33 protein-coding genes, 11 tRNA genes and 2 riboswitches (2 of these 46 only partly in view) are annotated in these 57671 nt (G+C 35.6%); of the genes, 14 read left to right on the top strand and 30 right to left on the bottom strand.

What is annotated here, in order from left to right; genetic code table 11:
- Window positions 1–1112, bottom strand: partial view of an FtsW/RodA/SpoVE family cell cycle protein gene (locus IGK21_RS04860; protein WP_181914897.1) — the 5' portion only. 28 nt of this gene lie to the left of the window's left edge; the window shows 1112 of its 1140 coding nt (coding positions 1–1112); its start codon is at window positions 1110–1112; its stop codon lies off the left edge, out of view.
- 281 nt (window positions 1113–1393) lie between these two features.
- Window positions 1394–1561, bottom strand: a riboswitch (M-box (ykoK) riboswitch).
- A gap of 218 nt (window positions 1562–1779) precedes the next feature.
- Window positions 1780–4221 (bottom strand): hydroxymethylglutaryl-CoA reductase, degradative, encoded by a 2442-nt coding sequence (locus IGK21_RS04855; protein WP_181918553.1) that lies wholly within the window; start codon window positions 4219–4221, stop codon window positions 1780–1782.
- Between the two features lie 185 nt (window positions 4222–4406).
- Between IGK21_RS04855 and IGK21_RS04850 the strand changes: the two genes are divergently transcribed.
- Window positions 4407–5558, top strand: a complete 1152-nt coding sequence (locus tag IGK21_RS04850; RefSeq protein WP_096709253.1) for a hydroxymethylglutaryl-CoA synthase — start codon at window positions 4407–4409, stop codon at window positions 5556–5558.
- A gap of 207 nt (window positions 5559–5765) precedes the next feature.
- Here IGK21_RS04850 and IGK21_RS04845 read toward each other — a convergent pair whose 3' ends face one another.
- The 3 genes from IGK21_RS04845 to IGK21_RS04835 form a co-directional block, all read right to left on the bottom strand.
- Window positions 5766–7991, bottom strand: coding sequence for a putative mucin/carbohydrate-binding domain-containing protein (locus tag IGK21_RS04845; RefSeq protein ID WP_252703160.1), 2226 nt, complete (start codon window positions 7989–7991; stop codon window positions 5766–5768).
- A gap of 639 nt (window positions 7992–8630) precedes the next feature.
- The gene (locus IGK21_RS04840) at window positions 8631–9359 is read right to left on the bottom strand and encodes a class I SAM-dependent methyltransferase (RefSeq protein ID WP_181914896.1); all 729 of its coding nucleotides are present in this window, start codon (window positions 9357–9359) and stop codon (window positions 8631–8633) included.
- Between the two features lie 384 nt (window positions 9360–9743).
- Entirely contained in the window at window positions 9744–12410 is a 2667-nt protein-coding gene (locus IGK21_RS04835; RefSeq protein ID WP_010719606.1) for a cation-translocating P-type ATPase, read from the bottom strand.
- Between the two features lie 350 nt (window positions 12411–12760).
- Here IGK21_RS04835 and cls point away from each other — a divergent pair, with 350 nt between their 5' ends.
- On the top strand, window positions 12761–14212 hold the full coding sequence (cls, locus tag IGK21_RS04830; protein WP_010737327.1) for a cardiolipin synthase: 1452 nt from the start codon (window positions 12761–12763) through the stop codon (window positions 14210–14212).
- 189 nt (window positions 14213–14401) lie between these two features.
- Here cls and thiD (IGK21_RS04825) read toward each other — a convergent pair whose 3' ends face one another.
- The 6 genes from thiD (IGK21_RS04825) to IGK21_RS04800 all read right to left on the bottom strand — a co-directional run bounded on the left by thiD (IGK21_RS04825) (window position 14402) and on the right by IGK21_RS04800 (window position 35640).
- Window positions 14402–15250, bottom strand: coding sequence for a bifunctional hydroxymethylpyrimidine kinase/phosphomethylpyrimidine kinase (gene thiD, locus IGK21_RS04825; RefSeq protein WP_088745315.1), 849 nt, complete (start codon window positions 15248–15250; stop codon window positions 14402–14404).
- A gap of 338 nt (window positions 15251–15588) precedes the next feature.
- Window positions 15589–16029 carry a universal stress protein gene (locus IGK21_RS04820; protein WP_010719609.1) on the bottom strand — a complete coding sequence of 147 codons (441 nt, stop codon included), beginning with the start codon at window positions 16027–16029 and terminating at the stop codon, window positions 15589–15591.
- A 75-nt stretch (window positions 16030–16104) separates the two neighbouring features.
- Entirely contained in the window at window positions 16105–21426 is a 5322-nt protein-coding gene (locus tag IGK21_RS04815) for a hypothetical protein (protein ID WP_252703161.1), read from the bottom strand.
- 72 nt (window positions 21427–21498) lie between these two features.
- The gene (locus IGK21_RS04810; protein WP_438718989.1) at window positions 21499–26316 is read right to left on the bottom strand and encodes a hypothetical protein; all 4818 of its coding nucleotides are present in this window, start codon (window positions 26314–26316) and stop codon (window positions 21499–21501) included.
- Between the two features lie 802 nt (window positions 26317–27118).
- Window positions 27119–33928, bottom strand: a complete 6810-nt coding sequence (locus tag IGK21_RS04805; RefSeq protein WP_181918631.1) for a hypothetical protein — start codon at window positions 33926–33928, stop codon at window positions 27119–27121.
- Between the two features lie 314 nt (window positions 33929–34242).
- Complete coding sequence (locus IGK21_RS04800) at window positions 34243–35640, bottom strand: glycoside hydrolase family 1 protein (protein ID WP_081204224.1); 1398 nt, start codon at window positions 35638–35640, stop codon at window positions 34243–34245.
- A 153-nt stretch (window positions 35641–35793) separates the two neighbouring features.
- Here IGK21_RS04800 and celB point away from each other — a divergent pair, with 153 nt between their 5' ends.
- From celB to IGK21_RS04765, 7 genes are all read left to right on the top strand, one after another.
- Window positions 35794–37065, top strand: coding sequence for a PTS cellobiose transporter subunit IIC (celB, locus tag IGK21_RS04795; protein WP_010719614.1), 1272 nt, complete (start codon window positions 35794–35796; stop codon window positions 37063–37065).
- 214 nt (window positions 37066–37279) lie between these two features.
- On the top strand, window positions 37280–37999 hold the full coding sequence (locus tag IGK21_RS04790) for a GntR family transcriptional regulator (protein ID WP_010719615.1): 720 nt from the start codon (window positions 37280–37282) through the stop codon (window positions 37997–37999).
- A 157-nt stretch (window positions 38000–38156) separates the two neighbouring features.
- Complete coding sequence (locus IGK21_RS04785; protein WP_438718986.1) at window positions 38157–39131, top strand: VOC family protein; 975 nt, start codon at window positions 38157–38159, stop codon at window positions 39129–39131.
- Between the two features lie 63 nt (window positions 39132–39194).
- Window positions 39195–39803: an alpha/beta hydrolase gene (locus IGK21_RS04780; protein ID WP_096709259.1), complete on the top strand. Its 609-nt coding sequence runs from the start codon at window positions 39195–39197 to the stop codon at window positions 39801–39803.
- Window positions 39804–40246: 443 nt separating this feature from the next.
- Complete coding sequence (locus IGK21_RS04775) at window positions 40247–41605, top strand: adhesive domain-containing protein (protein ID WP_181914892.1); 1359 nt, start codon at window positions 40247–40249, stop codon at window positions 41603–41605.
- A 21-nt stretch (window positions 41606–41626) separates the two neighbouring features.
- Complete coding sequence (locus IGK21_RS04770; protein WP_181914891.1) at window positions 41627–42235, top strand: WxL domain-containing protein; 609 nt, start codon at window positions 41627–41629, stop codon at window positions 42233–42235.
- A gap of 16 nt (window positions 42236–42251) precedes the next feature.
- Window positions 42252–43247 carry a DUF916 and DUF3324 domain-containing protein gene (locus IGK21_RS04765; protein ID WP_181914890.1) on the top strand — a complete coding sequence of 332 codons (996 nt, stop codon included), beginning with the start codon at window positions 42252–42254 and terminating at the stop codon, window positions 43245–43247.
- 155 nt (window positions 43248–43402) lie between these two features.
- Here the strand turns inward: IGK21_RS04765 and IGK21_RS04760 are convergent, their stop codons facing one another.
- From IGK21_RS04760 to srlA, 6 genes are read right to left on the bottom strand one after another with little or no spacing between them, the layout of a single operon-like run.
- Window positions 43403–43765 (bottom strand): PTS glucitol/sorbitol transporter subunit IIA, encoded by a 363-nt coding sequence (locus tag IGK21_RS04760; RefSeq protein ID WP_010737306.1) that lies wholly within the window; start codon window positions 43763–43765, stop codon window positions 43403–43405.
- Window positions 43766–43780: 15 nt separating this feature from the next.
- Window positions 43781–45028 carry an NAD(P)H-dependent oxidoreductase gene (locus tag IGK21_RS04755; protein ID WP_181914889.1) on the bottom strand — a complete coding sequence of 416 codons (1248 nt, stop codon included), beginning with the start codon at window positions 45026–45028 and terminating at the stop codon, window positions 43781–43783.
- 40 nt (window positions 45029–45068) lie between these two features.
- Window positions 45069–46064, bottom strand: a complete 996-nt coding sequence (locus tag IGK21_RS04750) for a 2-hydroxyacid dehydrogenase (RefSeq protein WP_010719623.1) — start codon at window positions 46062–46064, stop codon at window positions 45069–45071.
- Window positions 46061–47134, bottom strand: coding sequence for a zinc-binding dehydrogenase (locus IGK21_RS04745; RefSeq protein WP_181918550.1), 1074 nt, complete (start codon window positions 47132–47134; stop codon window positions 46061–46063). The genes IGK21_RS04750 and IGK21_RS04745 overlap by 4 nt, the downstream gene beginning before the upstream one ends.
- 15 nt (window positions 47135–47149) lie before the next feature.
- Window positions 47150–48187 carry a PTS glucitol/sorbitol transporter subunit IIB gene (gene srlE / locus IGK21_RS04740; protein WP_438718982.1) on the bottom strand — a complete coding sequence of 346 codons (1038 nt, stop codon included), beginning with the start codon at window positions 48185–48187 and terminating at the stop codon, window positions 47150–47152.
- Between the two features lie 24 nt (window positions 48188–48211).
- Complete coding sequence (gene srlA, locus IGK21_RS04735) at window positions 48212–48745, bottom strand: PTS glucitol/sorbitol transporter subunit IIC (RefSeq protein ID WP_010737301.1); 534 nt, start codon at window positions 48743–48745, stop codon at window positions 48212–48214.
- Between the two features lie 246 nt (window positions 48746–48991).
- Between srlA and IGK21_RS04730 the strand changes: the two genes are divergently transcribed.
- From IGK21_RS04730 to tenA, 5 genes are all read left to right on the top strand, one after another.
- On the top strand, window positions 48992–49939 hold the full coding sequence (locus tag IGK21_RS04730) for a sugar-binding transcriptional regulator (RefSeq protein WP_081128757.1): 948 nt from the start codon (window positions 48992–48994) through the stop codon (window positions 49937–49939).
- Window positions 49940–50052: 113 nt separating this feature from the next.
- Window positions 50053–50151: riboswitch (TPP riboswitch) on the top strand.
- A gap of 75 nt (window positions 50152–50226) precedes the next feature.
- The gene (gene thiD / locus IGK21_RS04725) at window positions 50227–51030 is read left to right on the top strand and encodes a bifunctional hydroxymethylpyrimidine kinase/phosphomethylpyrimidine kinase (protein WP_181914887.1); all 804 of its coding nucleotides are present in this window, start codon (window positions 50227–50229) and stop codon (window positions 51028–51030) included.
- 4 nt (window positions 51031–51034) lie between these two features.
- Complete coding sequence (gene thiM, locus IGK21_RS04720; protein ID WP_053766474.1) at window positions 51035–51856, top strand: hydroxyethylthiazole kinase; 822 nt, start codon at window positions 51035–51037, stop codon at window positions 51854–51856.
- Complete coding sequence (gene thiE, locus IGK21_RS04715; protein WP_436796708.1) at window positions 51849–52478, top strand: thiamine phosphate synthase; 630 nt, start codon at window positions 51849–51851, stop codon at window positions 52476–52478. The genes thiM and thiE overlap by 8 nt, the downstream gene beginning before the upstream one ends.
- 4 nt (window positions 52479–52482) lie before the next feature.
- Complete coding sequence (gene tenA / locus IGK21_RS04710) at window positions 52483–53166, top strand: thiaminase II (RefSeq protein ID WP_088775415.1); 684 nt, start codon at window positions 52483–52485, stop codon at window positions 53164–53166.
- 419 nt (window positions 53167–53585) lie between these two features.
- Here tenA and yqeK read toward each other — a convergent pair whose 3' ends face one another.
- The 13 genes from yqeK to IGK21_RS04645 form a co-directional block, all read right to left on the bottom strand.
- Entirely contained in the window at window positions 53586–54179 is a 594-nt protein-coding gene (gene yqeK, locus IGK21_RS04705; protein WP_181914885.1) for a bis(5'-nucleosyl)-tetraphosphatase (symmetrical) YqeK, read from the bottom strand.
- A gap of 760 nt (window positions 54180–54939) precedes the next feature.
- Window positions 54940–55953, bottom strand: coding sequence for an acyltransferase family protein (locus IGK21_RS04700; RefSeq protein ID WP_181914884.1), 1014 nt, complete (start codon window positions 55951–55953; stop codon window positions 54940–54942).
- Window positions 55954–56714: 761 nt separating this feature from the next.
- Window positions 56715–56799, bottom strand: a tRNA-Leu gene (locus tag IGK21_RS04695).
- Between the two features lie 9 nt (window positions 56800–56808).
- Window positions 56809–56880, bottom strand: a tRNA-Gln gene (locus IGK21_RS04690).
- A 9-nt stretch (window positions 56881–56889) separates the two neighbouring features.
- Window positions 56890–56962, bottom strand: a tRNA-His gene (locus tag IGK21_RS04685).
- 61 nt (window positions 56963–57023) lie between these two features.
- Window positions 57024–57108, bottom strand: a tRNA-Leu gene (locus tag IGK21_RS04680).
- Between the two features lie 21 nt (window positions 57109–57129).
- Window positions 57130–57200, bottom strand: a tRNA-Cys gene (locus IGK21_RS04675).
- 37 nt (window positions 57201–57237) lie between these two features.
- A tRNA-Gln gene (locus IGK21_RS04670) sits at window positions 57238–57309 on the bottom strand.
- A 9-nt stretch (window positions 57310–57318) separates the two neighbouring features.
- Window positions 57319–57391 (bottom strand) — tRNA-His (locus IGK21_RS04665).
- 2 nt (window positions 57392–57393) lie between these two features.
- Window positions 57394–57467, bottom strand: a tRNA-Trp gene (locus tag IGK21_RS04660).
- Window positions 57468–57473: 6 nt separating this feature from the next.
- Window positions 57474–57554, bottom strand: a tRNA-Tyr gene (locus IGK21_RS04655).
- A 1-nt stretch (window position 57555) separates the two neighbouring features.
- A tRNA-Phe gene (locus tag IGK21_RS04650) sits at window positions 57556–57631 on the bottom strand.
- A gap of 33 nt (window positions 57632–57664) precedes the next feature.
- Window positions 57665–57671, bottom strand: a tRNA-Asp gene (locus IGK21_RS04645) (it continues 66 nt past the right edge of the window).

Genomic DNA, 57671 nt, shown 5'->3' with positions numbered 1-57671 from the left:
ATACCTAATCCGCCTCCCATGATCAACAAGGAGGTTCCTCCTTGACTTAGAAAAGGCAAAGGAATTCCTGTTAAAGGCAGTAAACCAATCGAAGCGCCGATATTTTCTACGATTTGAAATAATAGTCCAAATACGAGTACTACCGCTAGATATAGATTTCCTTTATTGTTTGTCTGTATCGCAGTGTAAATAACTTGGTAGAAAAGATAGAAATATAGAAAAACGACGGTCACGCTACCTAAAAAACCAAACGTTTCGGCAATTACAGTAAATACCATATCTGATTCACGTACTGGTACATAGATTGGTGGTATTTCAGCTGGTCGTCCACTAAATCCACCTGCACTAACAGATAATAAGCTTTGTGATTGTTGGTATCCGATCGATTGACTATAAGCAAAAGGATCGATCCAAGCTCTCACCCGGTCTAATTGATACGTCTTAAAGTTCAGACTATAAAGGATCTCATTACCGTATTTCGTAAAAACTAGACAAATCAATATGACCCCAATAATAAATAAAAAACTAGCACATACGGCCAAGATCTTCCAATGGACCCCTGCAATCATGAACAGAGCCCCCAAACAAATAATAAATACCAAACTTGTCCCAAAATCTTTTTGCATATACATCAACAAGAAAGTTGGTAAACTGATCAACAGAACTTGAAAGACATAGATCAGATCCGTTTTCACGGTACGTTCACTGACTTTCTTTTCATAAAGCAAGGTGAAATAAACGAGAACTAATGCAAAAGTCAATTTAACCAATTCAGAAGGTTGAAAAGTAAAACTACCAAGCCTCAGCCAACGTTTCGTATCGGTTAATTGGTACATCACCGGATCATAAAATTTGTAGAGCAAACTCATAATTGCTAATGAAATAGCATAAAAATAAGGAGACAATCGTAACAATAACGCTGTCTTGATTTTTTGTGTCAGTAACAAAAGTCCTAATGAAGCAATGCAAAAGATTACTTGTTTTAAAACAATAGTTTTATAAGGCACTTGGTCGTAGACTGCTGCTCCATATTGCACACCGATACTTAATAAATAAAAAAGAAAAATCGGCAAAAATAACGCATAATTAAACTCAAATGATTTTGATTTCACACACAACACCTCTTAAACGAAAGTTTTCGTAACCAGAATTTCTCTAATCTTCTTATCAAAACATCCGTTATCAACTAGTATCCATTTTGCCATCCTTTCTATTAGGCAAAAGGAGTCACTTTCACATGAGGAAAAATAAAAGTAGCGTGATCAAAATGTGCTGTGATTTATTTTCAAGTAAGTGGTGTAAATATCCAACTCCAAAAAATAAGCCGAAAATTCACAAAAATCAGCAAAGATTTTTAGAAGTTTCGGCTTATTTGTTAAAGTTGCGTACATCAACAACTATCTCATCGTGTGAGTTTTGACACTAAACAACGTAAAGATTTCTCTTAGCTATCTTATGAAGAGCCTTAATTCGACAATTCCTGTTTTACACATTGGCGTCTTTCGACGTTTCTGCGCAATAGCCTATGTTTGTTTAGGAGCCTCGCCTAACAAGTATTAAATTTGAAAAAAGTATATCCTTTAACGAACAATTTCACAATAGCATCCCGTAGAAAGTTCGCAAAAATTTAGTCATATTTAACCTTTTCCTTAATTTTACCGGCAATTAGCAAAAAAAGAGAGCTTTTGACTAGGAATAATATGAATAAATATAATAAATATATAGTAGCTTTTTATCCATTCTGCTGTTATCCCCATCAGTCTCTCTTTTTATAAATACTTATTTTTTACGTAATTGCATCAAAAATTTTCTAGCTACGTCCTGATTCATTCCTTCGGCTTTTCTTAGAAATTCAGCGACTTGTTCAATTTCAGTTCCTTGTGCCCCGACTGTGATCGCTAAGGCTCTAGCTTGAAGCGACATATGCCCCTTTTGGATACCGTCTGTCACTAATGCCCGCAAAGCAGCTAAATTTTGTGCTAAACCGACGGCAGCAATGATTTGAGCTAATTCTTTTGCTGATTCAATCTTCAACATGTCTAGTGCAATCTTTGCTTTTGGAAGAATCCTAGAAGCCCCTCCAACTGTTGCCACTGCCAAAGGTACCGTTAATTGTCCAACTAACTTATCTCCAATCATTTGCCAGTCTGACAGGCCTTGGTAAGCACCATCTTTCGCAGCATACGCATGAACGGCAGCTGCACAAGCTCTCGTATCGTTTCCAGTAGCAAGAATGACAGCTTCGATGCCATTCATGATCCCTTTATTATGTGTTGCTGCCCGATAAACATCTAATTTAGCATACTCGGAAGCTTGTTGGATTTTTTCAGCAATTCTCTTTCCTGCTTCAATCGTTTTTCCCAATCGCTCGAAGGGAATCTCACAACTAGCTGTTACTAATGATTCTGTTGCGAAATTGCTTAAAATACTAAATAAAATCTCTTCTTTAGGAAACCAGGAACGTATTTTCTGGGCAACACCTTCTAAGATAGCGTTGATGATATTAGCTCCCATCGCATCTTTTACATCAACCAAGAAATCGATCGATAAGTAATCCAAATTATTGCCCTTAAAGTTTCTTGTTGCGATTTCCTGCACTCCACCACCACGTCTCACGATCGAGGGATAACTTGCATTCGCACATGCTAGTAGTTCATCTTGTCTGGCGATGACAGCATCAGTTATGCCTCGATTATCCAGTTCCCCTGATAGTACAATCTGACCACGCATCAGGCGTTGTGGTGTAATTGCTGTAATGTCTCCACATATTTTTGCACCGTTACTGGCTGCAGCAATTACAGACGGTTCTTCTGTCGCCATCGGTACTTGCCTTTTGATTCCATTGATTTGAAAATTAGGTGCAATCCCTAGAGGAATCTCAACTTGACTGATTTGATTTTCAATCAAATGATTGGCTACTTCTTCAGAGAGTGTTCCTACTTTTAATTCATCAGCTTGTGATTGACTGATGATTCCTTCACTAACCAACTGACTCCGACGTTGTTCAGGCGTCAGTTGATAAAACTTTTTTTTTTTGTCACTTGATTGTTCCGTTTCTAGATTTGCTTCAAGTAACATGGCTAGTCCTAAGCCTCCACCAATACATAAAGAAGCCACACCATATTGTTGGTTCATTCGTTTCAAGCCATAACTTAATGTTGTCAAAATACGAGCACCACTTGCACCAATCGGATGACCGAGTGCGATGGCACCACCATCTACATTGACTTTTTCTTCAGCTAGTTTTAAGTTGCGATTGACCACGATCGATGAAGCCGCAAATGCTTCGTTGATCTCAAAACGATCGATTTGATCAATAGAAATTTCTGCTTTTTTCAATAATGTTTGGATTGCTGAGATAGGTGCAATTCCCATAATGCTCGGATCAATCCCAATTTCAGAAACAGCCTTGATCGTTGCAAGATAAGGAAGCCCATGTTTGATCGCATATTCTTTTGAAGCTAAAATCAATACCGATGCTCCATCATTTAACGGAGAAGCATTCCCTGCTGTCACAGTCCCATTTTCGGAAAAAACAGTTTTCAAAGTCCCTAATTTTTCCAGTGTACTATTCCCTCGGATGGCTTCGTCTTTATCCATGATTCTTTGATCAGGTAAAGTAACGGGAATAATTTCTGCTTCAAATACCCCGTTTTCACTAGCTTGAGCTGCTTTTTTTTGTGAGTTGAGCGCATATTGATCTTGTTCTGTTCTCGTAACGGAAAATTCGTTCGCTACTTTTTCAGCAGTTAAGCCCATATGTGCATTTGAGAACGCATCTGTCAGCCCATCATTGACCATACTTGAGATCGGCTCTTCATAAGTTGCATTTTCTGCTTCATATTGCTGAAGCAGTGGCGCACGTGACATGCTTTCAGTGCCTCCTGCGACTACTAGATCAGCTTCACCTAACTGAATCAATTGGCGAGCCAAAATAACCGCCTTCATTCCTGAGCCACATACTTCGTTGACTGTCATGGCAGGAACCTGAACAGGGATCCCACTATTGACAGAAATTTGTCTGGCAACATTCTGACCATTCCCCGCTTGTAATACATTTCCAAATATTACTTGATCGATGTTTTCTTTATGGATACCTGTTTTTTCTAACAGTTCTTTTGTAATGATTGTTCCTAATTCTACAGCAGAAAAACTGCTTAAACTGCCACGATACTTTCCAATTGGCGTTCTCGCAGCATCTATAATAACGACTTCCTTCAAGTCAGTCACCTCCTAGAAAAATATACCATTGTTTATGCTAAAAACAAATACCTCACTACAGCTTCAAAAAAATCTAGGAATAAATTTTACAAATCCTTAAATATTCGCTTTTTTATATTTCTTTTAATCTTTTTATGATACTTTAGTAAAGTAAGTTTTTTTATCATGAGTAAAGAGGTGTTGAAATGAAAGTAGGGATTGATCGTCTTTCCTTTTTTATTCCAAATTTATATTTAGATATGACAGAGTTAGCTGAACGTCGGGGAGATGATCCTGCTAAATACCATATCGGTATTGGCCAAGATCAAATGGCCATCAACCGAGTGTCAGAAGATATCGTGACTTTAGGAGCAAATGCAGCTACTAGGATCGTCACAAATGAAGATCGCGAGCTGATTGATATGGTTATCGTAGGAACGGAATCTGGCATCGATCATTCAAAGGCGAGTGCTGTAATTATCCATCATTTATTGAAAGTCCAACCTTTTGCTCGTTCGTTTGAAGTAAAAGAAGCTTGTTATGGTGGAACTGCTGCTCTCCACATGGCAAAAGAATATGTAAAAAATCATCCAGATCGAAAAGTTTTAGTGATCGCTAGTGACATCGCCCGTTATGGTCTAGCTAGTGGTGGAGAAGTGACACAAGGTGTGGGTGCTGTCGCTATGATGGTTACCAAAGATCCACGAATCATCACTATCGAAGACGATAGTACTTTCTTAACCGAAGATATTTATGATTTTTGGCGTCCTGATTATGCGCAATACCCAGTGGTTGATGGTCCTTTATCCAACTCCACTTATATCGAATCTTTTCAAAAAGTCTGGAATCGACATAAAGAGGTAACAGGATTTACTTTAGAAGACTATGATGCGCTAAGTTTTCACATTCCTTACACAAAAATGGGAAAAAAAGCCTTACAAAGTGTCTTGGATCAGACAGATGAAGAAACACAAAATCGCTTATTAACTCGCTATGAAGAAAGTATTCGTTATAGTCGGCGAATTGGTAACCTTTATACTGGTTCTCTTTATCTAGGATTGATTTCTCTTTTAGAGAACTCACAAGTGTTAAAATCAGGTGATCGAATTGGCTTATTCAGCTATGGTTCGGGTGCTGTCAGTGAATTTTTCACAGGTTACTTACAAGACGGCTATCAAGATTTCCTATTGACTGAACTACATCAAGAAATGTTAGAAGGTAGAGAAGCTGTCACAGTCGATCAATATGAAACAATCTTCAAGGAAAAATTACCTGAACATGGGGAAATAGCCGAATATTCTTCCGATGTACCATTTTCAATCTATAAAGTTGAAAATGATATTCGTTACTACAAGTAACCATATGAGACAACTGCCTGATTGATTTAATAGGTAATCAAAAATGTTTGCAAAAAAGCAACTTTTAACATATAGCTACAAAAAGCAGTAAAACAAAAAATAGCGGCTTGCAATTACTTTTGTCAACATTGTTGTGACAATAAATAACTGTAAGTCGCTATTTGATTTTCTATCCTATTTCATAAACTATATGATGCTTCTTAATGTTTAGAACCATTTTTTGAATAGTATATAATATAAAGTTCGATATTCTGATTTTTCTATTAATGATGTTTGATCAATCATCACCCATAACAATTTTTTTTCAGGTGATCGGTCACTTGGAACCGGATTGACTAACTCTTTATCCCAAAGTTGAGTGGCTAATGACGTAATTCTTTTTTTGAGATCCTCTTTGGCATCATTTTTCAAAGCTAGGTTTTCTAATCCAAATTGGGTTACTACCCAACGATTGGTCGATTGCGTAGTATCAACGATCCCTTCAGAAGAAATGAAGCGGTTTTTAGGTTCTGCATGATAAATTTCAACGATATCACCTATTTTCAATGATACATTTTCTTCACCAGTAACAGACTCTATGCCTTCGATCGTTTTTTCGTATTTCAGTTCTCCTGTACTACTTTTGACCATTACTTTTACATAAGTTTCATTCTCATAACGATAATGAGGTCTCGAATGCGTAACTGAAACAATTGCTTCTTGAGTATCACTGTTCTTGTTTGTTCTAAATGTAAATGAGCCAAACTTCCTGTCATTCACTCCATGAAAATCAATGACTTGGCTATCTTTTACTTCGTCCAACGTAATAACCGCATGATTTGTTGCTTCTTTCACGTAAACATAACTATTCTGTGGGATGAAATACATCATTTGATTTCCAGAGAATTCTGCACAATAGATGCCATTAGGAATGTTTTTAAAAGTGACTACTCCTCCAGTGATTTCTTGAGTAGCTATTTCTTTCGCTCCATCTTTTAAAGTTATTTTGGAACCTTTTAATAGGTTTAAATCTTTCAAACTTAATTCAATCGTAAGATCACCTTTTAGATTTAGCGCAGCAATCTCCTTGTTTTGTACCATCTCAAAATTAGAATTGATCAAATAAGATGGGTCGACTAATTCACGCGCACGTGCCAACTCACTTTCTGGTACGACATCAGCTAAAGAAGCGACTGCCGGATAACCATGCTCACGATTTTTTTGAACTTGTACTTGATCAAGCGTCAATCCCCATTTCTCTAAAACACCTGAAAAATCTAGTTGACTATTTTCACTATAGATACGATTCATTAAATCAGGCAATGGGTAATCGTTGCGATTAAAATCTGGTTGATTAGCTATTTTACGATATTCCTGATACATCTTTGTAAACGAATCATCATTTGCTTTTTGTTTTAACATTGTTAATAAAATTAATTTTTCGCGCAGATCAGCATCAGCATAAGTTCCATTCTGATTGATTAGCTTTTCGTATAGTGCGTTTTCTACCTCTTCTTTTTTACCATAATTAAATAGCCAACCTTTTTCATCTGCTTCTTTTCCATAGATAAGATATTGATACTGTACACCAAATAAGTTATTCGAGACTTCTCCTGTATACATCCCTATGTTATCGAAGCCAGCTTGATAGCCATGTGCAATTTCATGCAACACTTTCCAACTGTCTTCAGTTAACCAGCACTCGACTGTGCTATAGCTATTTGCTGCCCATTCTGAAGAATAATAAGCACCGACACCTCCGTTTTTATCTGCTTTCAAGAAAAAGCGATTCACTCCATTTTGATTTTCTTTAGACGAGTTATCAAAACCAGCGATTTGATTATAGTAACCAAACAATTCGATGTAGTGTTCGATCAATTCATCTAAGGAACGGTAATCTTTCAAGTTTCTTACTTTTTCTTTATCATTTTTAGGAACAAGTAATTGAAAATCTGGTCCTTTAATCAAAGCATATTCAGCATCGAACTTGTCCCACATTGAAAGAAACATAGTATCATCTCCATGATAACTATAAACTGGTAATGGTTTAATACGTTCAGAAGTGACGATTTCATATTCAATCTGAGCAGCTTCTTCTCCATATGGCGTATCAATAAACGGAACTAAAGGATTATCTGCACTTATACTTACCCATTCTGAATCAACTAAGATACTTTTTTCGATACTTGAGGCATTACCTAACAATCTCAATCTTAATTTATTTTTGAATTGTTTATTTGTTTGTCTAATCCTCAATTCAACATTTTCTGGCAAGATAAATCCTAAATCCTGGCGATCATGATTTTTTCCTTTATTCATCCCTGCATTGAAGATCCAAGTTGGTTCAGGAATACTAAAAATCTCTTTTTTAATTACCTCTTGCGCCTGAACATTCGTAGAAAACAAACAACCAAAAAATAACACTGATAACCCTATCAAAAAAATCTTTTTCAAACAAAAAACCTCCTGTTATGTAATTTTATACAAATTGCCATTTAATCAAACAAAGCAATCGTATACATTTAAGTATAAATAAAATAGTCAACAACCACAATAAAAATTATACTTTCACTTCAATTAAACTATTTTTTTAAAGAAATAATTAAGATGCAAGCTATAATTTTCCAAAACAAATATTTCAACGATTTGTTATTTTATAAAATAATAAAAATGATTTAAAACAGTTAAGAAAACATAAGACCAATATATCTGACAACTCATTTTTCTCCGTTTATTATTTTAGAAAGATAACCAACAGTCAAAAAATAGTTTTAGGCCGATTTCTTAGAGTGAATTGTTAAGACACAAGCAAATATAAGTGTTTTTTCTTTTACGTTAATTTTCGATTACTCCATTAGCCACAACAAAAAAAAACTGAGCCAATCTGATATGCTCCCCCCTATATAGGACACTGAAATATAAAAGTCCTGTATAGGGGGAGCATATCACAACTTGCCTCAGTCTCTTCTCATCATATCTCTAAAGACGGATAAACGGTGTTCAAAAAGTCATTCCTCGTCAATCCGTCCTAAGAGATAAATCGTTTTTCTCTATATTCTTAGAGTAAACAAAACTAGTCATGCCCATTTTGGGTCACTCCTTATTGATTAGTAGTAGCCGATAGGTCAACATCGTTGTACTAACAATTTTTTCTTTTGGGTCAAAATATTTTTGAATATACTCTTTAAAAATTGTTTCTTCTAGACATTCTTGATAATAAGCTCTCATAAAATCTTCCGTAATTTCTTCTTTAAACGTATACGTAAATTCTTTTCTTTTATAGGACCATTCTTCGTCTTTTAAATAAGTTTCCAATTGATCCATTATTACTGGTGAAGTCACAGCATCTTCTTCGAAAATTCCTAATTTTTTTTCCAACGATGTAAACAGATCTTCTTTAGAAGAGACAACTCTTAGGATGACACAATATTTTTTCATCTTTGTTAACATTCTACTTAACTTTACGGAATCGTCTAAAGCCGGATTAGAAGCAGAGAAAATAAAATCATACGTTTTTCCATTTTCCAGAAATTCAGAAAAAGTCTGTTTCGTTAGATGAATGTTTTCCCTCCCCAATCTAGCTGCTTCTTCAGTAGCAAACTTCAACATTTCATCCGAAAAATCTATCAATTCATATGTAGTTGCTTCTTTTGACATCGCTAGATAGCGTCCAGCGCCACCTGCTACATCCACTATTTTCTCAGTTGGTAATGCAGCTTCTTTTTTTAGATACTCAATGACATCTCGGACAATTGTTTTGTCTGATTCTTTTTGATTCATGTAGTAATCGCTTGCAAAGGCGTCCCATTCTTCTTCGTTCATTTTCATTCCTCTATTTCTCTATTTTTATATCGCTTTTTCACTTTTCGGAATAAATAATATACTGACTAATTCATAACCAAAACCTACCTGCTCTTAGGCTTATAGAAATAATTATTTTTAAAATTTCTGTCCTTTCATTATACATGATTCACATGTGTTTTCCTTTCTTTCTATCTCATCAGAGCCAAATTTTTAAATTGCCGATATAGTTCTTCACTATGTATATTAGACAGCTATCATCAAGTAAAGAATAAAGCTGTCATCGAACAAAAAACTGGCTGGTATACATTCGGTTGAATCCCGAAGCCATACCAGCCTGTTGGTGAAATACTCTGCTATTAACTTTTGAATAGTACATCAAAAAATTATCCCAGGTATTCCTTTTTATTTCTCTTTTTGTACGTGTACAAGGATCAGTTTTGTGATTTCCATTAAAATGATCGTTACTAAGGCAATCCCGATTGACGTAAAGACTTCTGTCAAACCAAATGCTGCTGGAATTGAAAAGACTTCTTTCAAGCCTGGGATCATCGTCAAGCAATACAATGCACTACATACTACAACAGCTAACAATACGCTTCGATTTGCGAAGAAACCTGCTTGGATCGCTGTTTGTGTGTTAGAACGCGCAGGGAACGTTTGTAATGTTCGACACCAGATCAATGTAGAAAATGACATTGCTACGCCAAATTCTGGTGAATGTTGCATTCCTAACCACTGCGCAAAAATGACTGCGATACCGATTAGTACGCCACGATAAGTAACCGAGATCAATGTTTTATCGGTAAAGATTCCTGAATTTGGATCTCTTGGTGGACGTTTCATTGTAGCTGGTTCGGCTTTTTCTGTTCCTAAAGCAATCGCTGGTAATGAGTCGTTGACTAAGTTGATAAACAATAATTGTAATGCTGTAAATGGATTGGACCAATCAGCAACTAAAGCGAAGACAATCGCAATGATCGCACCTAAGTTTCCAGAGAATAAATAGGCAATCGCCTTTTTGATATTATCAAAAACATTACGTCCTACTTCTACGGCACTAACGATTGAAGCAAAGTTATCATCGGTCAAGACCATCGCTGCCGCATCTTTCGATACATCCGTACCCGTACCCATGGCAATACCGATATCCGCTTGTTTCAAGGCCGGAGCATCATTAACACCATCGCCTGTCATCGCAGAAATGTGTCCTTTTGTTTGCCATGCACGTACGATTCGGATCTTGTTTTCAGGAGATACACGTGCGTATACAGTCACTTTTTCCAAGACTTCGTTTAATTGATCTTCGGTCAATTCATCTAACTCTGTCCCTGTAAGTGCTTGATCTCCTTCTGCAAAGATCCCAATTTCTTTCGCGATCGCAACAGCAGTCGTTTTATGGTCTCCAGTGATCATAATCGTTTTAATTCCAGCGCTTCGAGCTTCTTTAACTGCTTGTGTGACTTCTGCTCTTGGAGGATCGATCATGGCAAGTAATCCAACTAGAATCAAGTCATTTTCATCTTCAAATGACAACTCTGGACTTTCAATTGGGCGATAAGCAAAGGCTAAAACACGCAATGCCTTGTTTGAGAAAGCTTCATTTTGTTCTTTGAATTGTTTCATCAATTCCTCTGTCATTGGTACAACTTCACCATTTAGCAAGACCTTTTTACTGCGAGCAAACACGATATCTGGTCCACCTTTAACAAAAAGATAGTGTCCCTGATCAATGTTATGAGCAGTCGACATTAATTTTCGATCAGAATCAAATGGTAATTCAGCTTTTCTTGGATAATTGTTACGGATTTCTTGATACGGTTGATTCAATTTTTCACTAAAATCAATAAACGCTACCTCTGTCGGATCTCCAAGTTTCGTACCATCTTCACTGATGGAAGCATCATTGGCTAATACACTGATTTCAATCAACCGTCTTTCATCGTCTGTCCATTTTTTTGGATCATCGGTAAAATCTCCAGTCGAACCATTCGCTAGATAATAATCAACTACCGTCATCTTATTTTGGGTCAATGTCCCAGTTTTATCTGTACAAATAATACTAGTCGAACCCAGTGTTTCCACTGCTGGTAATTTTCGGATAATGGCATGTCGCTTCGCCATTTTATTGGTTCCCAAGGATAAAACGATCGTTACGATTGATTGTAATGCTTCTGGGATGGCAGCAACCGCAACAGCGACTGCAAACATTACTGCACTAACGATATCAGCAGTTAAATCACCTGTGCCGCCGCCAAGATAGATTCGGAACAATTGGATACCTAAAATAACTAACGATAAAGCTAAAATCGCTAAACTTAACTTCTTACTAAATTTATCTAATCCACGCTGTAGTGGTGTTACTTGTTCAGTTGTTGATTCAAGTAACCCTGCCACCTCACCGATTTCTGTGTTATTTCCAGTAGCGGTAACTAAGAATTTCCCACGACCATAAGTAATGATTGTTCCACTAAATACCATGTTGATACGATCACCAATCGGCACTGTCTGACTAATATCAGTTACTTCTTTTTCCGATGCTGTCGATTCACCAGTTAGCATCCCTTCATCCACTTTCAATGATCCAGCTTCTAACAACCGACCATCGGCAGGGACATAATCTCCTGCTTCCAATAAAACGATATCTCCTACAACCAGTTCATTCGCAGGGATCGTTTTTTCTTTTCCATCACGAATCACACGTGCATCAGGTGCAGAAAGATTTTTCAATGCCTCTAAAGAACCTTCTGCTTTCTTCGTTTGGATCACACTAATCACGGAGTTCAACATCAATACGGCAAAAATAACGAAAAATTCGATATAATCTCCCATGACCATTTGAATCAAAGCGACAATCAACAAGACAATAACCATTGCATCTTTAAAAGTTTCTAAAAACAATTTCCACGTTGGCTTCTTAGGTGCTTCTTTTAACTGATTCAATCCGTCTCTTTCTAACTTTTCTTTTGCTTGTGATGTACTCAAACCATCGATTGAGCTCTGTGTTTTTTGCATCAGCGAGTCAATTGGTTCTTTATAGACAACTTGCTGAGCCTGTTCTTTGTTTTCCAAATTCCATCCCCCATTTTATTTTTCGTTACCAAAAAGTTTTCTGACTGAAAAAAAAGAGACCTAAGACAAATGCGGATTTGTCTTAGGTCTCACCATTTCATACAATACCAGAAAACCAAATGGTTAACTTACTGTTGATATTATCACAACAAACGTTGTCGGTTACTCCCCTAAGGAGATATTCAACTATATTCTTATCCTACATGAATGAATAGAAAATTGCAACCACTTTGCCTTGTGGTTCTTTATTTTTTCAAACCACTTTATAATCTCTGCAACTTCAAATTTAGGATTCTAAGGATTCTCATGATATAATACTGTTTGTTATTCTAAATAAGGAGGAAGCTATTTTGGTTATCACTATTCTCACGATCCTTTATTTCATCAATGCACTAATTGCTTTAGTAACTATTTTAATCAAACCTCGTGACGTAGCTGCAATCTGGGCGTGGTTGCTCGTACTATTTGCTCTTCCAGGTCTTGGATTTATCCTATATCTCTTCTTCGGTCGCGGATTGACTGATAAGAAAAAATTTTATTTGAGACAAAGCGACTTGAAAGAACTAGAAAATTTTCAAGATTTCAAAGGAGATACGATCGATCACTATGATCCCGTCATGGATAATGAAGAGCATCAACAATTTGTTGACTTCTTCTCTTCTTTAAATCGCATGCCATTAACCCGACGTAATTCCGTCACTTTATTAACAGATGGTCAACAAAAATTAACTTCTCTATTAAGTGATATTCGGCAGGCAAAGCATTCGATTCATATCGAATATTATGCATTCGTCACGGACAACATCGGACAACAAATCTTGACATTACTTGAAGAAAAAGCTGCTGAAGGGGTTGAAGTCCGCTTATTATATGATGCGTTTGGCTCACACGGCACTAAACCGAAAGACTTTAATCGTTTGATCCAAAATGGTGGTCATGTCCACACGTTCGTCACGTCACAAAGAGCGTTACTTCGATTCCGATTGAATTATCACGATCATCGTAAAATCGTCGTGATCGATGGTAAAATCGGCTATACCGGTGGCTTTAACATCGCCAATCAATATGTCAATCCAACCAAAAAGTTTGGTTATTGGCGTGATACTCATATTCGAATCTATGGCGCTGCTGCTTCGTTATTACAGCTACGTTTTCTAACGGATTGGAATGTTTCAGTACCCGAACAAAAGAAGGTTGCCTATCATCTTGATTACTTTTTTCAAAAAGAACTTGGGAAAGACGACAAGCATGAAAATACTTCGATTCAATTAGTATCAAGCGGTCCTAACAACGAACGTGAACAAATTAAATTATCCTTTATTAAATTGATCACAGCTGCTAAAAAACGGGTATGGATTCAAACACCTTACCTGGTTCCAGATGAAAGTGTGATCGCTGCCTTAAAAATTGCCGCTTCTTCTGGCGTAGAAGTCAAGATCATGATTCCTAATAAACCTGATCATCCGTTTATTTACCGAGCAACCCAATATTATGCACGTCAATTGATCAAAGAAAACGTTCAAATCTTGGTTTATGAGAATGGTTTTTTACATGCGAAAACATTGATCATGGATGATGAAATTTGTATGGTCGGCTCTGCCAATCAAGATGTTCGAAGTTATCGGTTGAACTTCGAAACCAGTGCTGTCATTTATGATCCAGCCTTTTTAACCCAGTTAGCAGATCAATTTTTACAAGATGAAAAACAATGTACACCGATGACCACGGAAACAGTCAAAGAAATGTCTGGCTGGTTGTTATTCAAACAACAAATTTCTCGTTTGTTTTCACCTATCTTATAAATCATAAACATTCAAATTTAAAATGAGTTTTTTGCTTGATCCACAAAAAAGGCTCTATAATTTATGGGACTGAAGAATCAGAATTGATTTTTTCAGTCCCATTTTCATTTTTACTATTAAAAACATTATGATTCACTTATACTTTTTTGAAAAATTATAAAAGCAAAAAAAAACGATTCTTTTAGATAGCTATTGATTCTTTTTTGAAGAACAGTTTTTTGCTGAGAGTTGCTTTTCTGCTGCCCAGTGATTAATGGGACCATACTTGTGACCGACAATGATTTCTTCACCAATTGCAATATTGACGTAGTCTTTTGCCGTTCGGATTGCTTCTTCTACTGTTTTTCCCTTCGCTAATTCTGCAGCGATGCAAGCCGACAATGTGTCTCCTGTACCGTTGATTCGATCTGTCGGATAAAAGACTGCACTTAACCAAAATGATCGTCCAGATTCCAGCAACACATAATCTCTTACTTCTTCTTGATTACTTTCTTTCGTATGAAATCCTTTGATCATCACATTTTTGGCACCCATTGCTTGTAAGTCAACAGCGGCCTGAACATAATCTTCATCTGTCGTTAAGGTTCGTCCAGTTAATTTCTCTGCTTCATAGAAATTCGGCGTCAAGACAGTCGCTAACGGTACTAGTTTTTCTTTCAGACTACTTAAAGCAGCCTCTTCTAATAATAGATTTCCATGCTTCGTCACGATTACTGGGTCGACCACTAAAGGACCGAAGTTATACTGTTGATAATTTTTAACTACTGTTTCAATCAATTCTGCATCAGCTAGCATACCTGTTTTAGCCGCTCTTATTTGGTAGTCTTCAGCGATCAAAGAAAATTCTTTATCAATGAACTCACTTGGTAAGGTCACACTTGCTCCGATCCCATAAGAATTTCCTGCCACACAAGCCGTCATAACTGATACACCATAGACGCCACGGGTAAAGAAAGTATGCATATCTGCTTGCATTCCTGCACTTCCATCACTGTCTGATCCCGCGATCGTCATGACTTGTACATATTGGTCGTTCATACACTTCATTCCCTTTTTTATTTTTCCAACTCATTCCCTATTCTACACAACTATACCACTTCTTACTTTAAGGAATCAAATCGTAGTGGATGGACAATTGTTGATTGCAGCTTTTGTCAAATTAGTAATATTCAAGATATCTCCTTAAGAATAGTGATCTTTTTAACTAATCACTTACTAATTAGTTAAAAAGATGAAATAAGCAAAATACAGCATAAAAAAAACCGAAGATAACTGACATAAAAGAAATGATGCTCAGCTTCTTCGGCTTACTTTTTTATTTGCTTCTTCAGTGTACTGCTCAGTTCTAGCATCCTCTCACTAACTAGCGAGTGACGTTATTTTACTACCAACACATTGCACGGTGCATGTGTGACTACATAAGAAGTAGTTGAACCAACTAAGACACGTTCCACGGCATTCAATCCTGTAGCCCCCATAACAATCAAATCAATTTTTTCCTTTGATTCATTGAAATTTGCAATCAATGTTTTCGGATATCCATACAAAATATACGTCTCGATATCTGTTAGTCCCTTTTCAATTGCTAAGTTGCGATGCTCTTTCATTTGGTTTTCTGCAACTTCATCTAATTCCTCTTGTAAGTTCGTTGTAACAAATGCAAAATCACCGAAATAGTTACCCGTTACTTCGTTTACGTACAAAATGTGTAGCTTTGCCTGATTTCTTTTTGCAATTGTAACTGCTTCAGAAAAGGCTTTTTCTGCTTTTTCTGATCCATCAATTGCTACTAATATATTTTTATAGGTGTCTGCCATTGAAACCGCCTCCTTTACAATCAGTGTAGCACGATTATTTTAAGGGAACAACTAATTTACTAGCACTGACCAAACTTAGCGATTCGCTTGTCTTTGAACTTGTTCATGCGTTTTTCTCTCATTAGAGCTGTAACCTTCTTGGCTTGCTTTTTCTTTTATCTGAGTCATATGCAATTTTTTTATTAGTGGCTCCCTTTGCCTTAAATTACTTTTCGATTCAAAATAATCCGTGGCAGGAAATAACTTCTTCTTTTCGTTCGTCTCTGTTAAAACCATATCATTATTTAACTTCTCATGCTTGGTCACTATTGACTCTAATGATATTTCAGTCTGTCTTTCCTTATTCACTGGTTCTTTTTCTTGAAGTTCTTTAGGTAATACTCTTTCTAAATTTGAAGCGATACCTGTATAAAAATTGATTATTTTTTGTGCTTTACCCCGTAATCTCCATTGATCAAAATTACCACACGCTTGAAAAGAGTATAATTTAGGTCTATAAATTGGGTTTAAATTTATATTCTTGAACCCAACATAATCGACGAGGATCGCTCGTAAATTTTCACAGCACCAAGCTGAATTTTCTTGATACAAATCATAGATTTGTTTTTCTACTGTCATTTGGCTTCTTACTTGCGGGGCATGTTTTCGTGCAAACTTCCTAATGTTAGTATTTCTTATAGCGAACTCATTATCGACAATTTCACGAAATTCTTTTGAAGAAGTTAGCGAAACAAAAGGAAGTCTGTCCTGACATTTTTTCAGTAATTTTTTCCCTATTTCAGGTTGTTCCTTTATTAAATTTAGAATAATTGGATAATTCGAAAGATGATCCCTAAACTTTTCTTCTACACTTTTATCGGAGTCATCCTTGTTAATCTTGACTACTGATTGTTCGATTGCTGCTATTAATTCTTCTTTTACTATATTATTTTCCGCTTTGTCGGTTGGAATATTCTCTATTAGAATTCCTTTTCGTTCCATATGTTTTTCAATTACTTTTGCAATTGTTTTAAGTATTGATATATGATTATTATCGTTTACTATAGGACCTTCATCAAAAGTGTCTATCCACTTTTGCATTTGCCCGTATGTAAAATGGATACCCGTTTCCTCTAATCTTTCTCTTGTTATTTGATATTCTTTATCTATTTCCTCCAAATTCCTAATTTTAGGAGGCAAAATTTGTTTAACTATTTCTGGAAAGTAATAGACAAGTTTTTGCTGCTCTAATGTTTCTTTCATTTCATCCATCAATGAAAATAAGAATCTATCATTTTCTTGTTTTACATTTTTATTTGTTGAGGGGGCCTTCCATTTAGTCTGATCTAGTTGATTTATAGGAGCTACAGAATCAATTTTCTGATAAAATTCAGAGCGATTTTCATCAGTCAATGATGAATCAACATGTTGTAGGACAAACTCTTTAATTGGTGTAAAGGACGTTTGACGATAAACTGCTACGAGTGGATCAATCTCTTGTTTGTTTTGGTTTACTACTCGCTCCAATTCTAAAGCTATTTGAAGATTGATTTCTTCTGCAACTGCACGGATAACTTCTTTTTCAGTAATCAATTTGTTTAGCTTTTCTTTTTCAGTTACTGTTAAATAATCCCTCAAACAGCTAGAAATTTTCCCTTTAAAAGATAAGTCTGTTTTTTTAAGACAAACATCTACATAAGCTTTTAATTCAAGTTTTGATAAGTTATCCTTCTGTAAGAATAATGGAAGAAACGGGTCGTTTTTTAGGTAAGCGTAAAACTTTTCCCTTTCCTCCAAACTTAAATTTGGTTTCATTACTGTTTGAATCGCTGCTTCTCTTTGCATATCTGTATCTAAATTTTCAGCTAGTTCTTTGATAAATTTCTGTAATTGTTTATTTTTCGTAACAGAATCAACATTAGCCTGTCCTATATGTATTTCTTTACGCTTATCTTTTTGAAAGTTAAAGACACCATTCCTTACTAATTCTTTCAGTTGGGTATCATTCTCAATCTGCAGCTGCTTCTTTTCAGTTTCCAAAATATTTTTTTGCTGCGCCATGTCGAGCTTTTGATTATAAATTTCTATTATTTGTTTGGCTCTTCTTTGACTTTCCTCATTAGGAGATATTAGAATATCTTTCGCTTTTTCATTGATACCAGTTGATGCCAAATATTGGATTAAATCTGCACAAAACGGGAGGTCTTGCTTACCTAGCTCATAAATTTGTTCAGATAACTCTGTATCTTCCCCTAAATCTTCTCTTGCAAGTTGATGTGCTGAATTTTTAAAATGAGCAACGACGGTTGGCGTTGTCTTTGCAAAATCTTTCAACGGAACTGCCGGAGCAATTTTTTGATAGTATGTAAGTAGTTTTTTGACTCTATAGTCTTTTTCTGCGAGCGCTAAAATTTCTTCATCCGTTTTCGATTGACTTGCTTCCACCTCTTGGCTAAAACGTTTTAATCTTTTCTCTATTCTCTTCTTTACAGCGATAAATAAAGGCTCAATTTCGGCTACAGATTGCCATGTAGGTAATAAAATGATTCGGCTAATAAAACCGGTAATATTCGATTGTTTCTGTTTATTAAGTTCTAATACTGACTGCCAGTTTCTTCCCTTTTCTTCATCATACAGTACCCACTTATCCTTTAATTTATTTAAAGCCTTATTTTTTTTTGGTAGAGATAAAATGTGTTTCCCATTATGAGATTTTTTTTTGACTGAACTATATATATTTTCAAAATGACTGTCCATATATCTATATTTATCATCATCATCAAAATGAGAAATTAGAGCAAGAAAAACTTGTAATTCTTCCTTGACACTTTTTGGTTCATCGTTTTTTTTGCTTTCTATTTCTTCGGTAGACTTCTGGACATAAACCATCCTCTCAGCTAGAGAAGACAGATTATGCTCTCTCAATCTTCCTATGTCTTCAAGGCTGATTTTTGTTCGATAGTTCTCCCCATTTTTTTGTTGAGAATGACGTTGTCTTTGAATAAAAGAGTCAACTTCAAAGGTTAATTTACTAGATTTGCTTAGTTCATAAAGTGCAATACGTTTTTTAAATTCTAAATTTTTTTCAGCATCTAAAGACAATTGTGCTTGATTTTTGATGAACTGCTGAGTATCAACTGAATTCACTTTTTCATACATCTCCGTAAAGAAGCCGATTGATACTCCTATGTCATATCTTAATCTTTCATATGCGCTTGGGCCTATTTCGTTAACTATTGTTAGAAGTTGTTTTTTTTCTAAAATCAATTCATCAATATCGATTTGGTTTGGGGTTGCGACATTTTTTTTCAAGTTTTTTATTGTTTCTAAATCACTTGGTATTTCTTTAGCTTCAAGGTAGGCTAGATAATAAATGATCATTTCACTTTTTGATGATACTTCATGGTCAATAAAATACCGTAGTACTTCATCTTTAAAGTCAACTGTCGGTAAAGTAAAGTCCGTTTTTCTACTTTCCTCTTGGAGTTGGTTGTTTATATCAAATGCTAGGTAATTACTTTCAGTCAAATATTTTTGAGCTTGTTCTTTAATCATTTCTCGAGCTAGTATCGAATCACTGTTATTATATATCGCTCTGAAATAATCATCTGTTCCCCTTTTTTTCCCTTGTTGGATTTTTTCAAGTTCGAACACAATATCGCTTTCTAAGTATTTTGCCAGCAATAATAATTGTCTTTTCTCTGAGTATAGCGTTATCACTTCTTTTTTTTCTTTATCCGTTAAATCTTTAATCAAAACTTTTTCAAAAATTATTTGGATATTATTCGGTAATTTTTGTGCATCAAGATACGCCAAGTAAAAAGCCCGAACTTCATTAGCAGATAAGTATTCCCTCTTAAGAAAACGACTTAGTCCATTTTCTTGAAAATCTACATTTGGTTGTGTGACTGATTTTTTTCTAAATTCATCTTGAAATTGGGTATGAATTTCAAATTCAACATACTTACTTTCCGTTAGGTATTTTTTGGCTTGTTCTTTGATTCTTTCTTGATGCTTTTTCGAATCGGTCTTTTTATACGCCGCTAAGGCCACTAAAAAATAATCATCTGTTACCTGTTTTTTGCCTTGTTGGATTGCTTCAAGTTCATATACAGTCTTTCTATCTAATTCTTTTGTCAGTAGTAACAATTGTCTTTTCTCAGGAACAAGCTCTAACGCTTGTGCTTTTTCAGCAGAAGTTAGCTCGTTCAATAAGAGGTATTTCAAAGTATCTTTTAGAGAATTTGGTAATGTCGTCTCTTCAAGATAAGCCAAATAATACGCTCGTTCCTCGTAAGCCCTTCTGCTTTTTCCATCCACGAGTAGATGGAGACTTTCTTGTAAACGATCATTTTCATTCCATTTTCCCTGAGATCGTTGTTGTCTTGTCCTGAGCATAAAATCCAAATAATCAAATGTAGTTAAATACTGTTTTGCATAGTCATCAATGATATATCGTTTTTCTTCAATCGTTGTATGTAAGTAGATATGTGTGAATAGATCTGTTGATGCTTTTCTAAATCCTTTTCGGATTTCTTTCAATGCAAATAAGTAGTATGGTTCTACCTCGTTTGTCAGAGATAATTCAACTTGTTCCTGTTCTTTTTTAATTGGCAAATAACTATAGTCAGGATCTGTGGTGGGATGTTCCTTAAGATAGGAGTTAACGGTTGTCTCCATAAACGTATTAAAGTTGGGGTGGTTATCAGAAAAAACATAGGGCTCCACCATTCTTTTAAATAAATCATTTTTCAATTGTGTCGAGGATAATTTCCGTTTTAAAATCAAACTGGCTCGGACTACATCATCCATTTGATTCCCCCATTTTCTTTTTGTACTACTAGAAGGAGACACCAAATCAATAAATATTTGTTCGATATTATTCATTGATTTAACTATTTTTTCATTCTCGAATGGATGTAAATAATGATAAATTTCCATGGATTCACTTAGTTCGCTATCATCTAATGAATAACTAGCATAAAATTGCTCTTTAAACTTTTTTTCCTTTTTATCTTTGATATCGTTTATCAACTCTTGAAAAGCCACACAAAAATTTGCCTTTTCTTCTAAAGAAAATAATTTTTTTTTAAGGAACAACTCCCTAAAATTTTGTCTTGTTCTATAGTCAGCCTTAGCGATTAACTGTGTAACCTCTTGCCAGTCTAAAAATATTTTTTTTTGATTTTCTGGCAATCGTTTCAATATACTTTTTTCTAAAATTTCCTTTTTATTCTGAAAAACATGTCCATATAGTACATCTTGTTCATCTAATAATTTATTCAATAAATAAATACTATCCGCCAATAAGTTGGGATTGTTGTATAGGTTAATTGTGATCCACTCTTCATTTTCTTTACAAGATACTTCATTTCCTCTAATCTCCATATATTCTTTCTCATAAAAGTCTCTTTCCATTTGCATTTCTCCGTTCTTCATTAATATACTTAGTTTTTTAGGGAACAACTAATTTACTAGCACTGACCAAACTTAGCGATTCGCTTGTCTTTGAACTTGTTCATGCGTTTTTCTCTCATTAGAGCTGTAACCTTCTTGGCTTGCTTTTTCTATCTGAGTCATACGCAGCTTTTTTTCTAGCGACTTCATTTGTCCTACATTACTTTCTGATTCGGATTGACCAAGAAAAGGATATAGTCTCTTCTTTTCGTTCGTCTCTGTTACATCCATATCATTATTTAACTTCTCATGCTTGCTCACTATTGATTCTAATGATATTTCAGTTTGACTTTCCTTATTCGCTGATTCTTTTATCTGAATCAAACGCAGTTTTTTGTCTAACGGCTCCATTTGTCCTAAATTACTTTTCGGTTCAAAATGATTTGTGGCAGGAAATAACCTCTTCTTTTCTCTCGCCTCTGTTAAAGCCATATCATTATTTAACTTCTCTTGGTCGCTTACTATTGACTCAAATGATACTTCAGTTTGGCTTTCCTTATTCGTTGATTCTTTTTTTTGAAGTTCCTTAGGTAATACTTTTTTTAAATCTAAAGAGATATCTATATAAAAATCGGTTATTTTTTTGGCTTTATTTAGTAATCTCTGCTGACTAAAACTCCTATCCACTTGAAAAGAGTATAATTCAGGTCTATATATTGGGTTTAAATTTTTCTTCTTGAACCCAGCATAATTGACGAGGATCACTCGTAAATTTTCACAACACCAGAATGGATTTTCTTGATACAACTTATAAATTTTTCTTTCTTCAAACAATCGTGCTCTTTTTTCTCTCGCATATTCTAATGCAAAACGTCTAATCCCGGTATGTTTTTTGAGGAACTCTCTATTCATCATCTGAAGAAATTCTTTTGAAGAAGGTAGCGAAATAAAAGGAAGTCTGTTCTGACATTTTTTCAATAATTTTTCCCCTATTTCGGGTTCTTTCCTTACTAAATGGTTGAAGATTGGCTGAGTCGAAAGATGATTTATAAACTGCTCTTCTATACTGATCCTAGGGTCATTCTTATTAATCTTAGCTACTGATTGTTCGATTTCTTTTTTCAGTCTTTCTTTTATGCTATTTTTTTCTTCTTTTTCGGTGGGGATATTTTCTATTAGAGTTCCTTTTCGTTCCATATGTTTTTCAATTACTTTTGCGATTGTTTGAAGTATGGATATTTGAATATTATCGGTTACTATCGGGCCTTTTTTATATGTAGCTTCCCAATTTTTCATTTGATCGTCTGTAAAATGGATACCTAATTTTTCCAAACTTTCTCTCGTTACTTGATGAGAATTAAATTCTCCGACTATTTCAGGAAAGTAATAGGCGATTTTTTGTTGTTCTAATGTTTCTTTCATTTCATTAATTAGTGAAAGAAAGCCTATTTTAGTTTCTTGTCCTAATTCCTCTTTGTTTGTTAAGTGTGCCCCAAAATTAGTCTGATCTAGATGCTTTATAGAAGCTGCAGAACCAATTTTCTGATAAAATTCAGAGCGATTTTTTTCAGTTAGTGATGAATCAACTTGTTGTAGGACAAACTCTTTAATTGCTGTAAAGGTTGTTTGACGATAAACAGTTACGAGTGGATCAATCTCTTGTTTGTTTTGGTTTACTACTCGCTCCAATTCTAAAGCTGTTTGATGACTGATTTCTTCTGCAACTGCACGGATAACTTCTTTTTCAGTAATCAATTTATTTAATTCTTTTTTTTCAGTTATCGTTAAAAAAGCCCTCAAATTGCCAGAGATTTTCCCTTTAAAAGATAAGTCTGTTTTTTTAAGACAAACATCTACATAAGCTTTTAATTCAAGTTTTGATAAGTTATCCTTCTGTAAAAATAATGGAAGAAACGGGTCGTTTTTTAGGTAAGCGTAAAACTCTTTCCTTTCTTCCAAGCTTAAATATGGTTTCATTACTGTTTGAATCGCTGCTTCTCTTTGCATATTTGTATCTAAATTTTCAGCTAGTTCTTTTATAAATTGCTGTAATCGAGTGTTGCCCGAAACAGAATCAACATTAGCCTGTCCTATATGTATTTCTTTCCCATCACCCATTTGATAATTATAAACGCCATGTCTTACTAATTCTTTCAGTTGGGTGTCATTTGCAATCTGCTTTTCTTTCCTTTCCTTTTGTAGAACTTTTTTCGATTGCTTAGTTTGCTGTGGCTTTATGAACTTTTGATGATAATTTTCTATTATATATTCGGCTCTTTCTTGACTTTCCTTATCAAAAGATTTCGGAATACCTTTCGCTTTCTCATTATTGTCAGTTGATAGCAGATACCTAATTACATCTACACAAAACGGTAGGTCTCGCTTTCCCAGTTCATAAATTTGTTGAGATAATTCCGCATCTTTTCCAAAGTATTCTCTTGCAAGTTGATGTGCTGAATTGTTAAAATGAGCAACGACGGTTGGCGTCGCCTTTGCAAAATCTTTCAACGGAACTGCTGGAGCAATGTTTTGATAGTATGTAAGTAGTTCTTTGACTTTAGGGTCTTTTTCTGCGAGCGCTAAAATTTCTTCATCCGTTTTCAGTTGACTTGCTTCCACCTCTTGGCTAAATCGTTCTAATTTTTTCTCTATTCTCTTCTTTACAGCGATAAATAAAGGATCAATTTCAGCTACAAATTGCCATTCAGGCAATAAAATGAATTGTTTAATTATTTTGATATACTTCGATTGTTTCTTGTCATTCAGATCTAACACGAACAGCCAGTTGCTTCTATTTTCTTCAATAAATGGTACCCTCAGATGTTTCAATTTATTAAACGTTCTAACTGATTGTGGTATAGAATAAACTTGGTTCCTCAGATGAGCATAATGTCTGACGTACCTGAATATATCTTTCAAATTACTATCTATAAATGTATATGAATCATTACTATCAAAACGAGAAATTAAAGTAATGAAATCTTTTAATTCTTCCTTGACAGTTTTTTGTTCATCGTTTTTTTTGCTTTCTATTCCTTCGGTAGATTTCTGATCTAAAACCATCGTCTTAGCTAGAAAAGACAGGTTTTGCTTCCTCAATTCTTCTATGTCTTGGAGACTGACTTTCGTTCGATGGTTCTCCCCATTTTTTTGTTGATAATGACGTTGCAGTCCAATAAAAAAAGCAACTTCAGAGGTTAGTTCGTCAGACTTTCTTAATTCATAAAGTGCAATGCGTTTTTTAAATTCTAAATGTTTTTCAGCATCTAAAAATAATTGTGCTTGTTTATTAATAAATTGATGATGCTCATTAGACTTCACATTTTCATACATCTCCGTAAAGACACCGATTGATATTCCTGCGTTAGTTCTTAATCTTTCATATACACTTGGATCTATTTTGTTAGCTATTGATAAAAGTTGTTTTTTTTCTAAAACCAAATCCTCGACATCGATTTGACTTGGAGTTACGACAGCTTTTTTTAAATTTCTTATTGTTTCTAAATCACTGGGTATTTCTTTAAATTCAAGATAGGCTAGACAATAAATGATCTTTTCATTTTTGGATAATACTTTATGGTCAACAAAATACCGTAGCGCTTCATCTTTAAAGTCCACTGTCGGTAAAGTCAAATCCATTTTTCTACTTTCCTCTTGGAGTTGGATCTTTATGTCAAATTCCAGATAATTACTTTCAGTCAAATATTTTTGAGCTTGCTCTTTAATCATTTCTCGAGCCAATATCGAGTCACTCTTTTTATATATCGCTAAAAAATAGTCATCTGTTCCCTTTTTTTTACCTTTTTGGATTGCTTCAAGTTCTAATATAATGTCGCTTTCTAAGTATTTCCCCATCAGTAACAATTGTTTTTTTTCTAAAGATTGCGTTATCACTTCTTTTTTTTCTTTATCCGTTAAATTTTTTGTTAAGCGTTCTGCAATAATTACTTGGATATCATTCGGAAATTTTTGTGCATCTATATACGCCAAGTAAAAAGCTCGAATGTCATTAGCAGATAAGTCTTCCCTCTCAATAAATCGTCTGAATACTTTTTCTACATTCGGTTGTGTAACTGATTTTCTTCTAAATTCTTCTTGAAAATAGGTATAAATTTCAAATTCAACATACTTACTTTCAGTTAAGTGTTTTTTAGCTTGTTCTGTGATAATTTCTTGAACCTTTTTCGAATTGGTTTTTTCATATAACTCTAAGAAATAAGCGTACGTCACCCTTTTTTTGCCTTGTTGGATTGCTTCAAATTCATATACAGTCTCTATATCTATTTCTTTTGCCAACAGCAACAATTGTCTTTTCTCAGGAACAAGCTCTATCACTTGTCTGTATTCACCAGAAAATAGCTCGTTCAATAAAAGGTATTTCAAAGTATCTTTTAGAGACTTTGGTAATGTCGTCTCTTCAAGATAAGCCAAATAATACGCTCGTTCCTCGTAAGCCGTTCTGCTTTTCCCATCTACAAGTAGATGGAGATTTTCTTGTAAAGAATTGTTTTTATTCCATTTTTTCTGAATATGTTGCTGTCTTATCCTGAACATAAAATCCAAATAATCAAATTTAGTTAAATACTGTTTTGCATACTCATCAATAATATCTCTTTTCTCTTCAATTGTTGTCTGTAAATAGATATGTGTGAATAGCTCTGTTGATGCTTTTCTAAATCCTTTTCGAACTTCTTTCAATGCAAATAAGTAGTATGGTTCTACCTCGTTTGTCAGGGATAATTCAACTTGTTCCTGTTCGTTTTCACTTGGAAAACGACTATAGTCAGGATCTGTGGCAGGATTTTTCTTAAGATAGGGGTTAACGATTATCTCCATAAACGTATCAAACTCGGGTTGTTCATGGGAAAAAACCTGAGGTTCCACCATTTTTTTGAGTAAATCATTTTTCAATTGTGTCGAGGATAATTTCCGTTTTAAAATCAAAGTGGCTCTGACTACATCATACATTTTACGTCTTTTATCTGTACTACTGGAAGGAAACACCAAATCAATAAATAGTTGTTCGATATTGTTCATTGATTTGGCTATTTTCTCATTCTCGAATGGATATAGATAATGATAAACTTCTATGGATTCACTTAGTTCGTTATCATTTAATGAATAATTAGCATAAAATTGCTCTTTAAACTTTTTTTCCTTTTTATCTTTGATATCGTTTATCAACTCTTGAAACAGCACACAAACTTTCGCCTTTTCTTCTAAAGAAAATAATCTTTTCTTATGGAACACCTCCATAAGTTTTTGTCGTGTTGTAAGATTGCCTTCAGAGATTGCCTGGGTGACTTCTTGCCAATCTAAAAAAATTTTTTTCTGATCTCCTACCAATCGTTCTGATATACTTGTTTTTAAAATTTCTTTTTTCTCCTCCGTATCCTTTCGAGGTAGTACATCTTGTTCATCTAATAATTTATTCAATAAATAAATACTAGCCGCCAATAAGTTGGGATTACTGTCTAGGTTAATTGTGATCCACTCTTCATTTTCTTTACAAGTTACTTTACTTCCTTTAATCTGCATATAGTCTTTCTTATAAGAGTCTCTTCCCATTTGTTTTGCTCCTTTTATTCAGAATTTGCCCTCATTATGTTTTTATCTATCTAATTTTCTATCAATCAATAGATTGACTGACTTTTTCTTCAAGTCAGATGGCAATCAGGAAGAATACTGAACTCAAGAAACATGATTTCCGAATTCATCGATTATAACTAAGTTTTTCTGATAATTGTCTATCGTTAGGCATGCTCCTCTCATTTGTGCTTTCACCTCTGTTTATTGACGTGCCGTGTGTTCTTTCTGGTACCAATGGTGAATTAGTAGAGCAATTTCCTGCTTTTTCCATTATTTGTTGCATGCTAACTTGCGTTCTTTGATTGCCCTTCACTGATTGATCATTTTGCGTGATAAAATCAAATGAGATCATAGTACTTTTTGTTTGCCCAGGAATGTTTTTCTGCAATTCTTGTAATTCTTTCGGAAGTATCTTTGATATACCTTGTTTTTTCATTACTTCTTTATAGCCCACTAGTACTGATTCTGCCTTCTTTCTTAGGGGATAACCATACATTTCTCTATCTCTTGGGTCTAAACTTACCGATATACCCGCATAATCGACAAGCATCACACGCATATTTTCTGCACAATAATTGTCATCATTATAAAATAATTTGTAAATGGATTTCTCAACTTGGATTCTTTCTTGTTCTGTTTCATTATATTCTTTTAAAAATGGAGAGAATGGGGTATTTTCATACCATTCATTGATTAGCTTACGTAATTCAATAGGGTAAGAAAGATTAATAGCGGGTAATTTTTTTAACAATACCTTTTTCAATGTAGGTGATTCCTCTAAAATATTTTTGACTGGGAAACCTTTTCCTCCATACTTTTGAATGCTGCAACGAGTAAAATTTTCAACAAATTGATCTTCTATAGTCCTTTTTTTATCGTTTGGGTTAATCATACGCACAGATTGTTCAATTTCTTCGATTAAGTTTTCTTTTGCCTCATCTAAAGATTTCTTCATTGATGGGCTTTCCACTTGATTCATTTGTTCCTCATTTTTTTTCTTTAAAAGTTCGTTTATTTTTTCAATAGTTGTGTTAAATGTTACTCCCATTCCACTTAAAGGATATATTTCTTTTTGTTCATTTAAATCCCCTATCCTTATGCCTTCTATAAAGTTATCAAAAAATATATCTCTCCAATTTTCTATTTGCTCATCTGAACAAGTTATGCTTACTTGTCTCAATTTTTCTTTTATTAATTCATTTTCAGAATTTCCCTGATGGTTGTTCCAATCTATCTTTCCAATTTCTTTGATTATTTCAGGAAGATAATACTTGATCCCTTTCTCTTCTAGATTTTCTTTTATTTCAGCAATTAATGGCAATCGTTTTAAGTTAGTTGCTTCTATCCTCTCTGCAACTTCTGGACTGATTGCAGAAACTAACGAAAACATGTCTTCCTTGTTTGACCGAGAATTTTCTCCTTCTGCTGTAGTAAGAGACACTTGTTTGCTAAGGTCTTTCAGCTTATGGTTAGAGTTAATTTTATTATAAAATTGCATACGATCTGCTTCATTAAAAGAAGAATCAATCAGTGATGTAATTGATTCTTTTATTAATAGGAATGGCGTATCATTATAAATGGATACTAGCCAATTTATCTCACCTACTTCTTCTTTCTTTAATACCTTTTCAAATTTCACTGCTGTTTCATAATCCCGTTGTTCTGCTAAGACACGTACTATCTCTTTTTGACTAACCATTTCTTTCAACTGACGTTGTTCCTTGTCTGTTAAAAAAACATCTAGTTTCTGATCCACTTGTTCTTTAAATGGCAAATCACTTTTATGTAGGCAAGCACTAACACATGCTTTTAATTCAATTTTCGATAAGTTTTCTTGCTTAAGAAACTGTTGAAGATACGTATCCTGCTTCATAAAAGCATAAAACTTTTGTCTTTCTTCCACACTTAAATAGGGTTGCATGATCGTTTGAATTGCCGCTTCTCTTTCTGTTGCTGTATTTAAATCATGTACTAATTCTTTAATAAAATATTGCAATTGAACATTAGCGGGTCTCCTATTTTCAGGAGCAATCATTCGTTCCACCAGATAATTCGTCAGCTCATCTGACTGTAATTGTTGAGTCAAATACACACCTGCTCGAACTAATTCTTGATTCTCCATATTGTTCGCACATTCTTTTTGATCTTGTTTTTTTTGCACGACATGCTGATATTTTTTTAATGCTAGTTCCATTTCTTCATGAGCAATCTCTCTTCCAGCGGAATTTTTTGATTTTTTATAGCTCTTTTTTTTCTTAAGAAATTCTTGGTAGGCAACTTCTTTGAGACTCTCTTCTTTAGTTGTATTGGTTTTGTCTTTTTCTCTCTCAAGCCTTGGTTTCGTTGCAAAAGCTGTAAACTGCTTAGTCATCTCTAGATCATGGTATTTATTGTGAAACGCAACAATTGCCTTAGCTGTTTCAGTCGGTCTTACTTCCTGATTTAAAATGACAGAAGGACTCCAATCAAACGGCTGACTTGATTGCTCTATGATTGGTGTTGAGATTGGCCTTTCAACATTTCCAACTACTTCATTAGCCACTTTATTAACTATTTTTTTGCCAGTCAATTCGCTATGCATGGACGGAAGTGGGTATAGGTCATGATAGCTTTCTACTATCTTCTCCATTTTATTTTGTATTAAAATATTTGGGTGTATTGGTAAAGGGTTAGGTTGCTTATTAGTGTATTGTGCGCTCAAGTACTGAATCATTTTTGCACAATATAATGGATCCAGTTTCCCTAACATGAAAATTTGCTTTGCTAATTTTTTTCCTGGACTTTGATATGTTTCCTCAATTTGATGCGCTAAATTAGCAAAATAGGTAGACACCATTGGAATCGTCTGAGCATAATTTTTTAAAGGATAAGAAGGCAGCATATTTTGGCAACAAACGAGTAAATCTTTAAGGCCCGGTTCGTTTTCTACAAGTTCTAAAATCCTTTTATTCGTTAATGACACGGCACCTTTATCCTCATAATCCTTTTGAATCAACGTATCTAAATATGGAATATACTCATGTACCTTCTTTTCAAACTGAACGAGCAATGTATTTAGTAAATTATTATAGTGTAAGTTGGAATCTGACAGAACCTCCGCAATTTGTTCTTTTTCTGACTTTAGTCCCTTATCAAGATTTTTGAATATTCTTCTTAGTATTTGATTTCTACTTACCTCTTTAAATGTTACACCCATTGCTTTAAATTCACTTTTTAATTGACGATTGATTTCAATCGCTGTTTCATCATGGGACACAATAGCTTCTCTTAGTTTTAGATCTCGATAATCACACCTATTATTCGTTAATATTTTTACAACAACTGGCTGAAGTAAATTGGCTGGTGCGATCTCATCTAGTTGTTCTTTAATTTTTTGGAGTTTAATAATTCTACGATCATTGTCAACGTGAAATTTCGCATAACCCCAAATTGAGCTAAATCCATCGGAATCATGAAACTTAACTTTATTTAAAAATCCTTTCAATTCTTTAACTTTTAAAGAAGTCTTGATCTCTTTTTTTTCTAAATCGTTTAAATGCGAGATGGAGCGGTCGATTGCTTGATCTTTTAAACGTTGTTCCCAATGTGGAAATCTCACTTGGACTTTGACCAAAGAATCGATTAGTTGTTCCTTGTTTAATCGCCTAAGTTCAAGAGGATCTAAAAGATTAGCATTGACTTGTTGCAGCCCGTTTTTCACTTGCAGCTCTTCAATGACTGGAAGACTCATTGCTTTTTCGAATGCTCGTTTACGTTGGTTATAGACTGCAGATGCTTTTAAATCAGGCCCACCTTCTTTGATTATTTCTTTTAGTTTGACTTTTTTAGTAAACTCTAAATGTTCTTTTCGATTTAAATGTAAAGATGCCTGTTCTTTTATCCATTGTTGGGTATAGGAAGATACGTTGTTATATAAATCTGTAAAGAAATCAATTGTTGCTGCTTTGTTTTCTTTTTTTATTTTTAAGAATTCCAATGTACGTTCTGGGCCTATTTCTTCAGACAAGTGGATAAGTCTTTGTTGTTCTGAAATGAGTTCTGACAATTTCAGATTTTCGTCTACAGTTAAAACTTTTTTCAAAGCGTGTATTAAACTTTTTTTGATATCCATTGGTATCACTTGTTCTTCTATACAGGCTAAGTAATACGCTCTAATTTCAAGTGGTGATTGCGTTTTCTGGTCAAGAAACACCCGAATTTTATCTTCGCTAAACTTAATATTCGCTAGCTTTAATCCTTTTTCTCTCAATGCATCTTGCATCTGACTTTTCACTGCAAATTCAGCATGGTTAGCAGGACTTAAATATATTTTTGCTTGTGTTTTGATGTATTCTTGGTTAGTCGTTGAAAAGGATTTTTCATAAATATCTGTGAAAAAACCAAGCCTTCCTTCTTGTTTTCCTTGCTGTATTTCTTCAAGCTGGAATACGTTTTTTAAATCTAGCTCTTTTGACAATTGGATAAGAACTCTTTTTTGAGGAACTAAGGCTTGCACTTCATTTCTTTCTTCATTTGTTAAGTTTTTCTCAAAATATTGTTGTAAACTCTTTTTCCAACTATTCATTCGGCTAAGTGGTTTGTATTTCATTTCTAGATAAGCTAACTCATAAGCTCTAATTTCGTTAGGAGATAAATTTTCGCGACTTAGAAATGGATTAAGAAAATCTGTTTTTTCCCATTCCTGTAAATTTTTTTTACTCTCTCCCTCTCGTATCACGTGACCTATTTCAAATCTCACATAGTTTGCTTCACTTAAATGTTTTTTAGCTTGCTCTTTGATGAATTGGCGACAAGTCACTGAAAAAGCTTTTTGATCCATCACTTTGAACAATTGAGATAGGACTACTTGGTTGCTTTCCTTGCTATTGTCAAGCTTAGCTGCAAGTTCTGGACCTACTTCTTTTCCTAATTGTAAATATAATCTTTTTTCTGAAACTAGATTCTTCACTTTCAATAATTCTTCTGGTTTCAACTCTTTCAAAAAAGGTTTTTTCAAATTTTTTTTGATGTTGTTCTCCATTTGTTGCTCTTCTAAATAGGCTAGATAATAGGCTCTAATTTCGTTAGAAGATAAATCTTGACTATTAATAATCGGATCAAAAAAATTGTTTTTTTCTCTCTCCTGTAACCCTTTTTTTCTCTCTATATTTCGTATCATTTGAGCTACTTCAAATCGAGTATAATTCGTTGCACTCAAACATTTTTTAGCTTGCTCTTTGATGAATTGGCGACAAGTCACTGAAAAAACCTTTTGATCCATTTCATTGAACAATTTCAGTCGTTCTACTTGATTATCTTGATTGCTTCTTTCATATCTGACTGCAAGTTCTGGTCCTACTTCCTTCCCCAATTGTAGACATAATCTTTTTTCAGAAACTAGATTCTCCACTACTTTAATCTCTTCTGGTGTTAAATCTTTCAAAAAAGGTTTTCTCCAAAGTTTTTTGACATTGCTTTCCAGTTGTCGCTCTTCTAAATAGGCTAAACAATAAGCTTTCACTGCATAAGGAGATAAATCTTTCCGTTTAAGCATAGATTTAAGTACACTTAAAGAAGTGGATTCTTGTTTTATTATATGATTTTTTTGTTCACTATTATGTACTATAAATTCAAATTCTAAATAGCCTACTTTGCTTAAATATTTCTTCGCTTCTCTAGAAATTGCTGTTCTATTCAATGCACCATTCTTTTCATAAATAACTGTAAAAAGATCCCCCGTTGCTTTTTGCTTTCCTCGCTGTACTTCTTCACTTAAATATTTTTCTCTAGTCATTGTTGTTCTATTTAATGCACCATACTTTTTATAAATAGCTGTAAAAAAATCTACTGTTGCTTTTTGCTTTCCTCGCTGTATTTCTTCAAGGGCTAATAAATCATACGGTCCTACCTCTTCTATCATCTGAATATTTTGTTTTTTTAAAAGCTTGACTTCTTCAAGTTTCTTTTTTTCTTTTTTTAATAAACTTTTCTCCAAAGTTTTTTTTATTTTATTTTTGGTTTTCGGTAATAAGTTACTTTCATCGATATAAATTTCATAAATTGCTATTTTTTCCAGATGAGACATGTCAGGCAAACGGAGTAAATTGGGAAATATTTTATTATAAAAAACAGAAGAAACAGACTGTGCTTCTTCTACAGATACCTTAATTTTCTTGTTCAAAACATTGATTGTTTGAGATAGTTCATAATATGTATCATCCAAACCATTATTTTTTTGCAGGCGTGGAATCACATGGTTTTTGATGAATGAATCCCATTTTTCTTCAAGAACGGGTTGATTACCGGATTTTTTTATTTCAGTAAATATTTTTGTTTTTAGTTTCTCTGACTCTATCCCTCGCTCCAGAACCATAACTGCTCTCACTAAATCATTAAACCAATTAGGACTATTTTCACCTTTATTTACCACTGGTTTGATCAACAAATCACTGACCTGCGCTTCTAGTCTTTTAGTTGATTCTGCTGTTTTTTCATTAGAAATCTTATGATAAAAACTATAGATATCGATTGTTTTCTTTCGTGATTGCTGATCTAATGACTGAACATCTTTAAACTGATCTTCAAAAGCTTGGTCCGCTTCATTAGTTATTTTTTTTAACAGCTTATGAAAAGTAACGTAAGTTTTCGCCATTCCCTCTAAAGATCTGTACTGTAACAATTCATTTTTATGAAGAGTATTTATCCATTCACTGACTATTGCTTGTTCGTTCAAAGTTAAACGCGGCATAACATATCTTTCAAAGTTAACTTGGTGTTGTTCCCAATCCCTTGGAGAAAATGCCTGCTTATTCATGAATAAAAGATTATATAAATAAATACTATCTGACATCAAATTCTGGTTATTTTTTAAATTGATAGATTCATAGCCATTTTTTCCATAGTCCACTCGATCTGCTTTAAAATATACATTAAATAAACCTTCATTTTTTTCCATTCGATCTCCTTTTCTTTATCGACAGTTTTTGTAAATTGCAACAAATTTTAATCACTCGTATCCATGTTCTTACTAGTTTGGACAACTGTGTCGGTTCACACTGCTTTTTAGTATTGTTTCTACCATTTTTTATGTAATAAACTAATGAAATTGAGACAAAAAGTTTTTATTCTCAAGAAATAAGCCGATAAGCTGAAATTTCTGAAGATTGGTAAAAATAATAAAATCGTTTATTGCGATTATGACCTTTGTACTTCACAACTTTTTGTCCCAGTTTCATTCGTTTTTATTCTAAAAACTATTTACAAAACTTTTTAGGCTTCAAACCCATTTTTCATGGCTACGGTTTTAAACCAATGGCCCGACTTTTTAATCGTCCGTTTACCGTCTTGGTTTAGATCGACAGCAATCAGTCCATAACGGTTTTTATAAGCGTTCGTCCAAGACCAGTTATCCATGCAAGTCCACATGTGGTAACCCACACAATTCGTTCCTTCTTGGATTGCCTGATGCACATATTTCAGATGGTCTGTGACAAAAGTGATCCGATAATCATCTTCAATCACGCCTTCCGAGTTAACGAAACGTTCTTCCCCTTCTACACCCATACCATTTTCAGAGATATAACATTTGATATTGCCATAGTTCTCTCTCGTATTCGTCAAGATATCATAGATCCCTTTTTCATAAATTTCCCAACCACGATAGATATTCATTTTTTTATTAGGCATATCATAATAATCAAAATAATCTTCTGGCATTGGTCCATTCTGATGATCAATCGGTGTTTCTTTTGCCTTGATTCTCCGAGGTTGATAATAATTGATTCCTAATAGATCAATCGTATTTTCTTTGATAATCGTTAAGTCATCGGGCCCCATCTCTGGCATTATCGCTAATTCTTTCACAATAGCAACCAACTCTGATGGAAACTCTCCTTTTACTGCAGGATCAAGAAAAGAACGATTGAAAAAAGCATCAGCGATTCTAGCAGCCTTCACATCCTCAGGGTTTGTTTCGTCTCGCGGGTAGCTAGGAGTTAAATTCAAAATGATTCCAATTTCTCCTTTTTGTCCCATCTTATGATAGGCTTCAATTGCTTTGGCACTTGCCAAATTTTCGTGGAAACCAACTTGAATAGCCTCTTTTAGATTGATATGGTTAGGATAATGAAACTGATAGAGATAACCGCCTTCTACTGGAACAATCGGTTCATTATGGGTAAACCATTTCTTTACTAAATCCCCAAATAACTCAAAACAGGTTTTTGCATAGGCCACATAGGCGTCAACCGTATCACGAGACAACCAGCCACCTGTTTGTTGTAATTCTAAAGGCATATCAAAATGATATAAATTGACAAATGGTTCAATTCCCTGCTCCAGTAATTCTGTAAAATATGAGCGGTAAAATGATACAGCCTGTTGATTCACTTCTCCTTTTCCTTTAGGGAATAGACGACTCCATTGAATGGATGTTCGGAAAGTATTATGACCTGTCTCTTTCATCAATTGAACGTCTTCTCGATATTTCGTGTAAACTTGAGAGGTTTTCTCAGGACCAACTTGATTGAAAAATTTTTCTGGCTCTAGATCATACCAATAGTCCCAAATGTTTTCTCCTTTCCCATCTCCTTTGATTCTGCCTTCTGTTTGTGGTCCACTTGCGGCGGTTCCCCACCAAAAATTCTTTGGAAAATCGTAGTGTTTCATTTCATAATCCCTCAATTCTTTTAGTAATTACCGTAATCATAAACAATCACTGAAAATAAATCAATACTTTTGATAAAAATGACTAGACATTTAAACAGACAGACGTTATACTACGTTTGTAATCGATTGCAAAATAAATTTGAGGTGAAAAAAATGAATGGTTTTATGGATAAACTTTCTCAAAAAATTATGCCCTTAGCCAATCTTTTAGGGCAAAACCGTTACTTAACTGTGTTACGGGATGCATTTATGTTGTCATTTCCGCTAACAATGTTTGGATCAATTGTGGTCGTTGTGAATAATCTACCGTTCTTCAGTGATGGTACCAAAGGCACGTTAAGCACCCTTTTTGGTAATGGTCAAAATGCGACGATGAGTATCATGTCCGTTTTTGTTACATTTGGTATCGGCTATTATTTATCAAAATCATATGATGTAGAAGGTATTTTTGGTGGCGCTGTTTCATTCGCAAGCTTTTTGATTCTCACACCTTTTGTGATGACAACAGCTGGTGGTGAAGAAGTTTCGGGTGTCCTATCACTTGATCGTCTAGGTGCTAAAGGAATGTTCATTGGAATGATTGCTGCCTTTTTAGCTGCGGAAATCTACTGTCGAATCACCAAACGTGGTTGGCAAATTAAAATGCCTGATGGCGTACCACCTGCAGTAACGAAATCTTTTGCTGCTTTGATTCCAGCTGTAGTCACATTGACTGTTTTCTTGATCATCAACGCTGTCATGACTGGCGTATTCAATGCGAACCTTCATGACTTAGTCTATGAAGTTATCCAAAAACCTCTAACTGGTTTAGGTAGTAGTTTACCTGCCACGTTGATTGCCTTATTCTTTGTTCAATTTTTGTGGTTCTTTGGTCTTCACGGTCAAATTATTGTTAATTCTGTTATGGACCCTATCTGGAATACATTGATGCTTGATAATTTAGAAGCTTATCAGCATGGGAAAGAACTACCACATATCATCACAAAACCATTTATGGAAACCTTTACCGTTGGTATCGGTGGCTCTGGAATGACGTTAGCAGTAGTATTATTGATGGCTTTTGTCTTGAAGAAAAAACAATACCGTGATGTTGGTCGTTTAGCGCTAGCACCTGGAATCTTCAATGTCAATGAACCTGCAATTTTTGGTCTACCAATCGTATTGAACGCAACCATTTTGATTCCTTGGGTCGTTGCTCCTTTGGTCGTGACAACGTTCAACTACTTGATGATGGCAGCTGGCATCGTTCCTCCGCCTACTGGTGTTTCAGTTCCGTGGACTGTGCCGATCATTGCTAGTGGTGTTTTAGCTACCAATTCATGGCTAGGCGGTCTCTTACAAGTAGTCGATTTTGTGATCGTCGCTTTTATTTGGTACCCATTCTTAAAAGTATTAGATAAACAACCTGATTTAGACGTTGTGTAAAGCCTTATCTACTCACCTGTGAAGCAAATCATCTTCTTTCTAATAGAGATTAAGCAAATTTTATAATCTAGCATGAACAGTCAAAACATGGAATGATGTGAATTGATTTGTTCATGCTTGTTTCATTGAAAAGAGTGATTCAACAACTAAACTTCGTTATTTCTTTCTTGTCGAACGAAATAACTTTCGTTATACTCAATACGAGGTGAATAACGTGCCAAAATATGAAGAAATCGCAAATGTTTTAAGGGAAAGAATCCGTTCAAAAGAATATCCACCAAACAGCTTTTTGCCTAATCAGATCACTTTAGTCGAAGAATTTGGCGCAAGTCGAATGACCATCAAAAAAGCCATCAATATTCTGGCTATGGAAGGATTAGTTTATTCGCAAAGAGGGGCTGGAACCAAAATTTTAGATCATCCTTTTATCGAGAAAGATACCTCCCCTGCCAATGAGTATGAGGGACTCAGTCATCAAATGAAGCGTCGTCATCGTTCACTGACGAGTCAAATCATTCAATTTGATGTCGAGTTTCCGAACCCATTTATTCAAGAAAAATTAATGATTGGTGCCGAACAACCTGTTTATAATATTCACCGTTTACGAATTTTAGACAACGAACCTTATATTTTGGAACATACATTTATGCCTGTACATTTAGTTCCAGGGCTAAAAAAAGAACATCTGCTTTCTTCTATCTATGATTACTTGCACCAAGATCTAAATCTTCATTTTGCAGGCGCCTATCGAGCAATTTCAGCAGATAAAAGTACGCACTTTGATCAGGAATACTTGAATTGTTCGGAAATAGATCCTGTTTTGGATGTGCAACAAGTCGTTTATCTAAAAGATGGTCAGCCCATCGAATATTCATCTAGTAGAAATCGGTTTGATGTCCGCAACTATTCCTTACTTGATGTCCGTTCAAACTAAAAAAATCCGTTTCAAAAATAGGAAACTATTGTGAAACGGATTTTTTGGTGTTTACAAAAGAGCAGAGTCAAACAGAATAATTGCCAGAAACGTTCCCACTCACTATACTGTAACTAACACAATACTTACTTTTTGTAAGTTTAAAGGAGGAACTCCCATGGATACTCAAATCAAAGGCATCCACCATGTTACCGCTATGACTTCAAGACCCACTAAAATTTATCGTTTTTTTACGGATATTTTAGGAATGCGCTTAGTAAAAAAAACGATCAACCAAGATGATATTGAAACGTATCACCTTTATTTTACAGATGAATACGGCTCCCCTGGAACAGACATGACTTTTTTCGCTTTTCCTAATCAACCTCAAGGAAGTAAAGGAACGGATACGATTTCTAGAGTGTCCTTTCGAGTACCAACTGATGAAGCATTGACTTATTGGTTCAAACGCTTTGAAGAAAAGAATGTTCCTCACTCTGCGATCAAGGAACGTTTTTCTAAAAAATATCTGGAGTTTGAAGACTTTGACCATCAATTCTATCAATTGATTTCTGATGAAAACAATACAGGTGTTGCTGGTGGTACTCCTTGGAAGAACAGCAATATTCCATCAGAATATGCAATTACAGGCTTGGGACCAGTTTTTGTCCGAGTGAGTCAAATGGAACCATTACAGTTACTATTAGAACAGACTTTAGAGTTTAAACTTACTGATCAAACAGGAGCTTTTTCGCTCTTTGAAGTCGGTCAAGGCGGTAATGGAGCAAGCATCATTGTTGAACAGCGAGCAGATTTACCAAAAGCAATCGAAGGATTCGGCAATATCCATCACCTTGCCTTGCGTGTCGCTGATGAAGAAGCCTTACGTCACTGGATCCATGTGATCAATCAGATAAACGTACCAAGTTCAGGGTTTGTGGAACGCTTCTACTTCCAATCAGAATACTTCTTAGCTGCCACCCACGTTCTCTTTGAATTAGCAACAGATGGACCTGGTTTTTTTGGAGATGAATCAGCAGATACAGCTGGCGAAAAACTATCACTCCCACCACAACTCGAAAGTAAAAGAGAAGAAATCGAAGCGTACATTCGTCCCTTCGATACTCAGGATGCCAACCAACAACGAGAATGATCTTCTTTCTATCCAGACAGTCGTTTTCAAGAAACATAACTTTCAAGAAAAAGAGGTCAAATCATGGAATATTTTTTTCAAGCGGGAAAACAAACAAGTAGAAATTTACTCCTTCTTCATGGTACAGGTGGCGATGAATATTCTTTACTTGAAACCGCCCAGTTCCTTGAACCGGATGCTACGATTCTTTCATTTCGTGGTTCAATCAAAGAAGACGGAATGAATCGCTTCTTTCGACGGAATGGGTTGAATCAATTCGATTACCAGAGTTTAGCAGAAGAAACAGCGCTTCTGTATCATAAAATCTCAGCAGTTAGCCAAAAAGAAAACATCTCGTTACATGACTGGGTGATCGTAGGCTATTCCAATGGAGCGAATATCGCTGCTCACTTGCTATTATCAAGAAATACTGAGCTGCGAAAAGGAATCCTTTTTCATCCAATGTCTTTAAACGTCAATTATCCAGCAAAAGTAATGACTGATACTCAGATCTGGCTTTCTTACAGCAAAACCGATCCAATCGTCTCCTCTATAGCGATTACGAATTTGATCAAAGATTTTGAAATGCAAAAAGCTCACCTCACATTCCAAGAAACATTTACTGGTCATCAATTAACAAAGGCTGAATTAATTGCCGCGAAAAGTTGGCTTTCTTCGCTTTCGGTTAACTAATATTGGACGAAGGTTGTGATGCATCGGATTATTTTTCAAAGACTCTATAATGAGGTACGGTCCAAAAGTTGTACGTGAAAACGACAATTTTTGGGGCGTATTTTTTTGTTTCGACCTCTACTCACGAAACAGAAAAATGAATGTAAGTGCTAGATCCAACTATCCATTTTTCTCAAATCATCTCTTTTAACTTTCATGTTGGAAAATCCTTCTTGGCTCCCCCTCATTATAAACGCATCATATTAAAGATAAATAGAAATATTCCTCATTTGAAAAAACTGTAGAATATGGATTTATATTATAAAAATTAGAAAAAAATGAGTTTTTGATTAGCTAGATTTCCGAAAAATTGCTATAGTTTAATTAATCAGAGTTGCAATCATTTTAGCGTTCGCCAATTTTTTGTCGAGTTAATATGGTTCACTCATTAGGGAGGGGGCACGATGCTTCACAAAAAAAGAAAACAGATTCAACAAGTAATCTTTCTGTTATTGACACTTCTGTCAGTGCTTGCACAAACAAATGTTGTTCAAGCAGTTTCGTTAAATTTATTTGGTACGACTACCGCAACTAATAACAGTCAAACCAGTCCAAATGCGCCTTTTTTAAACCGAGTAAATGTCCCTGTCACTTTTCTCATTGAAGGAAAAAATGGCATCAGCGCTGGGGTTATCACAACTGGCGATAAATATGCCATTTTAGAAGCACCGACTGAAATGGTCGGGTATATCCAACCTAATGGGAATGCGACTGTTCAAACTACTGTTACTGTGCCACTTAGTCAGTCCCCTTTACAATTGATTTTGCCGACCATAACCTCTGTGATTTCGTTGATCGTCAACTCACCTTTAGTTTCCACACAAAATAAAACAGCGGTTAATCAGGCATTGTCAGAATTACGTTCGGAAACTTTTGGTGCCCAGAATCTTACTCTAGCTATCGTCCCACGGTCGAGCACTCAGTATGGCGTAGCGATTAGTCAAGGGCTATTACCCATCCTGACAACGACATTAAAAAATCGGATTCAAAATTTATTAACGATCGTCCAAGCTTTACCGCTGATTGGGACTGTTTTAGGAACATTATTGTCCCCCTTTGTCACAGCTTTGTCTCAATTTATTACGAGTTTAAATTCACCAACTTCTGATAATAGTAAAAATTTGGTTGCTGCTTCGATTTTAGGTAATACGAGTGTTTCGCTACCATTTCTTTTATCTTCGCCCAAATTGACCCAAGATCTAACAGCTAATTTTAAGGGCGGTTTTATTCAAACAGATCAATCGACGATTCAGTTAGGAACTACTACTGGTACAACACCTGTTTATTTTTCAGCCGGAGCACTCACCTGGCAGACCACAAGCTTGCCGACTCACTTGAACTTTGGTCAGCACTTGATCCAGACCCAACAGGATGAGCACTTAGTAGCCACCAATAACAATCAAGTAACTACCGGGTCAATTTCGATTACTGATACACGGACAGTTGTAAAAAATTGGCAAATAAAAGTCCAACAACTTAGTCCTTGGCAAAACGGAACCAATCAATTAACGTCCCAATTACAAATCTCAACAGCAGATTTAACAACTACCTTTCCTATCACTGGGATCACAAGTACTGCTAATCAAATGGTCCCTCTATCTATAGGCACGCAACAAACATTACTCAAATTAAATGGTGTAACTGATCCTGGTCAAGTCCAATTAGCAATCAACCAGTTCTCATTAGCGGTTCCCAAAGAAAGTCTGAAAACAAACGGAACCTACCAAACAATGGTGGAATGGCTCTTATCGGATACACCGTAATTTATTTAGGAGGAAGAAGAAATGAAAAAGAAAACGTTATCTTTTTTTGTCTTAGGGATCAGCTTGTTTTCAAGTTCTCTCGTTTTTGCTGATTCACAAACCCAAGGAGAAGTGGCCTATGTGGAAGGCGCACTTGAATTTGACTATGCTGGCGGTATACCAACTAATTTAGACTTTGGGGATCATCCCCTGCAAACTACAGCTGCTGAAAACTGGATTGCTACTGCTACAGGTGAACAAACCGGCTCTACACCTACTACTGGAACCGTAGCTGTTCGAGACAACCGAGGAAATCCTGCAGCTACCTGGACAGTCAAGTTATCTCAAACTGACCAGTTCAAAACAGCGGATGATGTTGAGCTATCAGGTGCACAGCTCAATTTATCTTTTGGCGGACTTACAAATAATTTAGGGTTAGCCCCTACCAGTGCCTATGAAAACGATGAATTAGCGATCCAAGTATTCAATCAAGATGCTACGATTTTAGATGCAACCGCAGGTCAAAACTCGGGTGATACTGCACTAGCGATCAATCAATTCAGCTTATCTGTTCCAGCGAATACAAATAAAGTAGCCGAACAATATACTACTATATTAAATTGGACTTTCTCATTCAGTCCAACCAACTAAGAAAGGAGGAATGATCGTGAAAAAGTGGTTTTGGATACTACCCTTCTTCTTTCTACTGATGGGAAATCTTAACATCTACGGCGAATCCTTACAAAGTTTTGATGCACAAATACAAGTCAATGAATCAACACCATCAACAAACGACAATTATTTTGATCTACAACTAAAACCTGGACAGGAATCGACTTTGAATGTCTTAGTCACGAATCTAAAAGAAACTGAGATCACGATCATTCCGTCCTTTAATCGTGCAAAGACCAATCAACTAGGCGTTGTTGAATATTCTGGTAGAAATCAAGATCGTCCTAATAATTTGCCCACTGATATCGAGAAAATTGTTTCTGTTGATAAGCAAAAGTTTACTCTTGCGGGACATGAACAAAAAAAGATTCCTTTAACCATCAAAATGCCAGAAAAAGATTTTGATGGAGTAATTGCGGGTGGGCTCTATCTCCAAGAAGAACCAAAAAAAGATATGCAAGGAAATATTCAACATGTCTTTTCTCGGGAGATTGCTGTCTTACTTAAAACACAACTAAACAAAATCCAACCGAACTTAGAACTAAAAAAAGCAGCACCTACCCAAATCAACCAGAGAAATGCCATCAAAGCAACTTTGGAAAATACTAATGCTGCTTATCTATCTAGTGCTCGTATACACTATGAGATCAAAAAAGAACAACAACAAACCCCAGTACTAACTGGGACCCAGCCCATTTCGTTCGCCCCTAACAGCGGCATGGACTATTTGATTTTTTTAGAAGGAAAAGAATTCGAACCAGGAACCTATCAGCTAATGACGAATGTCAAAAACAAGGAAATCAATTGGCAGCAAAAGATAAATTTTACTATTTCGCAAAAAACAGCTGCAACTTATAATGAACAAAATATATCTACTACAAAGGATGAGCCGCAAAACAATTGGCTCCTTTGGCTAGCTGGAGGTATTATTTTCGCTCTCGTCCTCATTATTGTCTTTTTACTGTATATTGTAAAAAAGAAAAAACGATAACTGTTATCAAACAAAAACTAACTCTACCTAAATTTTCACGAGGCAGAGTTAGTTTTTTTCTTCTGATCTAGCAGTTATTGATATACTATCAAGCACATTAGTTCTTTACTACGATCAGGAACAATCCCAGCCGTTCTTCAACAACTAGCGACTCCTTATTGTGGTTCTCCAAATCGGATGGTATCCCCAATCGCAAACTCTGGAAAGATTTGAGGCTCTACAACGATTGCTCCTGGCAAGACTTCGTTTTCTCCTGTGCGGAAATAAATGGAGATATGACCGAGGGTTTCAAAGTTATGATTGGCTTCACTGCCAACTTCTTTGATTTCATATTCTTGGTTGCCGATGGTCAGTATATCCCCTGTTTTGATGACATTTTTAGCCGTTTCATGATTGTCATGGACCACACAGATGTCTTTTAATTCAGGTGGTACCTGTTGTCCGAAAAGAATCATTAAGTACTCTGCCGCAAATTCTTCCACTAAAGAACCAACCTCAACAATCTTTGTTGTGTGCATGGTTTTCTCCTCCTTCTATGATAACGTCGTATCTTGTAAATGACGTAACTGCCAAACAGTGGTACTGGCATCTAGTTCAACGTCATCTTCAGTTAAGAAAGAACCCGCCCGTATAAAACGTTTTGCTACTACTTCTCCAGAGATCAGTCCGATCGGGATATGTCCCTCTCGCTTCATTTCTTCGTGGGTCTCAAGTACTCCTCGGACACAAAAACCACCGATTCCATCTAAATGATCCCCAGGTTGAATATCTTTTTTCGCTACCGCAACGGTTTCTGAAATTGGGGCGCCTAATGGAACAATGGCATGATCTTGTTGTAAGACAGCTTTTGCAATCGTAATTGGTGTTTCTAAACTTGCTAAATGATACGGGCGATATAAGATATGATGATCCCGTTTCCCTTTCTTCATCAAGTAATTCATTTCTTCAGCTACTTCGCTATTTTGCCCCTTAACGATAACAAAGACGCCTGGCGCTAAACCATCCACATATTCCACTACACCAAATTGAGATAAGACCCCACCATTTTCTTTTAAATCTAACGAAGTAATGACAGAATCTAGATTCCCTTTCAAACCATGCATACCTACCTTGTCAGGGATATAGCCAATCGCATTTGATAAAAGATTCATTTCAGCCATTGTTTTTGTTCCATCTTGGAAAGCAGCTAGCATGTGAGGAGCCATTTGTTTTTTCTGAGCTTCTTTTTCAGCAGTTGCCGGATTTGCGGAAATATTCAATTGATTATTTTTGCCTTTTCCCGCAACTAAGACTTCCATCCCCATAGACGAAGCAAATTCAAATAATTCGGTGGTTGCTGCAGGTTCATCGCCATCTGATCCTGTATAGATCAACCCTGCTGAATCATAGAGTTTATGCATCAAAGGTCCAATAGTGATATCGATTTCAACATTTAATAAGACAAGATGTTTTTTTGCTAATAACGCTTCAAGCGCAATTTTTGCTCCTGCTTCAGGTACACCAGTAGCATCTACGATTACTTCATTCCAATCAGAGTGAATAATTTCTTTAGCATCTGTTGAAATAAGGACATCATTTTTAACTTTTGCCGAAGCTAGATACGCTTCTTTCGCTTTTTGTGCATAATCAAGAGACAAGTCACTGATCCCTGTTACGATCATCCCTGGAATTGACGCTATTTGTGCAATCATTCCCCTGCCCATTTGTCCTGCACCAATTACTCCCACTTTGATTGGATTTCCTGTTTTTTCTCTTAATTGTAATTCACCATATAAAGTCATCTTATGTATTTCCTCCACTCATTCAATTTTTTATGTTTTTTTATAAATATTCTCTAAAGATTCGGTTCACTAATATTTTAGGCGAATTGGCAAAATTACCAATTGTCGAGCCCGCAATATGAGGGGTGATCGTGAGATTATCTAATGTTAGATAAGGATGGTCTGCGGGTAATGGTTCCTGTTCAAAAACATCCACTGCCGCTCCCGTAATCTCTTTGTTTCTTAATGCTTGAATCAAATCTTGTTCATTGACTAATCCAGCACGGGCACTATTGATGAAAACAGCAGAAGGTTTCATTTTCTTGAAATGTGACTCATTGATCATATGTTTTGTTTGAGGAGTCAATCGATAATGCATCGAAAAGATATCTGCTTTTTCCACCAGTTCCTCTAAGCTAACTTGAGTATCAGGGGACGTACCATCAAAATAATCATCAAAGAAAAGAATGTTACATCCAAAAGGTCGCAACAAATGAGCAACTCGTTGGCCAATTTCGCCATAACCAATTAACCCAATCGTTGACTCTTTTAATTCAGGTGCTAATAGCCCATTAGGATAGTACTTTTGCCACTGATGCTCTCTTAATTTTTGATTTCCTCGTGCGATATTTCGAATTTCTGTCAAAATCAAACCAACAGTAAATTCCGACACACTAGTCTTACTTCTGCCAGGAGTATTATAAACAGCAATTCCTTTTTCTTCGGCATAGCTAACAGCGACATTTTCTGTACCTGCTCGCAGTACGCCAACTAATTCCAAATTTTCCGCCCGTTCGATCACTTTTTTACCAATCGGTGCAAATTGAGTAATGATCCACTGATACTCTTCAATATTTTCTAAGAGATACTCTGGTAATTCGACTGCATCACACCCATGTTTTTCAATCTTGATATTATCTTTTTGCAGACTATCTAAATCAGAATGCCGCCATTCTTTGATGTCTACAGAAATTCCTTTTGTCGCTAAATCTTTTAAGCCTTCTTCCATCATTTCTCGATCGATAAATAAATCTGCGATTGCTAAACATTTGATCATTCTTTATTCCCCTCCTCATTTAATACAACTGATACCCGGTAGCTTCCTGGGGTACTAGCGATCTCGAATGCTTTTTGAATATCCATTAATGGAATTTTGGTTTCGATCAATTTTGATACATCGACACGCCCTTCATTTAGGAGTGTAGCTGCGTCATAAAAATCTTCTAATGTGGAAGCATACGTACCGATCACTTCGAGACGCATATAATGAATCGTATTTGGCTGGATAGCCATTTCAGGCTCAGGATAACCCGCAGCATAAATCGAGATTTTCCCATCTTTTTCTTTCACCATTTCAAGGGATTGATTCATCGCCAAAGTTGATCCAACTGCGACAATAACGCTGTCAGCTCCTCTCCCATTTGTGAGTTCTTTGACTTTTTGGACTGGATCGGTTTGACTTGCATCAATCGCTTCAAACCCTAATTCCTTGATCAGAGCTAACTTTTTAGGCATGACCTCAGAAATAATGACCCTTGCGCCCATTGCTCGTGCTGTTAGTCCATTGAGAAGTCCCATTGTTCCTCCACCGATGATCACGATCGTTTCTTTCCCAGGCACTATTCGTAATTTTTTCATATTTTGAACGACGGAGGATAAGGGCTCGACAAAAGCAGCTTCTGAGGCAGATAAAGTTGGTCTCATCTTGACGAAGCTCTTGGCTTTACGAACAAAATAATTCGCAAATCCAAAAATCCCATAAAACTCTTTTGAATAATTCTTTCCAAATTGCCGTTTGTTTTCACAATTCGTAATTTCACCAAATTTACACTCATCACAGTAACCACAATAATCATAAAGTACACTGACTCGATCGCCGATCTGGTAGGTATCGCCGACAGCTTTGCCTTTTGCTATGACAATTCCTGAACATTCATGTCCGCCAGCCATAGGATAGCCTTGATGTTCTCTAAGTCCTAACCATTGTTGATAGTCAGTTGTACAAATGTTACAAGCTTCTTGTTTTACTAACAATTCATCTTCTGCCAATTCAGGCATCGGTATTTCCTTGATCTTTGCATTCTTCTTCTCAGCTAAATAGCCAAACGTTATGTTTTTAGGTTGCATTTTTTCACTCCTATTCTATAATCCAATTGAAAAGGCATACGCAATGATAACTGCGATCGGACCAGTTAAAATTCGCGAAAACAACACAGCTGGCACACCATTAGAAATCGTTTCTGGTTTTGCTTCTCCCAAAGTCATTCCTACGGGTGCAAAATCACAGCCAACTTGTGAATTGATAGCAAACAGTGCTGGTAGAGCGTAATGTGGCGGGATTGTACCATTAGCGATCTCTGTTCCGATCAATAAACCAATCACCGAAGCAATCACCGCCCCTGGTGCTAATAAAGGAGATAAAAACGGCAAACTAGTAATAGCACCTAATAGAACTAAGCCAAGTAAGCTACCGCCTAAAGGTGACAAAAACTTCGCAATAATATCCCCAATTCCTGTATAGTTGATAATACCAATCAAAGTTACAACAAAAGCCATAAATGGAATAATATTTGTTAGCACGGTATCGATCGTTTCACGCCCTGCTTGATACATGATATTGATAAAGCTCCCCGCACCACGTCCGATGGTATCGATCAAGCCAAAAATCCCACCTTTTTTATTGCTTTGATTTTTCTTTTCAGTGGTTTCTTTTGTTATTTCTGTAGTTGTTTCCGGTTTTTTTGTGTTGATATTTGATGTTTTTTCATTCTTATCTTCTTTATTATGTACTTGTGCAGCTTCGCTCTCACTAATAATTTCTATGTTTGTAATCGTTGTTCCTGAAACAAAAATATCTTCTGTCATAAATTTCGCCAACGGCCCAGAAGGCGCTTGCAATTTTACGTTGATTGTTGGGATCTTCATTCTTGGATACGTTCCACAGCGTGCTGTTCCGCCACAATCAATGACTGCACACAAGGTTTCTTCTTTTTCCACTGGATTTTTAAATGCATCAACCGCTGTTACCCCAGCTAATTCCGCAATCTTTTCAGCGACGGGATGAATGCCCCCACCGGTTACGCTGATAACGTACTTTTTACGTTCATCATTTAACGGAATGGTTAATGGTCCTCCCCAGCCACCATTTCCTTTATGGATAATTAGTTTTTTCGCTTCCATCTCTACCTCCATTCTCAGTTTCATCTATGCTTCTGTTGTTTTTTTTGCTTCTCTTTGTGTTAAGAAACGAGCAATTTTTTCTGTAATGATTCCTCGTACTAAGATAATCATAAAAGCAGCTAATAAATACCTTAGTCCTAATTCACTTTGATTTCCCACTTTACCAAAGCCAGCTGCCACACCAAGATAAACAAATAGTTCAGCTGAATTTGCATGAGGAAATAATCCCACGATGGGATGAAGCATTGACACCGTTGCATCATAGTAAGCTGCCTTGTGTTCTTCTTTTAAAAATCGTCCAAATGTATAACACATTGGATTTGTTAAAAAGAAACACGCTAAAAACGGAATCAATGTATAGCGTAATAACGTGAATTTCGTACATCGTTGCATGAATCCAAATACTCTTTTTTCTCCGATAATTTTTATTAGAGCGTTTACAAAAAGAATCAAAGAAATCAACAGCGGAACGATCGTCGTTAAAAATCCAACAAAAGTATCTGCTCCAGCTTGAAACATTCCCATAAAGCCATCTGACAACTTCACCAGAAAATTCAAATCCCATTCCTCCTTTTAAGATCAAATTGCGCGCTTTTATCAAAAGACAATCCATTTGTCATATGATACCACACCAAGAATATATCATTTGACAAAATCAATGTCAATTGATTTTTCCGAAAAAATAAAGTACACTAAAAATGGAAATGTTTTTTATTAAATGTATGACAGTTATGATTACCCGATCGACTTGATCTATTTAAGTGAAGTGAATAACTGGAGTGAAACGATCAATTGGAGGAAAAAATGAGTAAATCTGAAGAAAGAAACATGGTGAAAGTAGCAACTTTATATTATAAAGAAGGTCTGACACAAGCACAGATTGCTAAGAAAATGGGAGTCTCTCGTTCACTCATTTCTAAATGGTTAATTGATGCTCGAAAAGCAGGTTTCATTGAATTTTTTATTAATAGTGAAAATATCTATGCCATTGAATTAGAAACCGAACTAGAGAAAAAATTTGCCTTATCTTTTGTTAAAGTGGTGGACACAACGAATCTATCTTATCCAGAAATCGAGAAAATGGTTGGACAAATTGCATCAATTTCTTTAAAAGATAAGATTGCAGCTGCGAAAACAATCGGGATTTCATGGGGAAAGTCAATCAAAAGCTTAGTTACTCAATTTCCATTTGAGAATTATCCTGATACAACATTCATTCCATTAATCGGCGGCATGGGATATGATCATTTTGATATCCACTCCAATCAACTTTGCCATGAATTTGCTCGAAAGACACGTGGTTCTTCAAAATATCTTTACACTCCAGCACTGGTTTCTAATGAGATAATTCGTCAAGAATTTGAAGGTAATATCTACATTGATAAAATTCTCTCTGAAGCCAAAAAAGTCGAATTAGCACTTGTCGGTATCTCCTCCCCTGATCATTTCAACACGATGGAAGAAATCGGGTATACTAATAAAAAAGAAATGGCACAATTAAGAGGAATTGGTGCAGTTGGGGACATCAACTCCCGTTTTTATGATAAAGATGGGCAAGAAGTAAATCATCCAATCAATAAGCATGTGGTTGGTTTAAGTCTTGAAGAGCTTAAAGCGATTCCTGAAACCATCGCTATTGCTTATGATGATGCGAAATGGCAAGGAATCTATTATGCTTGTAAAAATCAACTGATTGACTCCATCATTACTACCGACACCATTGCGGATCACTTGATTCATATGGATATTTAGCAATGACAAAAACAAAAGTTACGTAAGAGCAGTTCCGCTTCTCACCTGTTTCCTTTATCTGCTCTTGAATCTCCTAACTATTTCCGCTATGATTAAAAAGTAATAAAATATGATTTTGTTTGCAGGGGGACGCTGTTGCGTTGAGAAGGTAAAACCTGACCCTTTGAACCTGTTTGGTTGATACCAGCGTAGGGAGCAAATGTCCTTTTTGTTGATGCGAAATCAAAACAAACAAGACATTCTTCTTTCTAGGGGAATGTCTTTTTCTATTTTAAGGAGGATTACAGATGAAAAAAGTGCTTAGTATTGCAGGATCAGATTGTAGTGGTGGTGCGGGTATACAAGCCGATTTAAAGACTTTTTCTGCTCATCGAGTGTATGGAATGTCGGTTATCACCTCAGTCGTAGCTGAAAATACGGTTCGTGTATTGACCTACCAAGATATTTCCCCTCAAATCATCAAAGATCAAATGGATGCGGTTTTTGAAGACATTTTTCCCGATGCCGTAAAAATTGGGATGCTTTCTAGCCAAGAAACAATGCTTGCAGTGACTGAAAGTTTAAAAAAATGGCAACCACAAAATATTGTTTTAGACCCAGTGATGTACGCTAAAAACGGCAATGCGTTGATGGAGCCAACTGCGATTGATACACTGATTCAGACGGTTCTTCCCTTAGCTAACTTGATTACACCTAATATCCCAGAAGCAGAAAAAATTGCTCAATGTACGATCTCATCAATAGCAGATATGGAACAAGTCGGACGAACCATCTACGAAAATAGTGGAACAGCTGTTTTAATCAAAGGTGGGCATAAATCTGGTGAAGCTACCGATGTGCTCTTTGATGGAAATAAATTCTATCACTTTACTGCAGAACGAATCAAAACCAAAAATACTCATGGGACAGGGTGTACGTTATCTTCTGCTATTGCTTCTGAATTAGCTCTAGGGAAATCCTTAGAGCAGGCTGTCTGTGAAGCAAAGAAATACGTTACACTTGCAATCCAACATTCGTTGGCGATCGGTCAAGGACATGGTCCTACGAATCATTTCTATTCGCTTTACCAAAATACCGTTGAAGAGGAGTAATTTTATGTCATCATTCGAAACGATTATCCAACAGATTCGTGCATGCAATCCGTTGGTTCACCATCTAACGAACTATGTAACAGTCAATGATTGTGCCAATATTACTTTAGCTATTGGTGGTTCTCCGATAATGGCTGATGCGATTCAAGAAGTAGCAGAAATAACAGCTAAAACGGATGCACTCGTTCTCAATATAGGAACCTTGAATGAACAAACCGTTGATTCGATGATTCTTGCTGGCAAAGAAGCGAACAAGCATGGAATTCCGGTCATATTCGATCCAGTCGGTGTGGGTATTTCTCAATTTCGTATGGATGTGACTAAAAAGTTATTAAACAGTATTCATTTTACAGTCATTCGTGGAAATTATTCAGAAATACTTTGTCTAGCAGGTATTCAAACTTCAGCTAAAGGAGTAGACACTTCGCTTGTGAATCAAAAAAAGGAAACTGAAGTCATCAATATTGCACGAACACTAGCTTCTTCTTTTCACTGTATCATCGTCATAACCGGCGCAATCGATATCGTTTCAGATGGTGTTCGAACAATGCAGGTCAAAAATGGTTGTGCTGCAATGCGCCATGTTACTGGTACTGGTTGTATGTTAGATTCCCTAATTGCTAGTTTTTGTGGTGGTTATTCCGATGATTTTTTTGAAGCAGCCGTAAGTAGCGTGATTGCCATGGGAGTTGCTGGTGAATTAGCTTTTGAAAAGGCAAAAACCAAAGGAACAGGTAGTTTACGCACCCATTTAATAGATGAAATAAGTAAACTAACGGATCAAACCTTATCAGAACGAGGTGACTATATTGCATTCGATGATTGATTACCGGCTCTACCTAGTAACAGATCCACTCTTGTTCACTACCAATACACTGCTAGAAGCTGTCTCACAAGCACTTGAAGGAGGCGTTACTGCTGTCCAACTCCGAGAAAAACAGTTAGATTCTAGAAAGTTTTACGAAGAAGCCATACAGATAAAGCGATTAACCAAAAGATATAACGTTCCCTTGATCATCAATGACCGCCTTGATATTGCTCTGGCATGTGATGCAGACGGTCTCCATATAGGTCAAAATGACTTACCCTTAACTATAGCTCGTAAGCATCTTGGACCAGATAAACTAATCGGTGTTTCAGTACAAACGGTTGAAGAAGCCATCGAAGCAGAAAAAAATGGTGCGGATTATCTAGGAGTCGGGGCAATGTTTCCTACAGATACCAAACCAGATGCAATACATGTCACAACTGAAGAATTAGAAAAAATCTGTGCGCAAATCTCGCTTCCAATCATTGTGATCGGTGGAATCAATCAGCAAACAATCCCAGCTTTTCACTCACTTCCCATTCAAGGTTTTGCTGTCGCATCTGCTATTTTGTCAAAAAAAGATATCAAAAAAGCCAGTCAGGAACTTTTAGGATTGATTGATCAGACGATTGGGAGGTAAATCAATGTCATTTTCAAAAAATTTAAAAATCGAAGCTTATGACAGCTGGGAAAAAGGATTTAATCATCCATTTATTCAAGAATTAGGAAAAGGTATTCTTGCTAAAAAGACATTTCAATTTTATTTACTACAAGATTACTTGTATTTATTTGAATATGCTAAAGTATTCGCATTAGCTGCCACCAAATCAGACAATGAACATCAATTATTTCATTTTGTGGAAGCACAATACAGTATTCTAGCAACAGAACTTGACTTACATCGCCAATATATGTTGGATTATGCTATTGAAAAAGAAGAATTTAACACCGTACAACCTTCTTTTTACAATCGCTCTTATACAACAAATATGCTAGCAATCGGCCATAGTGGAGGTGTAGCTGAAATCATCGCAGCTATCCTTCCCTGTGCTTGGACCTATTACGATTATGCGAGTCGTTTAAAAAAACGATATCAATCGAGTTTAGAAAAGAACCCCTATCGCTCCTGGATTGATTTATATGCAGATCCTAGTTTTGAAAAATCATTTGAGTGGATGTTTGACCTGTTGGATGAATTAGTCGAAATGAAAAGTGCGAAGGAACAACAAAAAATAAAACAAATTTTTATTTCCAGTTTGGAATTTGAATATCTTTTTTGGGAAATGTCTTATTATGAAGAAATGAATCTGATTCCATTATCAAAATAAATTGTATAGTGATCTCAGTAGACAACTTCTTCTGCTTTCGTTTAAAGCAGATCTAGTAAAACATGTTAAGTCTAGGACACTCACCTTTTAATCTCTATACCAGACGAACACTCAACCATTGTAGGACTGATAGAGTATTCTATCGGTCCTGATTTTTTTATAAAAAACTACCACACTACCGCTAAGATGAAGTTATTCAACCCATCAATCTGAAAGAACTTATTTGATCACGCCAAACTACTAAGTAAAATTGTGTATGTCTTTTACTGCTTTGAGAATAACCGTTTGTCTAGTCCTCATCGGTGATTGCACTCATTCGACATAAAAAATAGTAATCTCTCTATAAAATTAACTGACGAAAATATAATCATAAAAAAGCACAAATTCTTTATTGAACCAAATAGAAATTTCCCATAAACTCACATTCCTAAGTCACACATTGCGTCTTTTAACCAAGGATGTAAAACAAAAATATCCGTTAAAGCCCACTCAATATAGGTTTTACACCCTTGATCTAAAGAGATGTCTAAAGCTTTGTTCAATTGTTTTAAATAAGGAGCACTATGGTCTCTATCCCATTTAATCTTATCTGCAATGAAAACAACTTTATCTAAACTAGAAGCATTTTTTTTAAGCGTTGTATGACATTCAATAGCTGATAATATTTCTCTATCCTTGATATTGAATAGTTCTTTTGCTATACATACTGATTGTTTTTGGTGGAGAATCATAGGTAGTTTCTCTTCTTCTTTTAGAACTTCCTCCCCTAAACTCTTTTGTAGTTCTATCCTTTCATCATCAGGAATGATTACGCTAATATCATGTAACAAACCAGCAAGATAGGCTTTATCTTTTGGTACGTTAAACTTTTCTGCAAGTTCTTTCGCCTTGTTGGCTACTTCATACGAGTGAAAGACGGTTTTATCTTTCCCATAATAATTCAAAAATTCTTTGACTTGTATTTCAATATTTTTAGAACTAAAGGGTATCTTATACTCAATAATATTCTTCATTTTAACTCACCTTCCAATGAATGCCTTTACATTATTATGTATTAATAAGGTCAAAAATAAAGTTCGACAATCATTCCATCCTCTGATAGTTTTGCTCCTTTTAGCTTTTCGATTCCCATGGATCAGGGTACAACGAATAAAATCATCAAATCAATCTAAGTGCGTTTTGATTTCTTACTGTCTGACTTATTCCTATCAGATAACAAACCATAAGTGGCATAAGCAGGAATTACTACAGCTAAGAACATTTTAACGAGAAACTTAAAAACTTTCATATGATTCACCATCCTTTATATGTTACTCATACTTTATCATACTACCTATTAATAACCCAGCTATCACAGGCGATCGTTTATCCTTAGAGACTAACTACTTCTTACTTCTCCCTCATTATTTCATACCATAGTTTATGGTTTTCGAAATTTTTATCATTTCAAACGACGAATCATTATCTGTCCTGGTAATACTATTTTAACCAAATAAAAAGAACAGAAAGAAATTTTCTTCTTTCTGTCCAAATGATTCTGATGTTTCTCTTCACCAACATCATTTGACAAAGAGACCAAAAATGTAAGATCCATTAGGAGTTCTATGATACCCCAAAGCTGAGGTTTAGCTAGAACCCTGATTATTTTAATTAGATGATTACCCATCTCGTATCTTCTTAGTTCAGTTTGACTAAGTGATTAATTTCAAAACAACATTGCTGACTTAAATCCTAATTCAGCATAATCAAACAAATATGCTGCATCAATTCATCTCACATTTTAATTTTATAAAAAATTGATATTTGTTTCACAATTTTATTGTAAAACAAAACAATGCTTATTGGAACAAACACCCCTAACATCAAGCGGAATAATCCATTTATAGGTGTTATTTCGCCATGCCTCATATTAAAAATTTGAATAGGTATCATATGAAACAAGAATATATTCTTACTATAGGAGTTTAAATTTTCAAAACTTTTGATTTTACTTTTAGAAATAACCAGCAGTCCATACAAACTAAAAATAAAAGGGATTGTGAAATACATAAAATTCTTATCGATTCCTTGATTATAAAATGTGATTATCCCTTCGACTCCTCCTAAAAAACACGCAGCGACTAGTCCATATATTAATAACTTTCGATGCTTTTCTAAATTATGTACATTATCAGCCAAAACAAATCCTATGGAAATAAAGAGTGGACTAAAGAATAACCCATTTCTTGTAGTAAAAAAAATATTAAAGTATTTTTCCATAACTGATATGACCATTGGATTTGATATAAATAAGGAATACGTTTCAAGGGAACCAACAGAAAAAAATAAAAAGCAAACCAGAAAAATCCATTTATATCTAAATCTTTGAAACATATATTTAACTATAGCTAATGAACTTATCAAAGCAGGAAAATACCATAAGTGATAGAAGCTTCCAGTATATAGGAAACTAACTACCAATGCCAATAATATTGACCATAAATTCCACTGAATATCAACTGTATCTTGTAACAGTTGAACACCAAACGGAATGTACAGCAAAAACACTATAGTATATAGACGTACTATTCTTCTTAGCCACATCTTCGAATATCCTTCCCTCTTACTATTTATCCGAAAGAAATATGCATTATTTACAAAAAAGAATGGAACAGCAATACGACAAACCATACTTTTTAGAAAAAAATGCACTATCGGGTGACTAGTAATGGTCCCACAATGAATAACAACAACACAAATCGTCGCAATAAACTGAGCAATAAATAGTTTTTGATTCTTATTATCCATAATCCCTCCAACAAGCAAATTTGACTTTAATAGGATAGAAATAAAAATAGAATATGTACAAAAAAAAATTGGAGATAATTAACTCTAACATCTATATTTTCTCTTTCCTCTTTAATTTCTTAAATCCACAATACTATATTAATTATAGTATTGATTAATGTAAAAAACATTAGACTAAAGTCCAATTCATTTAATTCATAATTGTATAGAGTGGGAGCAATTTTAAACTATTAAGGTATTCAAAAAAACAATAGATAGATCCCTGTTTTTTTTAATTAGATGATTACCATTATTGTATTTTCTTTACTCAATTTGATTAGATGAATCATTTCAAACACAGATGAGTGGGTAAAAACGACTTTCACTATACCTAGAAGCCAGAAGAATCATAGGCTATCTAACGTTTGAATCCCTGTAGAACCCTCACCCATGATAATGACCATTTTCTGCTCTTTGCAGTAGCGATAGCAACTCATAAAAATCATCAGATAGAAAAACGTTTTCTTCATCTTCATTACCTCTATTCATTTTAGCTTCTTATACGGCAGTAGGTACGGTTCTTTTCATGATGTGGAATGATTTTCTGTATAGAGAGTAGGACAATAGTCCGCTTCAAAAAGAAAATGGCTCTATAACAAAAAAATCTGAGACAGAATGAGGTTCATTCTGACCCAGATTTGTTTTTACACCACTCATCAGTTCTTATTGACAAAGAGCCAAAGAAAACCCCTAATGTAAGACACATTAGGAGTTCATTATGATACCGGCGGCCGGGGTCGAACCGGCACGCCCTTAACGGGCACTGGATTTTGAGTCCAGCGCGTCTGCCAATTCCGCCACGCCGGCGTAAAAAAACTGGGGTAGCTGGATTCGAACCAACGCATGAGGGAGTCAAAGTCCCTTGCCTTACCGCTTGGCTATACCCCAATAAGAAAGGGCGAATGATGGGAATCGAACCCACGAATGCCGGAGCCACAATCCGGTGCGTTAACCACTTCGCCACATTCGCCATTATAAACAATGTTATTTTATTTCTCAATAAAAAACTAAGATGAGTACATCTTAGTCAATACCGGCGGCCGGGGTCGAACCGGCACGCCCTCAACGGGCACTGGATTTTGAGTCCAGCGCGTCTGCCAATTCCGCCACGCCGGCAAGTTGATTTTATTAGTACTAAGGCGGTAACCGGATTTGAACCGGTGATGAAGGTTTTGCAGACCTCTGCCTTACCACTTGGCTATACCGCCATTATACTATTTTCAATCTATAAATGAAATTATAGAACTGGGGTAGCTGGATTCGAACCAACGCATGAGGGAGTCAAAGTCCCTTGCCTTACCGCTTGGCTATACCCCAATAAAGAAGGGCGAATGATGGGAATCGAACCCACGAATGCCGGAGCCACAATCCGGTGCGTTAACCACTTCGCCACATTCGCCATGGCAGGGGCAGCAGGAATTGAACCCACACTAACGGTTTTGGAGACCGCTGTTCTACCTTTAAACTATGCCCCTATGTAATGGAGGAGAGTGGATTCGAACCACTGAACCCTAAGGAACGGATTTACAGTCCGTCGCGTTTAGCCACTTCGCTACTCCTCCATGGTGGCGCGGGACAGAATCGAACTGCCGACACACGGAGCTTCAATCCGTTGCTCTACCAACTGAGCTACCGCGCCAAATTTTAAAATGTATTAATTGAAAAAGAATGACGGTTCC

The organism is Enterococcus sp. DIV1421a (genome assembly GCF_051711025.1).
GTDB lineage: Bacteria > Bacillota > Bacilli > Lactobacillales > Enterococcaceae > Enterococcus_B > Enterococcus_B hirae.
Note: the sequence above shows the minus strand (reverse complement) of the source record. Positions and strands in the feature narration are given on the sequence as shown.

Bases quoted from the DNA above. Each gene is read 5' to 3' on its own strand.
- thiM (WP_053766474.1), top strand. From the start codon at position 51,035: ATGTCATCATTCGAAACGATTATCCAACAGATTCGTGCATGCAATCCG.
- srlE (WP_438718982.1), bottom strand. From the start codon at position 48,187: ATGGAAGCGAAAAAACTAATTATCCATAAAGGAAATGGTGGCTGGGGA.
- IGK21_RS04755 (WP_181914889.1), bottom strand. From the start codon at position 45,028: ATGACTTTATATGGTGAATTACAATTAAGAGAAAAAACAGGAAATCCA.
- yqeK (WP_181914885.1), bottom strand. From the start codon at position 54,179: ATGAAGAATATTATTGAGTATAAGATACCCTTTAGTTCTAAAAATATT.
- IGK21_RS04780 (WP_096709259.1), top strand. From the start codon at position 39,195: ATGGAATATTTTTTTCAAGCGGGAAAACAAACAAGTAGAAATTTACTC.
- thiD (WP_181914887.1), top strand. From the start codon at position 50,227: ATGAAAAAAGTGCTTAGTATTGCAGGATCAGATTGTAGTGGTGGTGCG.
- IGK21_RS04760 (WP_010737306.1), bottom strand. From the start codon at position 43,765: ATGCACACAACAAAGATTGTTGAGGTTGGTTCTTTAGTGGAAGAATTT.
- celB (WP_010719614.1), top strand. From the start codon at position 35,794: ATGAATGGTTTTATGGATAAACTTTCTCAAAAAATTATGCCCTTAGCC.
- IGK21_RS04805 (WP_181918631.1), bottom strand. From the start codon at position 33,928: ATGGAAAAAAATGAAGGTTTATTTAATGTATATTTTAAAGCAGATCGA.
- IGK21_RS04750 (WP_010719623.1), bottom strand. From the start codon at position 46,064: ATGATCAAATGTTTAGCAATCGCAGATTTATTTATCGATCGAGAAATG.
- IGK21_RS04770 (WP_181914891.1), top strand. From the start codon at position 41,627: ATGAAAAAGAAAACGTTATCTTTTTTTGTCTTAGGGATCAGCTTGTTT.
- IGK21_RS04800 (WP_081204224.1), bottom strand. From the start codon at position 35,640: ATGAAACACTACGATTTTCCAAAGAATTTTTGGTGGGGAACCGCCGCA.
- IGK21_RS04785 (WP_438718986.1), top strand. From the start codon at position 38,157: ATGGATACTCAAATCAAAGGCATCCACCATGTTACCGCTATGACTTCA.
- tenA (WP_088775415.1), top strand. From the start codon at position 52,483: ATGTCATTTTCAAAAAATTTAAAAATCGAAGCTTATGACAGCTGGGAA.
- IGK21_RS04700 (WP_181914884.1), bottom strand. From the start codon at position 55,953: ATGGATAATAAGAATCAAAAACTATTTATTGCTCAGTTTATTGCGACG.
- IGK21_RS04745 (WP_181918550.1), bottom strand. From the start codon at position 47,134: ATGCAACCTAAAAACATAACGTTTGGCTATTTAGCTGAGAAGAAGAAT.
- IGK21_RS04840 (WP_181914896.1), bottom strand. From the start codon at position 9,359: ATGAACGAAGAAGAATGGGACGCCTTTGCAAGCGATTACTACATGAAT.
- IGK21_RS04730 (WP_081128757.1), top strand. From the start codon at position 48,992: ATGAGTAAATCTGAAGAAAGAAACATGGTGAAAGTAGCAACTTTATAT.
- IGK21_RS04775 (WP_181914892.1), top strand. From the start codon at position 40,247: ATGCTTCACAAAAAAAGAAAACAGATTCAACAAGTAATCTTTCTGTTA.
- IGK21_RS04820 (WP_010719609.1), bottom strand. From the start codon at position 16,029: ATGGCAGACACCTATAAAAATATATTAGTAGCAATTGATGGATCAGAA.
- IGK21_RS04815 (WP_252703161.1), bottom strand. From the start codon at position 21,426: ATGGAAAGAGACTTTTATGAGAAAGAATATATGGAGATTAGAGGAAAT.
- IGK21_RS04850 (WP_096709253.1), top strand. From the start codon at position 4,407: ATGAAAGTAGGGATTGATCGTCTTTCCTTTTTTATTCCAAATTTATAT.
- thiD (WP_088745315.1), bottom strand. From the start codon at position 15,250: ATGAACGACCAATATGTACAAGTCATGACGATCGCGGGATCAGACAGT.
- thiE (WP_436796708.1), top strand. From the start codon at position 51,849: ATGATTGATTACCGGCTCTACCTAGTAACAGATCCACTCTTGTTCACT.